Annotated in this window: 39 protein-coding genes and 1 pseudogene; 26 read left to right on the forward strand and 14 right to left on the reverse strand. The window is 70.5% G+C overall.

What is annotated here, in order from left to right:
- The 4 genes and pseudogenes from ACI2LP_RS31880 to ACI2LP_RS31895 all read left to right on the forward strand — a co-directional run.
- Positions 1-188, forward strand: a pseudogene (locus tag ACI2LP_RS31880) (4-hydroxy-3-methylbut-2-en-1-yl diphosphate synthase); the annotation flags it as partial.
- Positions 189-310: 122 nt separating this feature from the next.
- The gene (locus ACI2LP_RS31885; RefSeq protein WP_404728020.1) at positions 311-1,156 is read left to right on the forward strand and encodes a GNAT family N-acetyltransferase; all 846 of its coding nucleotides are present in this window, start codon (positions 311-313) and stop codon (positions 1,154-1,156) included.
- A 29-nt stretch (positions 1,157-1,185) separates the two neighbouring features.
- Positions 1,186-1,752, forward strand: a complete 567-nt coding sequence (locus tag ACI2LP_RS31890) for a GNAT family N-acetyltransferase (protein WP_404728021.1) — start codon at positions 1,186-1,188, stop codon at positions 1,750-1,752.
- Between the two features lie 178 nt (positions 1,753-1,930).
- Positions 1,931-3,628 (forward strand): proline--tRNA ligase, encoded by a 1,698-nt coding sequence (locus ACI2LP_RS31895; protein WP_404728022.1) that lies wholly within the window; start codon positions 1,931-1,933, stop codon positions 3,626-3,628.
- 146 nt (positions 3,629-3,774) lie between these two features.
- On the opposite strand, the gene ACI2LP_RS31900 is transcribed toward ACI2LP_RS31895, so the two are convergent.
- Genes ACI2LP_RS31900 through ACI2LP_RS31910 form a run of 3 tightly spaced genes read right to left on the reverse strand, consistent with a single transcriptional unit; the run spans position 3,775 to position 5,599 of the window.
- On the reverse strand, positions 3,775-4,650 hold the full coding sequence (locus ACI2LP_RS31900; protein WP_404728023.1) for an aminoglycoside phosphotransferase family protein: 876 nt from the start codon (positions 4,648-4,650) through the stop codon (positions 3,775-3,777).
- A gap of 17 nt (positions 4,651-4,667) precedes the next feature.
- Positions 4,668-5,102 (reverse strand): ferritin-like domain-containing protein, encoded by a 435-nt coding sequence (locus tag ACI2LP_RS31905; RefSeq protein ID WP_404728024.1) that lies wholly within the window; start codon positions 5,100-5,102, stop codon positions 4,668-4,670.
- Positions 5,099-5,599 (reverse strand): hypothetical protein, encoded by a 501-nt coding sequence (locus ACI2LP_RS31910; RefSeq protein WP_404728025.1) that lies wholly within the window; start codon positions 5,597-5,599, stop codon positions 5,099-5,101. The genes ACI2LP_RS31905 and ACI2LP_RS31910 overlap by 4 nt, the downstream gene beginning before the upstream one ends.
- Before the next feature lie 155 nt (positions 5,600-5,754).
- Between ACI2LP_RS31910 and rimP the strand changes: the two genes are divergently transcribed.
- From rimP to ACI2LP_RS31955, 9 genes are all read left to right on the forward strand, one after another.
- On the forward strand, positions 5,755-6,252 hold the full coding sequence (rimP, locus tag ACI2LP_RS31915; protein WP_404728026.1) for a ribosome maturation factor RimP: 498 nt from the start codon (positions 5,755-5,757) through the stop codon (positions 6,250-6,252).
- A 2-nt stretch (positions 6,253-6,254) separates the two neighbouring features.
- Entirely contained in the window at positions 6,255-7,274 is a 1,020-nt protein-coding gene (gene nusA, locus ACI2LP_RS31920) for a transcription termination factor NusA (protein WP_404728027.1), read from the forward strand.
- 138 nt (positions 7,275-7,412) lie between these two features.
- Complete coding sequence (locus ACI2LP_RS31925) at positions 7,413-7,691, forward strand: YlxR family protein (RefSeq protein WP_404728028.1); 279 nt, start codon at positions 7,413-7,415, stop codon at positions 7,689-7,691.
- Positions 7,692-7,839: 148 nt separating this feature from the next.
- The gene (gene infB / locus ACI2LP_RS31930; RefSeq protein WP_404728029.1) at positions 7,840-10,941 is read left to right on the forward strand and encodes a translation initiation factor IF-2; all 3,102 of its coding nucleotides are present in this window, start codon (positions 7,840-7,842) and stop codon (positions 10,939-10,941) included.
- A 170-nt stretch (positions 10,942-11,111) separates the two neighbouring features.
- Positions 11,112-11,405 (forward strand): DUF503 domain-containing protein, encoded by a 294-nt coding sequence (locus ACI2LP_RS31935; RefSeq protein WP_360875406.1) that lies wholly within the window; start codon positions 11,112-11,114, stop codon positions 11,403-11,405.
- Positions 11,406-11,437: 32 nt separating this feature from the next.
- Positions 11,438-11,881, forward strand: coding sequence for a 30S ribosome-binding factor RbfA (rbfA, locus tag ACI2LP_RS31940; protein ID WP_360875409.1), 444 nt, complete (start codon positions 11,438-11,440; stop codon positions 11,879-11,881).
- Entirely contained in the window at positions 11,878-12,777 is a 900-nt protein-coding gene (truB, locus tag ACI2LP_RS31945) for a tRNA pseudouridine(55) synthase TruB (protein ID WP_404728030.1), read from the forward strand. The genes rbfA and truB overlap by 4 nt, the downstream gene beginning before the upstream one ends.
- A gap of 204 nt (positions 12,778-12,981) precedes the next feature.
- The gene (locus ACI2LP_RS31950; protein WP_404728031.1) at positions 12,982-16,536 is read left to right on the forward strand and encodes a trypsin-like peptidase domain-containing protein; all 3,555 of its coding nucleotides are present in this window, start codon (positions 12,982-12,984) and stop codon (positions 16,534-16,536) included.
- Positions 16,537-16,577: 41 nt separating this feature from the next.
- A complete protein-coding gene (locus ACI2LP_RS31955; protein WP_404728032.1) occupies positions 16,578-17,522 on the forward strand; it encodes a bifunctional riboflavin kinase/FAD synthetase in 945 nt (314 codons plus the stop codon).
- A 511-nt stretch (positions 17,523-18,033) separates the two neighbouring features.
- Here ACI2LP_RS31955 and ACI2LP_RS31960 read toward each other — a convergent pair.
- From ACI2LP_RS31960 to eccE, 8 genes are all read right to left on the reverse strand, one after another.
- Positions 18,034-18,993 (reverse strand): ABC transporter ATP-binding protein, encoded by a 960-nt coding sequence (locus ACI2LP_RS31960; protein ID WP_404728033.1) that lies wholly within the window; start codon positions 18,991-18,993, stop codon positions 18,034-18,036.
- Positions 18,994-19,093: 100 nt separating this feature from the next.
- Complete coding sequence (locus ACI2LP_RS31965; RefSeq protein ID WP_404728034.1) at positions 19,094-20,074, reverse strand: ABC transporter ATP-binding protein; 981 nt, start codon at positions 20,072-20,074, stop codon at positions 19,094-19,096.
- Positions 20,071-20,958, reverse strand: coding sequence for an ABC transporter permease (locus tag ACI2LP_RS31970; protein WP_404728035.1), 888 nt, complete (start codon positions 20,956-20,958; stop codon positions 20,071-20,073). The genes ACI2LP_RS31965 and ACI2LP_RS31970 overlap by 4 nt, the downstream gene beginning before the upstream one ends.
- The gene (locus ACI2LP_RS31975; RefSeq protein WP_404728036.1) at positions 20,955-22,004 is read right to left on the reverse strand and encodes an ABC transporter permease; all 1,050 of its coding nucleotides are present in this window, start codon (positions 22,002-22,004) and stop codon (positions 20,955-20,957) included. Before ACI2LP_RS31975 ends, ACI2LP_RS31970 begins: the two co-directional genes overlap by 4 nt.
- Positions 22,005-22,007: 3 nt before the next feature.
- On the reverse strand, positions 22,008-23,819 hold the full coding sequence (locus ACI2LP_RS31980) for an ABC transporter substrate-binding protein (protein ID WP_404728037.1): 1,812 nt from the start codon (positions 23,817-23,819) through the stop codon (positions 22,008-22,010).
- Positions 23,820-24,000: 181 nt separating this feature from the next.
- Entirely contained in the window at positions 24,001-27,021 is a 3,021-nt protein-coding gene (locus ACI2LP_RS31985; protein ID WP_404728038.1) for an SCO5717 family growth-regulating ATPase, read from the reverse strand.
- Between the two features lie 290 nt (positions 27,022-27,311).
- Positions 27,312-28,031: a hypothetical protein gene (locus ACI2LP_RS31990; RefSeq protein WP_404728039.1), complete on the reverse strand. Its 720-nt coding sequence runs from the start codon at positions 28,029-28,031 to the stop codon at positions 27,312-27,314.
- Positions 28,031-29,326 carry a type VII secretion protein EccE gene (gene eccE / locus ACI2LP_RS31995; RefSeq protein ID WP_404728040.1) on the reverse strand — a complete coding sequence of 432 codons (1,296 nt, stop codon included), beginning with the start codon at positions 29,324-29,326 and terminating at the stop codon, positions 28,031-28,033. The genes ACI2LP_RS31990 and eccE overlap by 1 nt, the downstream gene beginning before the upstream one ends.
- Positions 29,327-29,547: 221 nt before the next feature.
- Here eccE and eccB point away from each other — a divergent pair, with 221 nt between their 5' ends.
- The 4 genes from eccB to ACI2LP_RS32015 all read left to right on the forward strand — a co-directional run bounded on the left by eccB (position 29,548) and on the right by ACI2LP_RS32015 (position 33,175).
- Positions 29,548-31,089: a type VII secretion protein EccB gene (gene eccB / locus ACI2LP_RS32000; protein ID WP_404728041.1), complete on the forward strand. Its 1,542-nt coding sequence runs from the start codon at positions 29,548-29,550 to the stop codon at positions 31,087-31,089.
- A gap of 15 nt (positions 31,090-31,104) precedes the next feature.
- Entirely contained in the window at positions 31,105-32,352 is a 1,248-nt protein-coding gene (mycP, locus tag ACI2LP_RS32005; RefSeq protein ID WP_404728042.1) for a type VII secretion-associated serine protease mycosin, read from the forward strand.
- 146 nt (positions 32,353-32,498) lie between these two features.
- Positions 32,499-32,840 carry a WXG100 family type VII secretion target gene (locus ACI2LP_RS32010; RefSeq protein ID WP_404728043.1) on the forward strand — a complete coding sequence of 114 codons (342 nt, stop codon included), beginning with the start codon at positions 32,499-32,501 and terminating at the stop codon, positions 32,838-32,840.
- A 41-nt stretch (positions 32,841-32,881) separates the two neighbouring features.
- On the forward strand, positions 32,882-33,175 hold the full coding sequence (locus tag ACI2LP_RS32015) for a WXG100 family type VII secretion target (protein ID WP_404728044.1): 294 nt from the start codon (positions 32,882-32,884) through the stop codon (positions 33,173-33,175).
- Positions 33,176-33,245: 70 nt separating this feature from the next.
- On the opposite strand, the gene ACI2LP_RS32020 is transcribed toward ACI2LP_RS32015, so the two are convergent.
- A complete protein-coding gene (locus ACI2LP_RS32020) occupies positions 33,246-33,491 on the reverse strand; it encodes a DUF397 domain-containing protein (protein ID WP_404728045.1) in 246 nt (81 codons plus the stop codon).
- Between the two features lie 67 nt (positions 33,492-33,558).
- Complete coding sequence (gene eccCa / locus ACI2LP_RS32025; RefSeq protein ID WP_404728046.1) at positions 33,559-37,515, reverse strand: type VII secretion protein EccCa; 3,957 nt, start codon at positions 37,513-37,515, stop codon at positions 33,559-33,561.
- A gap of 185 nt (positions 37,516-37,700) precedes the next feature.
- Here eccCa and eccD point away from each other — a divergent pair, with 185 nt between their 5' ends.
- The 6 genes from eccD (at position 37,701) to ACI2LP_RS32055 (ending at position 44,783) form a co-directional block, all read left to right on the forward strand.
- Positions 37,701-39,170, forward strand: coding sequence for a type VII secretion integral membrane protein EccD (gene eccD / locus ACI2LP_RS32030; protein ID WP_404728047.1), 1,470 nt, complete (start codon positions 37,701-37,703; stop codon positions 39,168-39,170).
- A gap of 192 nt (positions 39,171-39,362) precedes the next feature.
- Positions 39,363-39,653, forward strand: coding sequence for a 30S ribosomal protein S15 (gene rpsO / locus ACI2LP_RS32035; protein WP_215096097.1), 291 nt, complete (start codon positions 39,363-39,365; stop codon positions 39,651-39,653).
- Positions 39,654-39,934: 281 nt separating this feature from the next.
- Positions 39,935-42,151, forward strand: a complete 2,217-nt coding sequence (locus ACI2LP_RS32040; RefSeq protein WP_404728048.1) for a polyribonucleotide nucleotidyltransferase — start codon at positions 39,935-39,937, stop codon at positions 42,149-42,151.
- The gene (locus ACI2LP_RS32045; protein ID WP_404728049.1) at positions 42,148-43,527 is read left to right on the forward strand and encodes a M16 family metallopeptidase; all 1,380 of its coding nucleotides are present in this window, start codon (positions 42,148-42,150) and stop codon (positions 43,525-43,527) included. Before ACI2LP_RS32040 ends, ACI2LP_RS32045 begins: the two co-directional genes overlap by 4 nt.
- A gap of 18 nt (positions 43,528-43,545) precedes the next feature.
- On the forward strand, positions 43,546-44,298 hold the full coding sequence (gene dapB / locus ACI2LP_RS32050; protein ID WP_404728050.1) for a 4-hydroxy-tetrahydrodipicolinate reductase: 753 nt from the start codon (positions 43,546-43,548) through the stop codon (positions 44,296-44,298).
- Between the two features lie 5 nt (positions 44,299-44,303).
- Positions 44,304-44,783, forward strand: a complete 480-nt coding sequence (locus tag ACI2LP_RS32055; RefSeq protein ID WP_404728051.1) for a hypothetical protein — start codon at positions 44,304-44,306, stop codon at positions 44,781-44,783.
- Between the two features lie 138 nt (positions 44,784-44,921).
- Here ACI2LP_RS32055 and ACI2LP_RS32060 read toward each other — a convergent pair whose 3' ends face one another.
- A complete protein-coding gene (locus ACI2LP_RS32060) occupies positions 44,922-45,470 on the reverse strand; it encodes a hypothetical protein (RefSeq protein WP_404728052.1) in 549 nt (182 codons plus the stop codon).
- A gap of 332 nt (positions 45,471-45,802) precedes the next feature.
- On the opposite strand from ACI2LP_RS32060, the gene thyX reads away from it, so the two are divergent.
- From thyX to ACI2LP_RS32075, 3 genes are all read left to right on the forward strand, one after another.
- Positions 45,803-46,543, forward strand: coding sequence for an FAD-dependent thymidylate synthase (thyX, locus tag ACI2LP_RS32065; protein ID WP_404728053.1), 741 nt, complete (start codon positions 45,803-45,805; stop codon positions 46,541-46,543).
- Between the two features lie 228 nt (positions 46,544-46,771).
- Complete coding sequence (gene dapA / locus ACI2LP_RS32070; RefSeq protein ID WP_404728054.1) at positions 46,772-47,671, forward strand: 4-hydroxy-tetrahydrodipicolinate synthase; 900 nt, start codon at positions 46,772-46,774, stop codon at positions 47,669-47,671.
- Between the two features lie 132 nt (positions 47,672-47,803).
- On the forward strand, positions 47,804-49,489 hold the full coding sequence (locus ACI2LP_RS32075; RefSeq protein WP_404728055.1) for a ribonuclease J: 1,686 nt from the start codon (positions 47,804-47,806) through the stop codon (positions 49,487-49,489).
- Positions 49,490-49,795 lie beyond the last annotated feature (306 nt).

Here is a 49,795-nt window from a genome sequence, read left to right on the forward strand (position 1 = left end):
CCTCCGGAAACGGCAAGGGCCAGATCTTCGTCAAGGGCGAGGTCATCAAGACCGTGCCCGAGTCGAAGATCGTCGAGACCCTCATCGAAGAGGCGTTGAAAATCGCCGAGCAGATGGAGAAGGACGGCGTCCCCTCCGGCGTGCCCGTGGTCGACGCGGTGGGCGAGCCCGAGGTCTCCGTCGGCTGACGACTGTTGTACCGGCCCCGCTCGCGCCGCTGCGCGCTGCGGGGCCTTGCGCTGGGCTCGGCAGCGCCCGGACCTGCCAGGTACAGTGCGGAGATCAGCAGACCGTATGGTGAGGCCCCCTCGTGTTGACGCAGACCACCACCCGGGTCCTCGACCCCAGTGACCTCGGCGCAGCGCTCGCCATCCTCGAGAGCGAGCCCGTTGTGAACGCCTTCGTGGCCTCGCGAGTCCAGGTCGCCGGGCTCGACCCGTGGCGCCTCGGCGGTGAGATGTGGGGCTGGTACGCGGACGGGCGGCTCCGTTCGCTCTGCTACTCCGGCGCCAATCTCGTCCCCATCTGCGCCACCCCCGAGGCCGTGCGTGCCTTCGCCGACCGTGCGCGCAGAACCGGCCGCCGCTGCTCCTCCATCGTCGGCCCGGCCGAGCCCACCGCCGAGCTGTGGCGGCTGCTCGAGCCGACCTGGGGCCCGGCCAGGGATGTACGCGCACACCAGCCGCTGATGGTCACCGAGCAGCTTCCCGACGGCATCGAGGCCGATCCGCACGTCCGTCGCATCCGTAAGGAGGAGATGGACGTGATCATGCCGGCCTGCGTGGCGATGTTCACCGAGGAGGTCGGCATCTCGCCGATGTCCGGCGACGGCGGACTGCTCTACCAGGCCAGAGTCGCCGAACTCGTCGGCACCGGACGGTCGTTCGCCCGCATCGACGACGGCCAGGTCGTCTTCAAGGCCGAGATCGGCGCGGCCACCACGCAGGCCTGCCAGATCCAAGGCGTATGGGTGGCACCGGAGTTCCGCGGCCGCGGGCTGTCCGAGACCGGCATGGCCGCCGTGCTGCGCTATGCCCTCGCGGACGTCGCGCCGGTCGCCAGCCTCTACGTCAACGACTACAACACCGCGGCCAGGGCGGCGTACCGGCGGGTGGGCTTCCGCGAGGTCGGTGCCTTCATGAGCGTGCTGTTCTGACTGCGAGTCGCGGGAAGTAGGGTTCGCGCATGGCAGCACTCTCAGGCGGCGGGCCCCGGACTCCCAGCGTTGTGGTCGGACCGATCAATCTCGCCGCACGGATCGACGAAGCCCTGGCGGTGCAGGCGCTCGCCTTCGGGCTCAGCGACGACGAGGTCGAGGTGCGCCGCCATATCGTCTACCGGCATCTGCTCTACCCCGGGGCCTGGGCGCTGGGTGCGCTGACCGAGTCGGGACGCCTCGTCGGATTCGTGTACGGCATGCCGAACGACCGCACGCACTGGTGGTCCACCGTCGTCGAACCGTATCTGCGCCGCACCGGCACCGACGGCTGGCTCGACGACTCCTTCGTCATCACCGAACTCCATGTCCACCCCGGTTTCCAGGGGCAGGGCATCGGCCGCTCGCTGATCACCTCGATCACCGACAGCGCGGAGCAGCCGCGGTCGATCCTCTCGGCGATCGACATCGAGAGCCCGGCGCGCGGCCTGTACCGCGCGCTCGGCTATCAGGACCTCGCGCGACAGGTGATATTCCCCAGCGCGCCGAGTCCGTATGCGGTGATGGGGGCGTCGCTGCCGCTGGTGCGGCGGTGAGTGGGTCCTGCCGGGGGTCCGGGGGTTGTCCCCCGGGGTGTGCAGCCCCAGCGCGCCGAGTCCGTATGCGGTGATGGGGGCGTCGTTGCCGCTGGTGCGCGGGAACTGATTTCCGCCTGCCCCGGCCGCCCGGATAACCTCCTGAGCATCACCCTTTCTTGACGCAGGAGAGTTCCCCATGGCAGCCCAGGTCCAGCGCATGTCCCGTCTGATGGTCAAGACACTGCGCGACGACCCTGCGGACGCCGAGACGCTCAGCCACAAACTGCTCGTCCGCGCCGGCTATGTCCGGCGCAACGCCGCGGGCATCTGGTCCTGGCTGCCGCTCGGCAAGAGGGTCCTGGAGAACGTCACGCGTGTGGTGCGCGAGGAGATGGACGCGATCGGCGCGCAGGAGGTCCTGCTGCCGGCCGTGCTGCCCAAGGAGCCGTACGAGGCGACGGGGCGCTGGGAGGAGTACGGCGCGGAGCTGTTCCGGCTCAAGGACCGCAAGGGCGCCGACTATCTCCTCGGGCCGACGCACGAGGAGATCTTCACCCAGATCGTCAAGGACCAGTGCACGTCCTACAAGGACCTGCCGGTGATCCTCTACCAGATCCAGACGAAGTTCCGCGACGAGGCGCGTCCGCGTTCGGGCATCCTGCGCGGCCGCGAGTTCCAGATGAAGGACTCGTACTCCTTCGACACGAGCGACGAGGGTCTGGCGGAGGCGTACGCGCTGCACCGCGAGGCGTACATCAAGATCTTCGAGCGGCTCGGGCTCGACCACCGCATCGTGTCGGCGGTCTCGGGTGCGATGGGCGGCTCGGCCTCCGAGGAGTTCCTGGCGCCGGCGGCGGCGGGCGAGGACACCTTCGTGTACTGCCCCTCCTGCGACTACGCAGCGAACACGGAGGCCGTGACCTTCGTGGGCGAGCCCGTGGACGGCGCCGCGCACGGCCTTGTCGAGGAGCTGGACACACCCGACACCCCGACGATCGAGGCGCTCGCCCAGCACCTGGGTGTGCCGGCCTCCGCGACCTTGAAGAATCTGCTGGTCAAGGTCGACGGCGAGATTGTCGCGGTCGGCGTGCCGGGCGATCGTGAGGTGGACCTGGGCAAGCTGTCGGACCACCTGGCCCCCGCCGAGGTCGAGCTGGTCACCGCGGAGGACTTCACGGACCGTCCCGATCTCGTACGCGGCTACGTCGGCCCGCAGGGCCTGGAGAAGGTCCGCTACATCGCGGACCCGCGCGTGGCGCCGGGCACGGCATGGATCACCGGCGCGAACAAGCCCGACAAGCATGCGCGCAATGTCGTCGCGGGCCGTGACTTCGAGGTCGACGAGTACCTCGACGTCGTCGTGGTCGAGGACGGCGACCCGTGCCCGAAGTGCGGTACGGGCCTGAAGCTCGACCGCGCGATCGAGATCGGCCACATCTTCCAGCTGGGCCGCAAGTACGCCGACGCCTTCCAGCTCGACGTCCTCGGTCAGAACGGCAAGCCGGTCCGGGTGACGATGGGCTCGTACGGCATCGGCGTCTCCCGCGCGGTGGCGGCGCTGGCCGAACAGACGGCGGACGAGCAGGGCCTGTGCTGGCCGCGGGAGATCGCCCCGGCGGACGTCCATGTGGTCGCGGCGGGCAAGGCGCTCCAGACGGAACTGGCGCTGGACGTCGCGGACCAGCTCTCGGCGGCGGGCCTGCGGGTGCTGGTGGACGAGCGGGCGGGCGTCTCGCCGGGCGTGAAGTTCACGGACGCGGAGCTGATCGGCGTCCCGAAGATCGTGGTGGCGGGCCGCCGGGCGGCGGAGGGCGTGGTGGAACTGAAGGACCGCAGGACGGGGGAGCGGGAGGAGCTCACGGTGGCGGAGGCGGTGTCGCGGCTGCGGGGGTAGCGCCTGCGGCGGGCCTGTTCCGGGGCTCCGCCCCGGACCCCGCGCCACGCCCGAAGGGCGTAAGGGGGCCTGGGGGCCTGCCCCCAGTTCGGGATGGGGGTACCTCCCACGGCCGCCAGGCCGTACGGGGAGGGCGGGGTGGCGAACTACAGCCAGCCCGCGAACTCCAGCGTCAGCTCCGCCTCCCGGCGGCGCCCCGCCGCCATCGCTCGCGTGCCCGACTCCACCGCCCGGAACAGCGTCCACCCCCGCAGCCGCTCCCGGTTCACCTCCAGCGAGTCCGCCAGTCTGTTCACCCGCCGCCGTGCCGCCGCCGCGCCCGCGGAGGTCGCGATCAGGTCCTCGACCCGGTCGCGGACCAGGCGTGCCAGGTCGTAGGCGCGCTCGCCGACCACGGGCTCCGGGCCCACCGCGAGCCATGGGGCGCGGTCGCCCGCGAGAACCTTGCCCTGGCGGAAGTTGCCGTGCAGCAGCAGGAGTTCGGGCGAGAACGACGTGAGCTCGTCGCGCACGTCGAGTGCCGAGGCGACCAGCGCGGCCGTCCCCGGGTCCGCGAACGCACGCATCGCCTCCGCCTGCCGCGCCGTCCGGTCCGCGACCGTCTCGAAGCCGTGGTCCGCCGGCGGTTCGACCCACAGCCGCCGCACCGTTCCCGCCGCCTCCAGGAGCGCCTTCGCCTCCGGCAGCGACCGCAGCGACACCTCCGGGTGCAGCCGCTCAAGGAGCAGCGCGTCCTCCGCGGCTTCGAGCAGCCGCGCCGCGCCGCGGCCGTCCCAGTGCTCCAGTGCCGCACGCTCCGGCGCGGGCGCGGCCGACGGCGGGGCGACCTTCAGCGCCGCCGCCGTGCCGTCCGGCCGCCGTACGAGCAGGACCAGACTGCTCCGCCCGCCCGGCGCCATCACCCGCTCGACATCCAGCTCCCAGCGGTCCGCCGCCTCCTGGACGGTCTTGGACAGCTGCCCGAGCCATTCGTCTCTCTCGCCGAGTGCCTGGACAAGCCGCTGCGGCGGTTCGAAAGCCATGCGTGCGAAGTTCCCTTTCACTTCCCTGTCGCCCGCTCGGCGAGCCCAGGAAAGGCTACGCCGCTGCCACGCCACCGAACCGCGCGGACGGCCGCCTCGCGCAGCGCGACCGCGGCCTCCCTGCGCAGCGGCCCTTCCGCGGCTCGTACGAGGTCGGAGTAGACGCCTGCGACCCGGTCCTCGAGCACCGCGGCCAGCCGCAGGGCGGCCGCCGCGTCCGGCACTGCGAACGGCAGAGCGTACGCCGCGGCCGCAGCAGCCGGCGTACCGCCCAGGTCGCGCGCGGTGCGCTCCAGCGCGTCCCGCCGGGCCCGGTGGGCGGCATACGCGGCCGTGGCCTCGCCCTCGCGGTCGTCGCCGATCCGGCCGCCGACGACCCCGTACCCGTACACCGCCGCGTGCTCCGCGGCCAGCGCGGCCTGTACGGCCTCCAGCGCCTCCGGCGTGCTCATCGCGGGCCCCCCTTCGTCAGCAGGTACGCATGCGCCGCACCGGCCGCCGCGATCGAGGCGAGCAGTCGGGCCAGCTCCGGCCCGGCGTCGACGAGCGCGGCCATGTGCGCGTCGGACGTACGGCGTTCCGCCACGGCCAGTGCCTTGACCGCGGCCGGGGCAGTGGCCGGAACCGTCCCGGGAGCGGCCACCCGCGTCGTTCCACCGAGCGCGGCCACATGCTCGGACACCGCCTCCCGCAGGGCTGCCAACTGCCCGGCCAGCGACGGGTGTTGGGCGATGACGGCGTCGTACTGGTCACGCAGCGAACCGCTCGCCGCGGCGAGCCGCCTGCGCAGCGCCGCCTCCGCACGCGCCGCATTCCGCGCCGTGTCCGGCGCCGAGCCGGGCGTGCGCCGGCGCTCGCGCTCCTCGCCCGAGCAGCCCGTCAGCGCTCCCGCCGCGACCGCGCCCGTCACCATGAGCGCACGCCTGCGTGTCGTTCCCGTGCGCCCCACGACTGTCTCCCTCGGGCCTGCGCTGATCATCGCCGCAGGCGAGCGTACCTGCGGGTCCTGGCCGGGTGGACGGCAACACCCCTCGCGACCGGATACCCTTTGATCTGACACGCGACGATCCCCACAACAGCACACGCGGCCGAGGAGTCACCCGGATGAGCACCACCCAGAGCGAGAGGCTGCGCGGGCTGCTGGAGCCGCTCGTCAGCGCCGCGGACCTGGATCTGGAAGAGATCGAGGTGTCCCGGGCGGGCAGGCGCCGCATGCTGAGGATCACCGTGGACTCCGACCAGGGCGTCGAGCTCGACGCATGTGCCGAGCTCAGCCGCGCCATCTCCGGGAAGCTCGACGAGACGGACGCGATGGGCGAGGGCGAGTACGTCCTCGAAGTCAGCTCGCCCGGCGCCGACCGCCCGCTGACCGAGCACCGCCACTACGTGCGTGCCGTCGGCCGGCTGGTGAAGCTGCAGTTGCACGAGGGCGGCGAGTTGGTGGCCCGCATCCTCACCGTGGACGACGAGGGACTCGACCTCGAGGTGCCCGGCGTCAAGGGACGCAAGCCCACCGCCCGCCGGGTCACCTTCACCGAGATCGCCAAGGCTCGCGTGGAGATCGAGTTCAGCCACAAGGACAAGAAGGAAGAGGAGGCGTAGCCGTGGACATCGACGTAAAGCTCCTGAAGGGCTTGGCACAAGAGAAGGAGATCCCCTTCGACCTGCTGGTCGAGGCGATCGAGTCGGCCCTCCTCATCGCGTACCACCGCACCGAGGGCAGCCGCCGCCACGCCCGTGTCGTGCTCAGCCGGGACACCGGCCATGTGACCGTGTGGGCCAAGGAGGACGCGGCCGACCTCGAGGAGGGGCAGGAGCCGAAGGAGTTCGACGACACCCCTTCCGACTTCGGCCGGATCGCCGCCACCACCGCCCGCCAGGTCATCCAGCAGCGGCTGCGTGACGCCGAGAACGACGTCACCTTCGGCGAGTACGCCCGCCGTGAGGGCGATGTCGTCGCAGGCATGGTCCAGCAGGGCAAGGACCCCAAGAACGTCCTGGTCAAGCTGGACGACAAGCTCGAGGCGATCCTGCCGGTGCAGGAGCAGGTGCCGGGCGAGGAGTACACGCACGGCCAGCGCCTTCGTACGTATGTCGTACGCGTGGCCAAGGGCGTGCGCGGGCCGTCCGTCACGCTGTCCCGCACCCACCCCAATCTGGTGAAAAAACTCTTCGCGCTGGAGGTCCCGGAGATCGCGGACGGCAGCGTCGAGATCGCGGCGATCGCCCGAGAGGCCGGTCATCGCACCAAGATCGCCGTCCGCTCGACCCGCTCGGGCCTCAACGCCAAGGGCGCCTGCATCGGCCCGATGGGCGGCCGTGTGCGCAATGTCATGGCCGAGCTGCACGGCGAGAAGATCGACATCGTGGACTGGTCGGACGACCCGGCCGAGATGGTGGCCAACGCCCTCTCGCCGGCCCGTGTCAGCAAGGTGGAGGTCGTCGACCTCGGCGCCCGCTCCGCCCGCGTGACGGTCCCCGACTACCAGCTGTCGCTGGCGATCGGCAAGGAGGGGCAGAACGCCCGGCTGGCCGCCCGCCTCACCGGCTGGCGCATCGACATCCGCCCGGACACGGAGCAGAGCGCCGAGCAGGGCTCCGAGCAGGAGTCGGACCGGAGCTGAGGAATGGTACGGGACGGGAACCCGTTGTAGTGACGGCGGGCCGGTACCGGGAGCGCGCAGGCCTCACCTGGATCGAGACAACAGCCGTTCGATTTTTGCCCCAAAGGGGTGAGGTCGGTGCGGGGAGGTAGACTGAACGTGTCTGGCCGGACGCAGACCCACGTATGCCCTGAGCGAACCTGTGTGGGATGCCGGGAGCGAGCGGCCAAGAGCGATCTGCTGCGGATCGTGGTGAGCGGGGACATATGCGTCCCCGATGATCGCGGTACGCTGCCCGGCCGGGGTGCGTATGTGCACCCCGCCTTGGTCTGTCTCGACATGGCAGTCCGCCGCCGGGCGTTCCCCAGGGCCTTCAGGGTCAAGGGGCCGCTCGATACCGCGGATGTACGCCGGTACGTCGAACAGGCAGCACTGTAAGAAGAAGTACGGCACGGAACCCCGTGCGATCAGGTACCTCGCGAGTTGGAAGTAGGTCGAGATTGCGATGAGCACTCGATGAGTACGCGATGAGTACGCCCATGAAGTAGCGACGGTCCGGCGGTAACCCGGACCTAAAAGGAGCGAAGTGGCTAAGGTCCGGGTATACGAACTCGCCAAGGAGTTCGGCGTGGAGAGCAAGGTCGTCATGGCCAAGCTCCAAGAACTCGGTGAATTCGTCCGTTCGGCGTCCTCGACGATCGAGGCGCCGGTTGTACGTAAGTTGACTGACGCTTTGCAGGGACCCGGCTCCGCCGGCAAGTCCGCTGCCAAGCCCGGCGCGCCTCGCAAGGCCGCGCCCGCCAAGCCTGCCGCGCCTTCACCGGCGTCGTCGGCCCGTCCCGCTGCCCCCAAGCCCGGCGCCCCGGCCCCCAAGCCGGCCGCAGCCGAGGCTCCGGCGAGCAGCGCCCCCAGCACCCCGTCCGTGGCCCCGGCTTCCGCCGGCCCGCGTCCGGGTCCCAAGCCCGCACCGGCCAAGCCCGCTCCGGCGGCTCCGGTGCCCGCGGCCGAGTTCTCGGCCCCGGCTCCGGCCCAGCCCGCCGCGCCGCAGGCCCCGCGTCCCGCGGGTGCCACTCCCGGGCCTCGTCCTGCCGGTGGCCCTGCCCGTCCGGCTCCGGCCGGCGGTCAGCGTGACGGTGGTCGTGGCGGCGAGCGTCCCGCACGTCCCGCCGGTCAGGGCGCCCCGCGCCCCGGCGGCCGCCCGGCGGGTCCCCGTCCGGGCAACAACCCCTTCACCTCGGGTGGCTCCACCGGTATGGCGCGCCCGCAGGCGCCCCGTCCGGGTGGTGCCCCGCGCCCCGGCGGCGGTCAGGACCGTCCCGGCGCCCCGCGTCCGCAGGGTGGTCCCGGCGGCGCTCCCCGGCCGCAGGGTCAGGGCGGCGCCCGTCCGAGCCCCGGCGGCATGCCGCGTCCGCAGGCTCCCCGTCCCGGCGGTGGCCCCGCAGGTAACCGCCCGAACCCGGGCATGATGCCGCAGCGTCCCGCTGCCAGCCCCCGTCCTGGTGGCGGTCCTGGTGGCGGCGGTGGCCGTGGTCCCGGTGGCGGCGGCGGTCGTCCCGGCGGCGCCGGTGGCGGTCGTCCCGGTGGTGGCGGCGGCGGCTTCGCCGGTCGTCCCGCCGGTCCCGGTGGCGGTCGTCCCGGTGGCGGCGGCGGTTTCGCCGGTCGTCCCGGTGGCGGTGGCCCCGGCGGTGGCGGCGGCTTCGGTGGCGGCGGTGGCCGTCCCGGCTTCGGCGGACGTCCGGGTGGTCCCGGCGGCCGTGGTGGCACGCAGGGCGCCTTCGGCCGTCCCGGCGGCCCGGCGCGTCGTGGCCGTAAGTCGAAGCGGCAGAGGCGCCAGGAGTACGAGGCCATGCAGGCCCCGTCGGTCGGCGGTGTGATGCTGCCTCGCGGCAACGGCGAGACCGTTCGCCTGTCGCGCGGTGCGTCCCTCACCGACTTCGCGGAGAAGATCAACGCCAACCCGGCGTCGCTCGTTGCCGTGATGATGAACCTCGGCGAGATGGTCACGGCCACGCAGTCGGTCTCCGACGAGACGCTGCAGCTGCTGGCCGACGAGATGAACTACACGGTTCAGATCGTGAGCCCGGAGGAGGAGGACCGCGAGCTTCTCGAGTCCTTCGACATCGAGTTCGGCGAGGACGAGGGCGGCGAGGAAATGCTCGTCTCCCGTCCGCCGGTCGTGACCGTCATGGGTCACGTCGACCACGGTAAGACCCGACTGCTGGACGCGATCCGCAAGACGAACGTCGTCGCGGGCGAGGCCGGCGGCATTACGCAGCACATCGGTGCGTACCAGGTCGGCACCGAGGTCAACGGTGAAGACCGCAAGATCACCTTCATCGACACCCCGGGTCACGAGGCGTTCACCGCCATGCGTGCCCGTGGTGCCAAGTCCACCGACATCGCGATCCTCGTGGTGGCGGCGAACGACGGTGTGATGCCCCAGACGATCGAGGCGCTGAACCACGCCAAGGCGGCCAACGTGCCGATCGTGGTCGCGGTCAACAAGATCGACGTCGAGGGCGCGGACCCGACCAAGGTGCGCGGTCAGCTGACCGAGTTCGGTCTGGTGGCCGAGGAGTACGGCGGCGACACCATGTTCGTCGACATCTCCGCCAAGCAGGGTCTGCACATCGACAGCCTGCTGGAGGCCGTGGTCCTGACCGCGGACGCTTCGCTCGACCTCAGGGCGAACGCCGAGATGGACGCACAGGGTATTGCGATCGAGGCCCACCTCGACCGCGGCCGCGGTGCCGTCGCCACCGTGCTCGTCCAGCGCGGAACGCTGCGTGTCGGCGACACGATGGTCGCCGGTGACGCGTACGGCCGTGTCCGGGCGATGCTCGACGACAACGGCAACAACGTCGAGGAAGCGGGTCCGTCGACCCCCGTCCTGGTCCTGGGTCTCACCAACGTCCCCGGCGCCGGCGACAACTTCCTGGTCGTCGACGAGGACCGTACGGCCCGTCAGATCGCCGAGAAGCGCGCCGCGCGTGAGCGCAACGCCGCCTTCGCCAAGCGCACCCGCCGGGTGTCCCTCGAGGACCTCGACAAGGTGCTCAAGGCCGGTCTTGTGCAGGATCTCAACATCATCATCAAGGGCGACGCGTCCGGTTCGGTGGAGGCTCTCGAGTCCTCGCTGCTCCAGCTCGACGTCGGCGAAGAGGTCGAGATCCGCGTTCTGCACCGTGGTGTGGGTGCGGTCACCGAGTCCGACATCGACCTGGCGATGGGCTCCGACGCCATCGTCATCGGCTTCAACGTCCGTGCGGCCGGCCGTGCCGCGCAGATGGCGGAGCGCGAGGGCGTCGACGTCCGGTACTACTCGGTGATCTACCAGGCCATCGAGGAGATCGAGGCGGCCCTCAAGGGCATGCTCAAGCCGGAGTACGAAGAGGTCGAGCTCGGCACGGCGGAGATCCGCGAGGTCTTCCGCTCGTCCAAGCTGGGCAACATCGCGGGTGTTCTCATCCGCTCCGGCGAGGTCAAGCGCAACACCAAGGCCCGGCTCATCCGCGACGGCAAGGTCATCGCGGAGAGCCTCAACATCGAGGGTCTGCGTCGCTTCAAGGACGACGTCACCGAGATCCGCGAAGGCTTCGAGGGCGGTATCAACCTCGGAAACTTCAACGACATCAAGGTCGACGACGTCATTGCGACGTACGAGATGCGCGAGAAGCCGCGCGGCTGATCAGGCCGGGTTTTCCGGGGGGACACCCCCGGAGCCACCTGTCAGGTCGGGGCCGGTCGACGGACATATATCCGTCGATCGGCCCCGGCCGTTGCGTGTACGGTTCTTGTGTCCCTGCCAAGTGGTCGGCGGGGCCACTGACCCCGAACCGGCGGGACATCCGGACATACATGTATGTGGGGACACTGTCCTTCGATCTGCTCCTCGGCGACGTCCGGTCGTTGAAGGAGAAACGCTCCATCGTCCGGCCGATAGTCGCCGAGCTCCAGCGCAAATACGCGGTGAGCGTGGCGGAAGTCGGCGACCAGGACCTCCATCGCAGGGCCGAGATCGGCCTGGCGGTGGTCTCCGGGGACACGGGGCACCTGACAGACGTACTCAACCGGTGCGAGCGCCTGGTCGCCGCCCGGCCCGAAGTGGAACTGCTCTCGGTGAGACGCAGACTCCACAGCGACGAAGACTGAAGCTTGAGCAAGGCAAAGAAGGAGACGGACCAGTGGCCGACAACGCGCGGGCGAAGAAGCTGGCGGACCTCATCCGGGAGGTGGTCGCCGAGAAGCTGCAGCGCGGCATCAAGGACCCGCGCCTGGGCACGCACGTGACCATCACGGACACTCGCGTCACCGGTGACCTGCGGGAGGCCACGGTCTTCTACACGGTCTACGGCGACGACGAGGACCGGGCGAGCGCGGCGGCCGGGCTGCAGAGCGCCAAGGGCGTGCTGCGTTCGGCGGTCGGAGCGGCGGCGGGGACGAAGTTCACGCCGACCCTCACCTTTGTGGCGGACGCGCTCCCGGAGAACGCCAAGACGATCGAGGACCTCCTCGACAAGGCGCGTGCCTCCGACGCCAAGGTGCGCGAGGCGTCCTCGGGCGCCGCGTACGCCGGCGAGGCCGACCCGTACCGCAAGCCCGAGGACGAGGACGAAGCCTCGGAATGAGCAGCACGGCAAAAACGCCGGACGGCCTTGTCATCGTCGACAAGCCGTCCGGCTTCACTTCGCACGACGTCGTCGCCAAGATGCGCGGGATCGCCAGGACCCGCCGCGTCGGGCATGCGGGGACGCTCGACCCCATGGCCACCGGCGTGCTTGTGCTCGGCGTCGAGAAGGCCACCAAGCTTCTCGGGCACCTCGCGCTGACCGAGAAGGAGTACCTCGGCACCATCCGGCTGGGGCAGAACACGGTCACGGACGACGCCGAGGGCGAGATCACCTCGTCGGCGGACGCCTCCGGGATCTCCCGGGACGCGATCGACGCGGGCGTGGCCACGCTGAGCGGCGACATCATGCAGGTGCCGTCCAAGGTCAGCGCCATCAAGATCGACGGCAAGCGGTCCTACGCGCGCGTCCGCGGCGGCGAGGAGTTCGACATCCCGGCCCGCCCGGTCACCGTCTCGCAGTTCACGGTGTACGACGTCCGCGAGGGCGTGGCCGAGGACGGCACGCACGTCGTCGACCTGGTCGTATCGGTCGTCTGCTCCTCCGGTACGTACATCCGCGCCCTGGCCCGTGACCTCGGCGCCCATCTCGGCGTCGGCGGGCATCTCACGGCACTGCGCCGCACCCGCGTCGGTCCTTACGGCCTGGACGCGGCGAAGACGCTGGAGCAGCTCCAGGAGGAGCTCACCGTGATGCCGATCGCGGAGGCGGCCGCCGCCGCATTCCCGCGCTGGGACGTGGACGAGAGGCGCGCCAGGCTGCTCATCAACGGCGTACGGCTGGACATGCCGCCGTACGACACCGCGCCCGTGGCGGTCTTCGGGCCCGAGGGCCGCTTCCTGGCGCTGGTGGAGGAGCACAAGGGCAAGGCAAAGAGCCTCGCCGTCTTCGGCTGAGCGCTCGCCGGGAAATCGATCCCACCGTGGAACGGGCAGGCACGCCTGCCCGTTCCACGATCCCCCTCCCCACAGGGTCTATCCATCGCGGCCCTCATATTCACCCCACCGGGCAGGCGCTCGGAGTGAACCACGGGTGCACTCGGGGGCGCTTTCGCCACACGTTCTTCACCTGGTGATCACCGTCGTCCTACCGTCGAGATCATGGGACGCGGGGACGTGGCAACGCTGGTACGTATCTGCGATCTGGCCGGGCGACCGCGCGGTACCGGGTTCGTCGCCGACGAGCTGGGCACGGTCGTGACCAGTCATGAGGCCGTGGACGGGCTGGTCCGGGTGGTGCTGCACGCCCCCGGCGACCGCACCTGTCTTGCCGAGGCCGATGCCATCACGCCGCTGCCGGAGGCGGGTCTGGCGCTGGTGCGCACCGAAGGGCTCGGGGTGCGTCCGCTGCCGATCAGCACGCGGGAGCGGGTCGAGTCGGGAACGTATGTACGGATCCCCGCACGCGGCTGGCGTGAGGCGCGGGTGCTCGGCACGGCCCAGGTGACCTACACCGCGACCGACCGCTTCCATCTGGTGGGCGACGCCCTGGAGTTGGCGATCGGGACCGACGGGAGCGATGCGCTGCGCCTCGGCGGCGAGGCCGCCGGGGGACCCGTGCTGGACGCCTCGACCGGAGCGGTGCTCGCCGTCCTCGGCACCGCGCTGCTGTCCGGTCACCGGGCGGCCGGCTTCGCGCTGTCGCTGCGGCCCGCGGGAATGCCTGCGGACGGGCCGCTCGCCGAACTGCTGCGGCGCAACGCCGCGACCGTCCCCGGGTGCGGTCACGATCTCAACCTCGCCGCCGTACTGGAGCTCACCGCGACGTCCGTCGGCTCGGCCGGCGGGCCGGGCGTCCGGCCCGAGCCCGTTGAACGTCCGGACACCGTAAGGGAGTTCGAGGCCTTCGGCGCACTGGTGATGGCGCTCGTCGGAGAACCCGGCACGGGGCGTACGACCGAACTCGCCGCGCTCGCCGCGCGCCGCGCCCGCGGCGCGGAGCCCGCCCCCACCGTGTGGCTGCGCGGCGCCGATCTGCACGCCGACGACACCTCGGTCGCCGACGCCGTTGCGCGCGCCCTCGGGCAGGCCGGACGCATCCTGGCCGCCTCGGGTTCCCGTGGCGACATGGAACTCGTCACCCCCGGGCGGGTGGCGCGGCTGGCGCGTGAGGCGGGGCGGCCGCTGCTGGTGCTGCTGGACGGTCCCGAGGAGATGCCGCCCGCGCTGGCCCACCGGCTGGCGGACTGGACCGCGGGGACGGTGAGCTGGCTGAGCTCGTGCGCGGTGCGGATGGTCGTCGGCTGCCGGCCCGAGCACTGGGAGCAGGCCGGGGCCCTGTATCCGCAGGACGTACTGCACCGGCCCGCACAGCCCGCGCACCGGCTGCCGCCCGCGCTCCGGATCGGTGGACTCGGCGCCGGTGAGGCGGAGCGCGCGCGGGAGCGGTACGGGCTCCCGGCCGGGGCGATCGCCGCCGCGGACGAGCGGCATCCGCTTGCGCTGCGGCTGCTCGCGGAGGTGCGGGAGGCGCTGCCCGGCGAGGTGCCGGGGCAGCCCTGTCGCGAGGACGTCTTCACCGCGCATCTGGATCTGCTCTGCCTGCGGATCGCGGTACGCATCGCCGCGGCATCCCGGTCCCACTCGCGCGGGTCCGCCGTGCGCCGACTGGCGGCGAAGGTGGCGGGCCAGGTCCACGAGGCGGCCAGGCGCTGCCTCGGTCCCGGGCAGGGGGAGCTGGACCGCGAGTCCTTCGAAGAGATCTTCCCGTGGCAGCAGGGATGGGCGTCCGCGGTCCTCACCGAGGGCCTGCTGGTCCCGGCGGGGGAGGGCTACCGCTTCGCACATGAGGAGCTCGCGGACTGGGTTCAGGGCGCGCATCTGGACCTCGATGCGGCGCTCCACTCCCTGGTCCACCGTTGGCATGCGCGGGGGCCGGTGGAGTCGGGGGTTCCGGAAGCCGGCCCGCTGCCGGTCCCGCGGCACCGCATCGGTCCTGTGGTCCAGGCGCTGCTGCTGCTGGACCGGGTGCGCGGCCCGGCGGCACTGGGGCCCAGGCTGCAGGAACTGGCGGAGGCGCTCGACGGTCTGGAGGGGGCGCGCGGAGTAAGTGGTCTGGAGGGGGCGCACGGCGAGAGCGATCTGGAGGGGGCGCGCGGCGAGAGCGGCGCCCGGCTCGACGACGCCCGGTGGTGGGGCGCGCAACTGCTGGGGCAGACGCTGCTGCGGGTGCCCGACGCCGGAGCGTATCTGCCGGTGCTGCGGCTCCTCACCGAGCGGATCACCCGGCGTTCCGTACGCTCCGGAGGGCTCCAACACCTCGGCGGGCTCGGTGAGTTCGGGCCCTGGTTCTGGGAGCGGCTGCGGGTGACCGAGGTCCAACGGCTCGATCTGCTGCGACGGCTTGTACCGGCCGACGGCGTGCCCGGGGCCGGGACGCGGCCACGCTATCTGGATGCAGTCGCCGCGCGGCTGGCCGCCCGGCCCGCCGTCGTACAGCCCCTGCTGTGCCGCTGGTTCAACGACGCCACTCCGCTGCCCGCCGACCCCGGTGCCGAGGTGCGGCCCACCGTCGCCGCCGCCGCGCAGGCGCTGCTCTACGCCCGCCGCGACCACGCCATCGACGACCTCACCGAAGCCCTTGTCGCCACCGTCCACCCTCGCGCCGACGAACTGCTCACCGCGCTCGCCGAGGACGAGCCGTCCGCCCTGTGCCGGGCCGTCGACCGCTGGGCCCACGACCCGCGGCCCGAACGAAGGGCTGCCGCTGCCTCGTACGCACTGGCTGCCGTCGGCCGGGTCGACAGCGACGCCGACCGCGAGCTCCTCAGATACGCCGCGCTGGCGTTGCTCACCCGCACCGACGACACGACCCAGCACGGGTCCGCTCTCGCCCTGCTCGTCCACGACCCCCACACGCGCTCCCGCCATCTCGCCCAGGCGCTGACGGCCTTCGCGGCCGGTGATCCACGGCTGCCCCCGAGCGCGCTGACCGCCGCGCTCACCACGCACCCCGAGCCGGTGCTCGCTGCCTTCCGGGCGCGGCTGAATCAGCCGGGCGACGGCGCGGGGGAGGTGCTGAGGGCCCTCGCCGAGGTCTCCACGCCCGCCCTTGCCCGGCGCGTGGCCGCGCTCGTCGCCGAGTACGTCGAGAACCGGCCCGAGGGCGCGGCTCATGCCGCCGCGTACATCGACCGCCGCCTGGAACAGGGCCCCGCTGCGCGAGCCGTCCTGTTCCCGCTGGTCACCGGCTTGCTGCGGGGCCGGCCCGAACATGTGCGTGGCGCTCTTGCGCCCGTCCTCGCGGCGCCGGGGAGCCTTGTCTCGCGGCCGCTGCGGGCCGAGCTCCTCGACGTACTGCTGGAGCAGCACGAGCAGTACGAGACCCGCGACCCGGCCGTCCTGGACGCCCTGCTGCGGGCCGCCGCGCTCGGCTGCGCGACGCGTCCCGAGGCCCGCACACGTGATCTGGTGCACCGCACCGGCCTGCTTCTCGTGCGTACGCCCGAGGGCGCGACCCGCTTCGACCGGCGCCTTGTCGAGCTCGCCCGCGAGGTGCCGGGGTTCGCCCCACTGGTCACCGGGTGGCTGGCCAGGGCGCCCCACGAGTGGGCCGCGGTCGTCGGTCCCAGTGCGCGCCGGATGGTCGAGGCGGTGGGCAGCCCGATGCCGATGCGAACCGACAGCCGCGGGCATGGCAGTCTTAGACCTGCGTAATCGGCAATCACGTACACAGGTTCGGGCGAGGAGCGGTCACAGTGCAGCGCTGGCGTGGCTTGGAGGACATCCCCCAGGACTGGGGGCGCAGCATCGTCACCATCGGCTCCTACGACGGGGTCCACCGTGGTCACCAGCTGATCATCGGCCGTGCGGTGGAGCGGGCCCGTGAGCTCGGAATCCCCTCCGTCGTCGTCACCTTCGACCCGCACCCGAGCGAGGTCGTGCGCCCCGGCAGCCACCCGCCGCTGCTCGCACCGCACCACCGGCGCGCCGAGCTGATGGCGGAGCTGGGCGTGGACGCGGTGCTCATTCTTCCGTTCACGACCGAGTTCTCGAAGCTGTCGCCCGCGGACTTCATCGTGAAGGTCCTCGTCGACAAGCTGCACGCGCGCGCGGTCATCGAGGGCCCGAATTTCCGCTTCGGCCACAAGGCCGCGGGGAATGTCGCGTTCCTCTCCGAGCTGGGCGAGACGTACGACTACGAGGTCGAGGTCGTCGACCTGTACGTGAGCGGCGCGGCGGGGGGCGGCGAACCGTTCTCCTCCACCCTGGCCCGCCGGCTGATCGCCGTCGGCGACGTCGAGGGCGCGAACGAGATCCTGGGCCGCCCGCACCGCGTCGAGGGCGTGGTCGTCCGGGGCGCGCAGCGTGGCCGCGAGCTGGGCTACCCGACGGCGAACGTGGAGACGCTGCCGCACACGGCGATCCCGGCGGACGGGGTGTACGCGGGGTGGCTGACGGCGAACGGGGAGAGGATGCCGGCGGCGATCTCGGTGGGGACGAATCCGCAGTTCGACGGCACGGAGCGGACGGTCGAGGCGTATGCGATCGACCGCGTGGGGCTGGACCTGTACGGCCTGCATGTGGCCGTGGACTTCCTGGCGTATGTGCGGGGGCAGGAGAAGTTCGAGTCGATCGAGGCGCTGCTGGATGCGATTGCGGCGGACGTCAAGAAGTGCCGTGAGCTGACGGGCGCGGCGTAGGTTCCTCTCGGGGCGGGTCCCCTGGCGGGGGTGCGGGTTCCCTGGCGGGGGTGCGGGGTGCGGGTTTCGGGCGCGCCCGGGGCCATGTCGGTTGCCGCCTGGGGCCGCTTCGGGGCTCGTGTCCTGGACTGCTTTCCTCACCGCGCTTCGCGCGAGCTGCGCCGCTTTACGTCCAGAACACGACCCCTGCGCGTCCCCCTGCACCTCAGGCTTTGCGCACCCCGCGCCGTGGAGCTGGGGCATCGCGGGCGTCGGCCCAACACCCCGGCGCGGGCCCCGCACCTGCGGATTGCGGCGCCCCGCCGTGCGCCGCGAAGCTGCCGCGATGACCTTAGTCCCGGGCCGGCGGCCTGCGGCGCGAAGCTGTCGCTAGCGGGGCGCCGGGGCTTCGGTCCCAGCACCCCACCCCGACCCGCCCGCGGCGCGAAGCTGCCGCCCGGGGTGTGGGGGCGTCAGCCCTCACCGGTCCCGTCAGGGTTTCGGGAAGGGGCGGGGTGGGGGATCAACCCCCTCACGCCCAGTGGCACGCCACCCCCGTACCCCCCAGCACCCCCAGCTCCCCCGTCCTGCACCTCTCCGCCACCCCCGCCCTCTCCGCCTCGCCCGACGCCAGCACCTGGCACCGTGCATGGAAGCGGCAGCCGCCGGGGATGCTGGACGGGTCCGGGGGTTCGCCCGTCAGGACCACCGGTGGGATGTCGGATTCCGGGAGCACGGACAACAGCGCCCGGGTGTACGGGTGTCGGGGCGACGTCAAGACCTCCTCAACCGTGCCCGCCTCCACGATCCGGCCCAGGTACATCACCGCCACCCGGTCCGCGATGTTCCACGCGAGCCCCAGGTCGTGGGTCACCACCAGTGCGGACAGGCCCAGTTCGTCCCGCAGCCGGAGCAGCAGCGCGAGGATCTCGCCGCGTACGGACGCGTCCAGTGAGGCCACCGGCTCGTCCGCGACGATCAGTTCGGGCTCCAGGACCAGCGCGCCAGCGATGACGACGCGCTGGCGCTGGCCGCCGGACAGCTCGTGCGGATAGCGCAGGAAGAAGCGGTCGGGCGGCCGCAGCCCGGCACGCGACAACGCCTCGGCGACCGCCTCGCGCTCGTCCCCGGTGTGCCCGTGGATCCGCAGGCCCTCGGCCACCGCGTCGTACACCGTGTGCCTCGGGTTGAGCGAACCGCTCGGATCCTGGAGCACCAGCTGCACCCGCTTGCGGTACGTCTTCAGTGCGCGGGAGGTGTACGAGAGCGGCACGCCGCCGAAGGTGACCCGGCCGGACGTCGGCGCCACCAGACCGAGCAACGAGCGAGCCAGCGTCGTCTTGCCGCAGCCGGACTCGCCGACCAGGGCGACGATCTCGCCCGCGCCGATGTCGAGATCGACCCCGTCGACGGCCCGGGCGACCGGGGCCCCGCGCCGCCCGGGAAAGGTGACGTGCAGACCGGTGGCGGAGAGCAGGGGAGTGGTGGTCATGGGCGGCTCCTGAACCGGGCTGTGGGACACGGGAGTTCCGGGAAGGCCTCGGGCAGGGCGCACGTCACGACCGCATCCGCGCCGCGGCGCAGGGCGCACGTCACGGCCGTGGCCCCTCCGTCGCCGCACCCACCCGCACGCACGCCGCCAGGTGCCCCTCACCCGCCGTCACCAGCGCCTGGTCCTTCTCCGCGCACGCGGCCAGCGCAACCGGGCAGCGCGGGTGGAACGTACAGCCGCTCGGCAGCGCCGACGGGTCGGGCGGGTCGCCCGGCAGGCCGCGGGGGGCGCGGCGTGACGCGGTGTCGCCGATGCGCGGGAAGGCCGCGGACAGGGCGCGCCCGTACGGATGCTCCGCCGCCCCGTACACCGTCTGCGCCGGGCCCTCCTCGACGATCCGGCCCGCGTACATCACCGCGAGACGGTCACAGGTCTCGGCGAGCACCGCCAGATCGTGGCTGATCATCAGCAGGCTGATGTCCTGCACGGCGACCAGCTGTTCGATCAGCCGCAGGATCTGCGCCTGGATCATCACATCCAGCGCGGTCGTCGGCTCGTCGGCGACGATCAGCCGCGGATCGCACGCCAGCGCCATCGCGATCATCACGCGCTGCCGCTGCCCGCCGGACAGCTCGTGCGGATAGGCGTCCGCGCGGGCGACCGGCAGCCCCACCTGTTCCAGCAGCTCGCGGGCGCGTTGCCGGGCGGCCGACGGGGTGGTCTTCTGGTGCAGCAGGATCGGCTCGGCGATCTGGTCGCCGATCCGGTGCACCGCGTTGAGCGAGTGCATCGCGCCCTGGAAGACGATCGACGCCCCCGCCCACCGCACGGCCCGCAGCCGCCCCCACTTCATGGTGAGGACGTCCTCCCCGTCGATGAGGATCTCGCCGCTGAGGCGCGCCGTGGCGGGCAGCAGCCGGAGCAGCGCCAGGGCCAGCGTCGACTTGCCGCAGCCCGACTCGCCCGCGATGCCCAGCTTCTGCCCGGCGGCCACCTTCAGGTCGACGCCGCGTACGGCCGGTACCGCACGCGCCCCACAACCGTAGGTGACCCGCAGGTTCTTGATTTGGAGCAAGCTCAACGCGCCACCCCCAGCTTCGGGTTGAGCACAGCCTCGATCGCCCGCCCGCACAGCGTGAACGCGAGCGCCACCACCGCGATGGCGATGCCGGGCGGCGCCAGATACCACCAGTGGCCGGACGACACCGCGCCCGCCTCCCGCGCGTCCTGGAGCATGCCGCCCCACGAGACGACCGTCGGATCGCCGAGGCCGAGGAACGCGAGTGTCGCCTCCGTCAGGATCGCCGTGGAGATGCCGAGCGTGGTCTGCGCGAGGACCAGCGGCATCACATTGGGCAGCACATGGCGGGCCATGATGTGGCGGTGTCCGCCGCCGAGTGCCCTGGCGCGCTCGATGTACGGTCGTGACTCGACCGCGATCGTCTGCGCCCGCACCAGTCGCGCGGTGGTCGGCCAGCTGGTGACGCCGATCGCCAGGATCACCGTCCAGACGCTCCGGGACATCACGGTCGCCAGGACGATCGCCAGCACCAGTGTCGGCATCACCAGGAACCAGTCCGTGATCCGCATGAGAACGGTCGAGAACCAGCCGCCGTAGTGCCCGGCGACGATGCCGACCAGGGTGCCGATGGCCACCGACAGGGCGGCCGCGAGCAGCCCGACGGTGAGCGAGATCCGCGCGCCCCACACCAGCAGTCCGAGCAGCGAGCGCCCGAACTGGTCGGTGCCGAGCGGGAATTCATCGCTCGGCGCCTCGAGCGCGGTACCCGGCGCGTTCGTCACGCTCTGCACGTCGCTGCCGACGAGCAGCGGCGCGGCCAGCGCGATCAGGGCGATGAGCGCGAGCGCGCCCAGACCGAGGAAACCGGCGCGGTGCGTGCGGTACGAGCGCCAGAAGCGGGCCACGGAGTCGCGCCGACGGGTCCACAGGAGTGCGCTTGTCATCGGCCCACCCGGGGATCGAGCAGCGGATAGAGCAGGTCGGCGAGGAGGTTCATCACGATCATCGCCCCGGCGAAGACCACGAAAAGGCCCTGCACGAGCGGCAGATCGGGCACGCTCAGGGCCTGGTAGAACAGCCCGCCGAGGCCTGGCCAGGAGAACACCGTCTCGACCAGGATCGAACCGGCCGCCACATGGCCGAGGTTGATGAAGACCATGGTGACGGTGGGCAGCAGCGCATTGGGCACGGCATGCCGGCGGCGTACGGCGTCGTCCCGCAGCCCCTTGGCCCGTGCCGTCGTCAGATAGTCGCTGCCCATCTCGTCGAGCAGCGAGGAGCGCATCACCAGCAGGGTCTGCGCGTATCCGACGGCGACCAGGGTGAGGACCGGCAGCACCAGGTGATGGGCGACATCGACGACATACGCGAAACCGGTCTCGTCACCCGACTCCATGCCGCCGGTGGGGAAGAGACCGGGGATCGGGCCGATGCCCACCGAGAAGGTGATGATCAGCAGCAGACCGAGCCAGAAGGACGGCACCGACCAGAGGGTCAGCGCCACACCCGTGCTGAGCTTGTCGCCGAGGCTGCCGTGCCGCCACGCCGAGCGGGTGCCGAGCCAGAGCCCGATCGCCGAGTAGATCACCACGGCGACGCCGGTCAGCAGCAGCGTCGCGGGCAGTTTCTCGGCGATCAGCTCCCCGACGGGTGCGTGGAACTGGTACGACGTACCGAGATCGCCGGTCAGCGCCTTGCCGCAGTAGTCCGTGAACTGCTGCCACAGGGGCAGATCGAGGCCGAACTGACGGCGCAGCGCGGCGAGTTGGTCGGCGGACACCTGGCGGCCGTGTGTCATCGTGCGCACCGGATCGCCGGGGATGATGCGGAACAGGAAGAAGCTGGTGACGAGCACGGCGAGCAGCGAGACCGATGCCCCGCCCAGCCTGCCCGCCACATGGCGGAGATAGGCGCGTGCAGTGCCGCTCGTGGCGCGGGCCTCGGGGGCCCGCGCCACAGTGGTGGTGCTCGCCGTGCTGGTGGCGGTCATCGACTACTCACGGTCTTCCGCGGTGGAACGGCGGCGCAGCGCGAAGATGCCCGCGAGCCCGGCGGCGACCACGACGGCCGCTCCGACACCGATGATGACGCCCGTGGACGAGCCGCTGCCGGAGCCGCCCCCGTCGGCGGGTTCCGCGGACCACCAGCTCCAGTAGCCGTCCTGGCCGTAGATGTTCCCCGCGGCCTCCGGCATCGTCTTGATGGCCTTGATCTGGTCGGTGCGGTACGCCTCGACCGCGTTCGGATACGCCATGACATTCATGTACCCGGTGTCGTACAGCCGCGACTCCATCTGCTTGACGAGGTCCACCCGCTTGGCCGCGTCGTATTCGACGATCTGCTGCGCGTACAGCGCGTCGAACTGTTTGTCGCAGATGAAGTTGTCCGTCTGACCGGTGTCCTTCGGGGTGGCAGGCAGCGCCGGGCAGGTGTGGATGGACAGGACGTAGTCCGGGTCCGGGTTGACGGAGTAGCCGTCGAACGCGAGGTCGTACTCGCCCGCTGCCCACGGGTCGGAGACGTTGTCCAGACAGTCGACCTTGAGCCCGATGCCGAGCGCGCCCCACCACTCCTGCAGATACTTGCCGATCGCCTTGTCGTTCGGCTCGGTGGCATGGCAGAGGATACGGAAGCTGAGCGGCTTGCCGTCCTTGCCGAGGCGCTTGCCGGCGCCGCTCTTGCGGTAGCCGGCGCCGTCGAGGAGTGCGGCCGCCCTGGCAGGGTCGTAGGCGATCCGCTGGCCGTCGGACGGCTTCCAGAAGTAGTCCTCGAAGCGCGGCGGGATATAGCCCTCACCCGCCACGGCATGGCCCTGGTAGACCTTGTCGACGATCGCCTTCCGGTCGACGGAGTGGAAGAGCGCCTTGCGTACGGCGGGATCGAGCAGCGCGGGATTGCCGTTGCCGAACGTCTTGCCGTCCCTCGACCGGGCGCCGGGGTTGGCGGCCAGCGCCAGGAAGCGCCGGCCCGGAGCGTCATTGACCTTGATGTCCGGGGCGGACCTGAGCGAGGCGGCCTGGGCCGGGGTGAGGCCCTGGACGAAGGAGACCTCGCCCTTCTGCAGTGCCGCGACGGCCGCGTCGCCGTCCTTGTAGTACTTGAACACCAGCTCGTCGAACTTCGGCGCGCCGCGCCAGAAGTCCTTGTTCGGCTTGAGCCTGACGTACTGGTCGACCTTGAAGCCGGTGATGACGAAGGGGCCGTTGCCGACGATGGGGAACTTCTTGTCGTTGTTGAACTTCGAGAAGTCGCCGACCTCCTCCCAGATGTGTTTGGGCACGATCGGCACGTCGAGCGCCGTCATGGTGGCCTGAGGCTTCTTCAGCTCGATGACCAGGGTCCCCGGGTCGGTGGCCGAGACCTTCTTGAAGTTGGAGGTGAAGCTGCCGTTGGCAGTCGCGGCGTTCTCGTCCGTCATCATCTTGTTGAAGGTCCAGGCGGCGTCCTCTGCCGTGGCCTGCCGGCCGTCGGACCACTTGGAGTTCTTCCGGATGGTGTACGTCCAGGTCAGCTTGTCCGGCGACGACTTCCACTCGGTGGCAAGGCCCGGGACGGTGTGGGCGTCCTTGACGTCGTAGTTCGTCAGGTACTCGTAGGCCAGCCGGTGGATGCTGGTGGAGACCAGCTTCGAGGCCAGGAACGGGCTGAGGGAGTCCACGCTCTGTGAGACGGCGACGGTGAGGACCTTCTTGCCGCCGTCGTCGGCGGCCTGAGCCGAGGGGGCTGCCGTACCGGCCACGACTAATGCGCCCGTGGCGCCGGTGGCCAGAAGACGTCGGATGCGTGATGGAACCTTTGTGACCATGGGACGACCTCGCGTCATCACTCGCTCGGGGACTGGTTCGCCGACTGGTGAGGCGAAGGTCTATCAGCGGTGGCCGAGGTCCGTCAACGGGCCGTCAAACCCCTTCTGGGCTGCGGGAATGCGATGAGGGCCCGCACCCTGGAGACGGTGCGGGCCCTCATTGGTTCAGTCCTGTGCCGCCCTACTGCTGAGGGGCTGGCGGCGCCTGCGGAGGCTGCTGCTGGGGCCATCCGGCAGGCGGTACGGGCCCCTGCAGATCGGGCTGTCCCGGACCACCCGGCTGGCCCTGCTGACCGGGGAGCGCGGGGGGAGCGGGTTGACCCGATTGGCCGTACTGTCCGGGCGGCGGTCCGGCCGGAGTCGCCGGGGGCTGGGCCTGGGAGGGCAGCGACTGCTGCCAGCCCTGCGGCGGGTAGGGCTGCTGGGGTGGCTGCTGGCCACCGTACGGCGGCTGCGGCTGACCCTGCGGCTGTTGGCCGGGGTAGGGCTGCTGCGGGTGCTGGGGTGCGTACGGCTGACCGGGCATCGGCTGACCGGGCATGGGCTGTCCCGGTACCTGCGGCTGTCCCGGTACCTGCGGCTGTCCCGGTACCTGCTGCTGACCCGGCATCGGCGGGGCCAGGTGCGGCGGCGGGTTGCCGTCCGCGGTCCACAGCCCCTGCTGCTGCTGGGCACGTACGAAGTCCTCGGCGATCAGCGCGGAGAGGTTGAAGTACGCCTCACGGGTCTTCGGGCGCATCATGTCGAGGTCCACCTCGGCGCCGGCCGCCAGGTGCTCGTCGAACGGCACCACGATCACACCGCGGCAGCGCGTCTGGAAGTGCTGCACGATGTCGTCGACCTTGATCATCTTGCCGGTCTCGCGGACTCCGGAGATGACCGTGATGGAGCGCTGCACCAGCTCCGCGTACCCGTGCGCGGACAGCCAGTCGAGCGTCGTCGACGCGCTGGACGCGCCGTCCACGGACGGGGTCGAGATGATGATCAACTGGTCGGCCAGGTCGAGCACTCCGCGCATCGCGCTGTAGAGCAGACCGGTGCCGGAGTCGGTGAGGATGATCGGGTACTGCTTGCCCAGTACGTCGATCGCGCGCCGGTAGTCCTCGTCGTTGAACGTCGTGGAGACGGCCGGGTCCACGTCGTTGGCGATGATCTCCAGACCGGAGGGCGCCTGCGAGGTGAACCGTCGGATGTCCATGTACGAGTTGAGGTACGGGATCGCCTGGACGAGGTCGCGGATGGTGGCCCCGGTCTCGCGGCGCACCCGGCGGCCGAGCGTGCCGGCGTCCGGGTTGGCGTCGATCGCCAGGATCTTGTCCTGCCGCTCGGTGGCCAGGGTCGAGCCGAGCGCGGTGGTCGTCGTGGTCTTGCCGACGCCGCCCTTGAGGCTGATGACCGCGATCCGGTAGCAGGACAGGACCGGCGTACGGATGAGGTCGAGCTTGCGCTGCCGCTCGGCCTCCTCCTTCTTGCCGCCGAGCTTGAAGCGGGCCGCGGAGGAGGGGTTGCGGCTGCTCTTGGCCTTCTGCTTGTTGTTGCGCAGGAGGCGGTCCGAGGAGAGCTCGACGGCCGCGGTGTACCCGAGCGGGGCGCCCGGCACGGAACGCTCGCGCTGGTCGTGCGTGACCGGCGTGGGCCAGGCGGAACCGGCCCGCGGGTCGGCGGGGCCGGCCGGGAGCTGGGGCTGGCCCTGCGGGTGAGCATGCGGCTGGGCCTGGGGGTGTGCCTGCTGGGCGGGCAGTTGAGGAGTGGCGGGCGCGGGCAGATTGGGCGTCTGCGGCGCGGGGGGCTGCTGTACCGGCTGTCCCGGTTGCGGGAATCCGTAGCCGCCTTGTACGGGCTGCTGGGGCTGGGGCGCGGGGGGCTGCTGTACCGGCTGCCCGGGCTGCGGGAACCCGTAGCCGCCCTGTACGGGCAGATTGGGCGTCTGCGGCGCAGGGGGTTGCTGTACGGGCTGTCCGGGCTGCGGGAAGCCGTAACCGCCCTGGGGAGCCTGGGCGTTGGGACCGGGTGCCGCGGGCGGCAGCGGCGCGGCGGGTGTCGGCTGTCCCGGCTGCGGGAACCCGTATCCCCCCTGCACCGGCTGCTGAGGCTGCGGCGGGGCGGACTGTTCCGCCGTCTGCGGGGACACGGGCCACTGCGGCGCGGACGCCGGGGCGGCCGGCTGGAAGGCCGGCGGCAGCGGCGGCAGCCCGGCACCCTGCGCGGCAGGCGCGGGAGACCAGGGCTGAGCCGACACGGGCGCGGGCGCGGCGTCCTGGGGCGCCTCGGCCACGGCCGGAACGGCGTCCTGCGGGGCAGCGTCCTGGAGCGGAGCGCCCTGGGGCACGGAGTCGGCCGGCTCCTCGGACGTTGCCTGTGCCGGGCCCTGCGGGGCGTCCTCCGTACGGGCTTCGGCGTCGTCTCCCTCGTCGCGGACCTCGGAGTCCTGCGCCTCGGGGGCGTCCTGCGCCGCGGAGTCGTGGACCTCGATGTCCCCGGAACCATCCGCGTCGGTCGACTCCTCGGCGGCGCCATTGGCCTCTGCGGGGCCCTCGGCCGTGGCCTCGGGCGCATCGTCCGCCCCGGCCTCGGCAGTGTCGTCCGCGGCGCTCTGCGGGGCGGTCTCCGACGGGTTGTCGGGGGCCGAACCGGCAGCGGACTCCTCGGTCTCCTTCGCCGCGGCGCGCTCCTCCATCTCGCGCTTCAGCGCGGCCGGGGAGAACCGCATGGTCGCGCCGCTCTCCACATCGCCACCCCCGAAGGGCTGCGAAGCGGCCTCGGCAACGGGGGCCGGAGCGGGCGCAGGTGCCGCAACGGGCGCTGCCGGAGGCGTCTGAACCGGAGCGGGCGCCGGAGCCGGGGGAGCGGGTGCAGGCGCCGGACCCGGAGCGGGTGCAGGCGCAGGAGCAGGCGCCTGAACCGGACCCGGAGCAGGCGCGGGTGCCGGAACCTGCGCGGGAGGCGGCGTCGGCGCCCAGTTCGGCTCGAACCCGCTCCCCGCAGGCAGCCCGGGCACAGCCACCGGCGCCCCGTTCGGCGGCGGCGGAGGAGGCGTCTGACCCGCGCCCCCACCCGAGGTGTCGCCCGACGCGTTCTGCGTGTACCAGGCCGGCGGTGTGTAGTCGATGGTGAACTCACCCGTCAGCTCGGCGGGATCCGCGTCGGACTCGTCGGCGGGAATGTTCCATCCCCCGCGGATCTCGTTCCGATCGCCGTTCACTTTGCCTCCTGGTGTGGTCGAGCACCCTTGTGCCGTTGTGGGTGTGGGGGGCGACCTCAGTCGTCCGATCGGCCCGGCTCTCCCCCTGGGGACGCGGCCGACATGCCCGCAGGTTTCCGCTGCCGCGCCCTGTACCACCCTAATCGCCAACAACGCCCGTCCGGCAGGGCGGACCGCCCCTCGACCGCTGTCCTGTGCGTCACGCCCTGCCCCCAAGTGACCTGAGTGCGGCGCAGTGTAAGGGAGCCGGTGGGTCAAAACGGTACAACTACGTACGGACTTACGGCCGGTCAGTCCATCCGGCGGGCGCTGCCCAACAATCCGGTCTCGGCGTCCGTGGCCTGCGTCATGACGAACTGCCGGTCCCGCGCCGTACACCAGAGTGTGACGCCGTCCGCGAGCGTGGACAGTGCCTCCGTCTCGGGCCGCGGGAGATGCATGATGCGCCCGATCTGCGCGGCCTCGTCGGGCGAGACGCGCTGAACGCCGACCAGGCCCGACTTCTCCATCAGCCGTGGCGCCACCGGGCTCAGATACGGCAGCAGCGTCACCACCGACTGCCAGGGACCCGAGACCACCCGGCCGCGCGGCGGCCGCATTCCGCAGTCACGGATGACGACCACCGGGCTGCCGGCCGACGCACCCTGCGGCGGCACCCGGCCCACATCGTGCAGCGAGATGACCTGCGTTCCGCCGCCCGCCGCCTGCGCGAGCGTCGTCCAGGCGGGCGCCCGGCCCGTCTCCACGGTGACCCGGGCCCCGGTCGCGGCCGCGCGCAGCGCGAGCACCTGCGCCGTCCACAGACCGCCGATGAGCGTCACGTCGTACGGAGTGGGGCGGTTGATGCCGAGCACGGCGGACTTGCCCTCCGCGTCGACCCCGATCACCACGCCGTCGTCGCCGACCGGCAGCGCGAGCGCGGCCAGTTGGTCCAGCGACAGCGCGTGCCGGTCGCGGCGCGGTCCGATCAGTCCGAAGCCGAGACGCGGCTTGGCGGCAGACGAAGGCATCAGCGGGCTCCCCCGAGCGGCAGTGTGGCGAGCATCCCGGGCAGCTGCTCGCGGTCGAGCCGTACCAGACCGGTCTTGACCCCGCGGGCGGCGCGCTCCAGTTCATGACGGGCCGCGACCAGTTCCTCGTCGCTGCGCCCGGTGATGCGGACATGGCCGGTCACCGACACGCCCTGCCGGTCGCCGTGGCCCAGCGTGAGACTGAAGGTGGTGGCCAGCGCGGGAATCGAGGTGAGCAGCGCGACGAGCTGCGGCATCGGGGCCCCGCCGCCGCCGAGTTGGGGCCAGCGGCCCACCCAGTACGTGGTGTGGCGGCGGTCGTCGACGCGCCAGGTGCGTGAGGTCTCCTGAGTGCGCCGGGCAGGTGCCTCGGCCCGGCCGGCCTGGGCGATGGCCATGGGGCTGGCGCAGGAGGAGGTGGCGATGGCAGCCGTCAGCTCCTGCTCGGTCAGCACGGTCGCCCGGAACCCGGCGCCGGTGAGCCGGCTCGCCAACTGGTCGGCCGTGCGCACCAGACACTTCTGCGCACCTTCGAGACCGCTTCCGCGCGCCGCCACCGCCTCGGGGCAGAGCTCGGGGTCGAGCTTGAGCGCGATCCAGGTGATCCGTATCGCGGGCGAGCCGGTCTGGGCCTGCAGCGGCGCGTAGTTGCGCGCGGCCACCGACTGCTGGGGCAGATGCGGGGCGGGAGCGGGCTGGGTGTGCTGGACGATCTGCGCCGACTCCAGTCGGATGCCGTCGACATCGAGCACGTCCCGTACGAGAGCCATCGGCAGCGGCCTCGCCGTGCGCTCCGGGCGCAGGGCCGTCGCGTCCGACTCGACCTGCAGCAGCGCCGTGAGGAAGGTCCCGTCGCCGATCATGCCGACCGGGCGGCGGTCGCGGTCGCTGTAGGTGTACGTCCGCAGGGCGGGGTCGCACTCGACGGCGGGCGCAAGGCCCGGTTCCGTGTCGCGCGGCAGGACCAGGGACGCGGCCCGGCGCCGGCGCGCGCGCAGCGCGAAGACCGTGGCGAGCCACTCGGGCAGGGAACGCCGGTGCCGGCGCAGCAGCGCGAGCAGTACCAGCACGGCGGCCACCACAACTGCCGGGACCAGCAACAGGGGATCGATCACCCAGGCGACAAGGAGCAGCGCGGCGGCGATCTCGATCAGTACGAACTGTTGCAGTCGGAACGCACCGAAGTGCCCGGGTCGTGCTGTGAGCCGGGGTGCGGCCGGTCCCTGGGACGGCGCTGCGGGCCGCGCGGAGGCCTGCCCGTGGGCGGCCGGCCGTACCCGCGTCGCGGAAGCCATTATTCCGACACCCCCCGGTTCATTAGGCCCCAATTCATCCCGATCACCCCTGTCCGGCCCTGCGTAGCAAGGCCTTTGGCGGCTGGATCACCCTACCCGCCCCACGAGCACCATCGATCAACAGGCATAGTAGGGGGCCGGTCCGGCAAGCAGGGCCCGGGGACCGTGCTCACCACAAGGCCCCCGCGGGGAGACAGTGCCTTCTTTATCAATGGGGACTCATGGCATCACGGCGGGATGAGCTCAACGCATACACCTTTGCGAAGAAGCGCACGGTGGCGGCATTCCTGCAACCCTCGTCGACCGGTACGGAGGAGGGGGCGCCGCGTCCGATGCGCGCCGTCATCCCCGGCCTGATCGTCGGGGCGCTGATCCTGGCGGGCTTCGGCGCCTTCGGCATGTTCAAGCCCAAGGCCCCCAAGGACTGGGCGGCGCCCGGCACCAAGGTGATCATCGGCAAGGACTCCACCACCCGCTATGTGGTGCTGTCCACCGGCAAGGGCAAGAACAAGAAGATCCTGCTGCACCCCGTGCTGAACCTCGCCTCCGCCCGACTGCTGCTCGATCCCCAGCAGTTCAAGGTGATTCAGGTCAGCGACGACATCCTGGACGCGGGCAAGCCCCCACGCGGGCCGATCCTCGGTATCCCGTACGCACCCGACCGGCTGCCCAGCGACAAGGAGGCCGGCAAGTCCAAGCGCTGGGCGGTCTGTGAGCAGCCCGGCGGCGGCAAGGGCAGCACCGTGCAGAAGGCGACCTTCGTCCTCGGCGAGCGCGATCTGAGCCGCACCGAGGGCAAGAAGCGCCTCAGCGGCGGCCAGGTGCTGTACGTGAAGGGCCAGGACGGGCTGCGCTACCTGGTCGACGCGGGCGGCACCAAGTACCTGGTGCGCGGCACCCAGACCGACGCCGCGTTCCTCACCCGCGCGCTCGTCGGCAGCAAGGAGCCGCAGTCGGTCACCGACGACTGGCTGGCGACTTTGCACACCGGCAGCCCGGTCGACTTCCCCGTCATCCCCGGCGTGGTGGGCGCGACTGCCGGAATCGGCGGCGGGCTGACGCCGGAGCAGGACAAGGTCGGCATGGTCCTGCAGGCCCAGACCGGTTCCGGGCCGCAGCACTACGTCGTCCTGCAGGGCAAGGTCCAGCCGGTCTCCGAATTCACCGCCTGGCTGCTCATCAACTCCCCGCAGACCGACCGGCTCAACATGCGCGGCGAGGCGGTCAGCGTCGACGCGGCCTCCTTCGCCCCCGAGAACACCTTCTTCGGCGCCGAGTACCGCTGGCCCGCGCAGCAGGCCGACCAGGTCAACGATGCGAGCGGCGACCGCGACACCGTATGCAGCGTGCTGCGCAAGGTCGACGACAAGGGCCGTACGACGCTGTCGACCTGGGCGGGATCGGAGTACCCCGCGGAGATCACCGCGGGCGGTACCAGCACCTATGTCACCCCCGGCACCGGCCTGTTGTTCACCCAGGTCCAGGGCAAGCAGAGCAAGCCCGACGGGTCGCTCTTCCTGGTGACCGACACCGGACTGCGGTATGCGGTGCAGGCAAACGGCGACAGTGACAAGGGCCGCTCCGACATCGGCACGGGCGATCAGGAGAAGCAGCAGGACGGCCGCCCCGAGCCCAGCCAGGCGCAGATCCGGCTCGGCTACGGGAAGGTCACTCCCACCCTCGTCCCGATCACCTGGTCGGAGTTCCTGTCCAAGGGCCCGCGTCTGGACACCAACAGCGCGCGCCAGCCGCAGGGTTCGTAAAGGGGAGTGCGACCGATGCCGCAACTGCGCAGGAAGGCCGCCCTGCTGACCGCCGCCACGGCGTTGACGGGCCTGGCCGCCGCACCCCCGGCCGCATACGCCGACGAGGTGCCGAACGAACTCGGCATCAACGGCAGCGGCGAGTGCACCTTCCCGATGAAGCAGCAGATCGAGGGGATCCCCTGGCCGCTCCAGCGGGTCCTGCTGGACGAGCTCTGGCAGGACACCAAGGGCAAGGGCGTCCGGGTCGCTGTCATCGACACCGGCGTGGACAACGACAACGTCCAGCTCAAGTCGGCCGTCGACGCCTCCGCGGGCCGGGACCTCCTCAAGCCCGACAAGGAGAGTTCGAGCGACGACAAGCGCGGCAAGACCGACGGTACGGTCGACGAGGTCGGCCATGGCACCAAGGTCGCGGGCATCATCGCCGCGCGTCCCCGCAAGGGCACCGGCTTCGTCGGCCTGGCGCCCGAGGCCACGATCATCCCGATCCGCCAGAACGACGAGAAGAACAGCGGCAACGACAAGACGATGGCCACGGCGATCGACCACGCCATCGCCAAGGGCGCCGATGTCATCAACATCTCCCAGGACACGACGAAGCCGCTCTCGCTCGGCTCGGAGCTCAACAAGGCGGTGCAGCGGGCCGTCAACGCGAAGATCGTCGTGGTCGCGTCGGCCGGCAACGACGGCATGGACGGCAAGCTGAAGAACACCTATCCCGCGGCCTTCCCGGGTGTTCTCGCCGTCGCCTCCTCCGACCGCAACAACGAGCGGGCGGTCTTCTCCCAGGCGGGCACCTTCGTAGGAGTCGCGGCCCCGGGCGTGGACGTCGTGTCCACCGTTCCCGGAAACGGCCAGTGCGTCGACAACGGCACCAGCTTCTCGGCCCCGTACGTCGCCGGTGTCGCGGCTCTGCTGAAGGCCAAGTACCCCAAGTGGAGCGTGCCGCAGATCATCGCGCAGATCGAGCAGACCGCCGAGCGCAGCATCAACGGCCATGACAACTTCGTCGGCTGGGGCGTGGTCGACCCGGTGCGCGCGCTAAGCGGCGACGGCCGTCCGATCGACGCACCGCGTGCGGACCCGGGCCCGCCGAAAGCACCCGCGCCGGAGCCCGCTCATCTTGCGATGACGGAGACCGTCCAAGAGCGCAACGAGCGTTATGCAACCTACGCGTTGGGCATCGGCGTCGTACTGGTGGCTGTGGTTGCCGGCGCGGCAACGGTCATCAGGGACACCCGGCGCAAAAGGGCCCAGTGAGCCAAGTCTCCATAGGAGACTTTGCAGTTGGAACTGTCGTACCAAGTGGATAGAGTGACAGTCGGACTCGGTGAGGACTGGTCCGGCACGGGGGCGGCATCCACATGGCTTCCGTCTACGTCACCGTCGAAGGAAGAAGGGGCACGATGTCGGGTAGCGGCAAAGACCTGAATGTAACTAGTGGCGAAATCACTGGTCTGTCCAAGCAGATCGACAAGTTCCAGAACGAGCTGAACAGCCGGATCACGTCGCTCAACAGCGTGGTGGACCAGATCCAGGCCGGCTGGAAGGGTGCGGCGAGCCAGGAGTACGACCGGGTTCAGAAGGATCTGAACCTGCGTCTGCGGAACGTGCAGCGCGACCTGGAGAACCTCCAGAACCTCGTGAAGATGAGCGCCGACGGCTTCGATGCGCAGGAGACCGAGCGCATCCAGACCTTCCGCAAGGCGGAAGCCTCGCAGGGCAGCAGCGCCATCCTCAGCATCTGACCCGTCCGGATCATTCGCAGAACCGCCACTAGGAGTAAAGCATGACGACTGCTGTCAATTACGACACGGTGACCACCGCGGCCGGTGACGTCCGCGGCACCTCGACGTACCTGAACGAGCAGCTCCGGGACCTGCTGTCGCACGTCAAGAGCGTCGCAGGCAACTGGGACGGTGAAGCCAAGACGGCCTACATCGAGATCCAGAGCAACCTGGCCCAGGACATGGACGGCCTGAACGCAGACCTGGCGCACATCGCGCGTCTGCTCGACGAGTCGGTCATCGGCTACCAGGACACGGACAAGGGCAATGCCGCCCGTTTCCGCATGATGCACTGACCAGCGTCCCGCACCGCGCAAAGGGGGGTTGCCCGCACCAGCGGGCAACCCCCCTTTGCGTGGGCGGCAGTTACTTGAGGTCGAATTCGCCGTCGCGCGCGCCGAGGACGAACGCACGCCACTCGGCCTCCGTGTACCGCAGCACCGTCTCCGGCTCCAGCGACGAGCGCATCGCCACCGCGCCGCCCGGCAGATGCGCGATCTCGACCCGCTCCTCGTCCTCGCTCGTGCCTGGCGCGCCGAGCCACTCCACACCGGAGATGTCGAGGGCGTACAGCTCTTCCTTCTGGCGTTCCTTCTCGCTTGCGTCAGCCATCGGCGCGGTTCCTCCCACAGGTGTGCCGAACGAAGTGCTCAACCACCCTACTGGGCGGCTGATGCGCCTACTGGTGATCCGGCATCCAGCCCAACTGGATCAGCGGCGCGCCCCGCTTGCGCGAGACGAACGTGCCACGCCCCGGAGGCATCGGACGCGCCCGGACGTTGCCGAGGATGTCGCCCTCGCCAGGGTCGCCCGAGAGGATGACGCCCTGGGCTCCCAGTTCCTTGATGCGCTGCATGAAGGATTCGTACATGGCACGTGAAGCGCCGGCCTGGCTGCGCGCGATGATGAAGCGGATGCCGACATCGCGGGCGAACGGCAGATTCTCCACCAGCACCGAGAGCGGATTGCCGGAGTTGGTGGCGACCAGCTCGTAGTCGTCGATGAGGACGAAGAGCTGCGGCCCCGTCCACCAACTGCGGTCACGCAGCTGCTGCGGAGTGATGTCCGGCTTCGGCGCCCGCTTGCCCATGACCGTGGCGATCGCGTCCATGTGCATTTCCATCGCGGACGTCATCGGTGCGTACTCCAGCAGATGCGAGGAGGGCACGGCCTCCAGCATCGTGCGCCGGTAGTCGCCGACCACGATCCGCGCCTGCTCCGGGGTGTAGCGCTCGGAGATCTGCTTGGCGATCAGCCGCAGCAGCGCCGTCTTGCCGGACTCGCTCTCGCCGAAGACCAGGAGGAACGGGTCCGTCTCGAAGTCGACGAACACCGGCTCCAGGTTCGTCTCGTCGATGCCGATCGCAATGCCGTGCTGCGGGAACTCGAAGCCCTTCGGCAGCTGCTCGGCCGGCAGCCGGCGCGGCAGCAGCCGGACGGCCGGCGCGGGCGCGCCCGCCCAGTTGCTCTTGACCGACTGCACGAAGGCGGCCGTGCCGTCCGACAGATCGCCGGAGCTGCTGATCGAGTCGATACGCGGCAGAGCCGTCATGAAGTGCAGCTTCTCCGGGACCTGGCCACGGCCCGGCACACCGGGCGGGACGTTCGCCGCGACCTTGCGGTCGAACTCGGAGTCCATGACGTCACCGAGCCGCAGCTCCAGCCGCCCCAGCATCTGGTCCTTGAGCGCCGCACGCACCTCCATGTAGCGGGCGGCGGTGATGACCACATGGATGCCGTAGCCCAGACCGCGCGCCGTGAGATCGGCGACGATCGGCTCCATCATCTCGTAGTCGTTCTTGAAGCCGCCCCAGCCGTCGATGACCAGGAAGACGTCTCCCCAGGCCTCGCCCGGCAGTTCGCCCGCGGCGCGCTTGCGCCGGTAGGTGGCGATGGAGTCGATGTTGTTGGCCCGGAAGAACTCCTCGCGCCGGTTGAGTACGCCCAGCACCTCGGCGACCGTACGGCGCACCCGCTCCGGGTCGAGGCGCGAGGCGACACCGCCCACATGCGGCAGCTCGGACAGCGACGACAGACCCCCACCGCCGAAGTCGAGCGCGTAGAACTGCACTTCGCTCGGGGTGTGGGTGAGCGCGAACGACGAGATCAGCGTCCGCATCATCGTCGACTTGCCGGACTGCGGACCGCCGACGATCATCATGTGGCCCGCGGCGCCGGAGAAGTCCCGGTACAGCACCTCGCGGCGCTGTTCGAAGGGCTTGTCGATCAGGCCGAGCGGGACGGTGAGACCGCCCGGGCGCGTGTACTCGGTCGCGGTCAGACCGCGCTCCGCCGTCGGCGCGATGCCCGGCAGTAGCTGGTCGAGCGTGGGCGCCTGGTCCAGCGGCGGCAGCCACACCTGGTGCGCGGGCACGCCCTGACCCTCCAGACGGCGCACGATCACATCGAGCACCGTGTCCGCGAGCGCCTCGTCCTCGGAGGAGCCCGAGGCCGCCATCGCGGCCGGGTCCGGCGCCGCGTAGACCACCGGCACGGGAGCCGCGGTGAAGACGGCGGGCCGCCGCTCGATGGGCAGCTGGCCCACCGACAGATCCGGGCCGCCCGTGCGATAGGTGCCGGAGACGTACGCCGCCTTGAAGCGGGTCATCTCTTCCGTGCCGAACTTCAGATAGCCGGAGCCGGGCACCGACGGCAGGTGGTACGCGTCGGGCACACCGATCGCCGTACGCGACTCGGCCGCCGAGAAGGTCCGCAGACCGATCCGGTACGAGAGATAGGTGTCCAGACCGCGCAGCTTGCCCTCCTCCAGCCGCTGCGAGGCCAGCAGCAGATGCACTCCCAGCGAACGGCCGATGCGGCCGATCTGGATGAACATGTCGATGAAGTCCGGCTTGGCGGTGAGGAGTTCGGAGAACTCGTCGAGTACGAGGACCAGCGAGGCCAGCGGCTCCAGCGGAGCACCGGCCGCACGGGCCTTCTCGTAGTCGTGGATGTTCGCGTAGTTGCCCGACTTGTGCAGCAGCTCCTGCCGCCGCTGCAGTTCACCGCGGATCGCGTCTCCCATGCGGTCGACCAGCGTGAGGTCGTCCGAGAGGTTGGTGATCACGGCGGCGACATGCGGCATCTGCGACATTCCGGCGAACGTCGCACCACCCTTGAAGTCCGCGAGTACGAAGTTGAGGGTCTCCGAGGAGTGCGTGACCGCGAGGCCGAGCACCAGCGTGCGCAGCAGTTCCGACTTTCCGGAACCGGTCGCGCCGACGCACAGACCGTGCGGGCCCATGCCCTCCTGCGCGGCCTCCTTGAGGTCGAGCATGACCGGCTGGCCGTCCTCGCCGACGCCGATCGGCACCCGCAGCCGCTCGGCCACCGAACGCGGCCGCCAGGTGCGTGCCACATCGACCCCGGCCGCGTCGCCGAGGTTCAGCAGATCGGTGAAGTCCAGGTTGGCGAGCAGCGGTTCGTCGTCGTCACCACCGCCCATCCGCAGCGGCGCCAGCTGACGCGCCAGCGCCTCGGCGGCCGGCAGCGAGATCCCGTCGGGCACCCCCTCGTACGCCACCCGGTGTCCGGACTCCAGACGCAGCCGCCCGGGACGCACCACTATGGACAGACCGCCGCGCGGCTCGTCGAGTTCGCCCGAGACGACCTCCACGATGGTGACGCCCTGCAGGCCCTCGGCCGCCGCGAACAGCGAGTCCGGCGGCACCATCCCGCCGTCCAGTACGACGACGATGTGCGGCTGGTCCATCACCGGCTGGTTCTCCCGGCTGAACCGGGGCCGCCCGTCGAGACGGCTGATCAGCAACTGCTCCAGCTCGCCGAGGTCGTCGCCGAACAGCCTCTTCGTACCTGCCCCGTCCACCTGCCCGGGCACCTGCGTGTGCGGCATCCACTTCGTCCAGTCCCAGCGCGCGACCGCGCCCGGCGCCGCGACCACCGCGACCATCAGGTCCTCGGGGGAGTGCAGCGTCACCAGCTGGGAGACCAGAGCGCGCGCCGCGGACTGCGCCGACTCCGGCTCGCCGGAGACCGTCACGTGGTAGAAGGCGCGCATCGAGACCGCCATCGGCAGCCCGTCCAACGAGCCGTGCACCGCGAGGAATTGCTGCATCGCACCGGCCGCCAGCGGCTCCAGCTCGTCCACCGGTGCGGTGTCCGGCGCTATCAGCGGCGTGGCCAGCTGCTGCGCGCCGAGTCCGACGCGCACCTGCGCGAAGTCGTTGTCGCCCACGCGCCGTTCCCACACCCGCGAGCCCTCGGCCACCACCGACCAGAGCTGCTCGGGAGAGGGGTGCAGATACAGCTGCGCGTCACGCTGCTTGCGCGCCGTCTTGCGCACCGTACGCCGCGTCTGGGCAAGGTATTTGAGGTAGTCGCGGCGCACATCTGCCATTTGCCCCTGCGTACCCTTGCGGTATCTCGCGACCTGGGCGACGACCATCGCGCCCGTCGACACCAGCATCAGAACACCCATGATGCGCATGAACGGCGGTGCCTGGGGCGAGAAGAAGAAGACCACCGAAGAGCCCATGCCGAGGACCGGCAGGACCTGCATCAGCATGCCCTCCTGCTGACCCCGCGGCAGCTCCGGAGGAGCCTCCAGAGTCAGTTCCTCCGTGGGTACTTCAGGCGGCAGCGACCTCGGCGGGCGTTTCACGACGATCTGGCTCACCGGAGCATCAATCCCTCGATACGTACGGAAGACGGACGGCAGATTCCGCAACCGACGCCCCCGTGACTGCCTTTGCTGCGGAACTCCCTCCGCGCGACGGTGATCCTACTTGCAGACCCATCCCGTGTGTCCCGGTAGGGTGGCGCGCGCACCGTGCGCAACCGCGAATCAGGGGGTCCAGAAACGTGAGTACGACCGCAGCGACCGGCTTCTGCCGCGTCACCGTCGTGGCGCCGGACAGCCGTATCGATGTCGCTCTCCCCGAGGACATCGCCGTCGCCGACGTCTACCCGGAAATTCTGCGCCTCACCGGCCAGACCCAGGCTCCGGGATCTCCGACCGGCTACCACCTGGTGCGCCGCGACGGCACCGTACTCGACGGCGCCCGCTCGCTCGCCGCGCAGCAGGTGCTCGACGGCGAGGTGCTCAGCCTGCGCCCGTTCGCGGAGTCGCTGCCGCCCGCCGTCTTCGACGACGTCTCCGACGCCGTCGCCTCCGCCGTCACCCGCGACCGGCATCTGTGGAGCGACGACCTGCTGCGCGGCGCCGGCCTGGTCGGCGGAGTCCTGCTGCTGGTCCTGATGGGCTTCGTGCTCTGGTTCGCCGACCCGCTCCAGCACGACATGCACAGCCTGCCCGGCATCATCGCGGGCGCGGCCGGACTGCTGCTCACCGCCTTCGCGGGCGTCCGGGCCCGGGTGTACTCGGACCGGGCCACCGCCGTCGCCCTCGGGCTCGGCGCCCTGCCGCTGCTGATGATCGCGGGCTCCGGGATCGTCGGGCCCGACGCCGGCCACGGTCCCGGCAAGCTGCAGTTCCTGCTCGGCTGCGTGACCGTCCTGGTCGCCTCGGTCGCCCTGGTCGCGCTCACCCCGAGCGGCGACGCACCCTTCGTGGCGGCCACCTTCCTGGGCGCCACCGGCACCCTCGCCACCTTCGTGGCCATCACCACCGAGGCCACGGCCACCGAGACCGCCTCCGTCGTGGCCCCGGTCGCCATCGGTCTGGTCGCCTTCCTGCCCGGCCTCTCGGCCCGCTTCGCCCGGCTGCCCATCGGCTACGCGTCGCCGCGCAGCGCCGCCGACGAGTTCGAGGCGGCCGACGCGAACGAGACCGTGGACGCCCAGCCCGTCGACGGCGAGCGGATCGCCGCCCAGGCCCGCCGCGGCCACGAGATGCTGCTCGGCCTGGTCGGCGGCTGCGCCGCGGTCGTTGTCGCGTGCGCTGCCGTACTCGGCTTCTCCAGCAGCATCTGGGGCCAGTTCCTCGCCCTGGCCGCCGGCCTCGCGATGCTGCTGCGCGCCCGCCTCTTCCGCTACACCTCGCAGGTCGCCTGCACCCTGGTCGCCGGCCTCGCCGCGATCGCGCTGCTGGTCCTCGGCCTCTCCCTGAACCCGCCCGTCGACCTGGTCAAGGATCTGCTGATGTACGGGGACCGGGGCGGCCTGGACATCCGTACAATCTGGCTCACCGCGGCCGTCGCCGCCGGTGCCGCCCTGATCACCGCGATCGGCCTGGTCATCCCGAAGAAGGGCCTCTCGCCCTTCTGGGGCCGCCTGCTCGACCTCACCGAGGGCGCGGTACTGCTCTCGCTGGTCCCGCTCTGCCTGGCCGTGCTCGACGTTTTCAACGCGGCCCGCTCCCTGACCAGCTAGAGCGCCCGTCAAGAGCGCCTGTCAAGAGCGGCGCCGGGGGCTGGTACGCTGTGTGACGGCCGTTTGTATACGCGTTCCCGGATCATCTGGGATCCGCGCTCATCGGACCTTCGCCTCCGAGTCACGGAAGCTCCCCTGAGATCAAGACCAGGGGCACTCGTGGGCGCATCGAACATCAAAGAGGAGTACCGAGTGTCTCTCGACGCCGCTACGAAGAAGCAGATCATGTCCGAGTTCGGCACCAAGGAGGGCGACACCGGCTCCCCCGAGGTCCAGGTCGCGATGCTCTCCCGCCGCATCTCGGACCTGACCGAGCACCTCAAGACGCACAAGCACGACCACCACTCCCGCCGTGGTCTGCTGATCCTGGTGGGCCAGCGCCGCCGTCTGCTGCAGTACCTGGCCAAGAAGGACATCCAGCGCTTCCGTGCCCTGGTCGACCGCCTCGGCATCCGCCGTGGTGCGGCCGGCGGTGCCAAGTAAGACGCCGTGAAGGGAGCGGTTCCCACTCTTAGGGGGCCGCTCCCTTTGCTGTACGTGCGCGACGTGCCGGACGGCAATTAGTCTGGACACACAACGCAATACCGCAACAACGCAATACCGAACGAGCGAGAAGCCGCCTCCCCGCCGCCGGTCCTCGGTAGTGGCCCCCGGAGAACCACACCCCGGGTGCTTCGATCGAAGACCGGCCCGCAGAACGAGAGCTTCTCGGCCACCGTCCCCCGCCACACGGGCGAGGGGACGAAGACGAGGAGAAAACGCTAGTGGAGAACGAGACCCACTACGCCGAGGCCGTTATTGACAACGGTTCCTTCGGCACCCGCACCATCCGCTTCGAGACGGGCCGCCTGGCCCGTCAGGCCGCCGGTTCCGCCGTGGCCTACCTGGACGACGACACCATGGTGCTGTCGGCCACCACCGCTTCCAAGAAGCCCAAGGACCAGCTCGACTTCTTCCCCCTGACGGTGGACGTCGAAGAGCGGATGTACGCAGCCGGCAAGATTCCCGGCTCCTTCTTCCGCCGTGAGGGCCGCCCCTCCGAGGACGCGATCCTCACGTGTCGCCTGATCGACCGCCCGCTGCGCCCGTCCTTCAAGAAGGGCCTGCGCAACGAGATCCAGGTCGTCGAAACGATCATGGCGCTCAACCCCGACCACCTGTACGACGTGGTCGCGATCAACGCCGCCTCCTGCTCCACGCAGCTGGCCGGCCTGCCCTTCTCCGGCCCGATCGGCGGCACCCGTGTCGCCCTGATCAAGGGCCAGTGGGTCGCCTTCCCGACGCACACCGAGCTCGAGGACGCGGTCTTCGACATGGTGGTCGCCGGTCGCGTCCTGGAGGACGGCGACGTCGCGATCATGATGGTCGAGGCCGAGGCCACCGAGAAGACCATCGAGCTCGTCAAGGGCGGCGCCGAGGCGCCGACCGAGGAGGTCGTGGCCGCCGGTCTCGAGGCCGCCAAGCCGTTCATCAAGGTCCTGTGCAAGGCGCAGTCGGACCTCGCCGCCAAGGCCGCCAAGCCGACCGGCGAGTTCCCGATCTTCCTGGACTACGAGGACGACGTCCTCGAGGCACTGACCGCCGCGGTCAAGAGCGAGCTCGCCCAGGCGCTCACCATCGCCGGCAAGCAGGAGCGCGAGACCGAGCTGGACCGCGTCAAGGCGCTGGCCGGCGAGAAGCTGCTCCCGCAGTTCGAGGGCCGCGAGAAGGAGATCTCCGCCGCCTACCGCTCGCTGACCAAGACCCTGGTGCGCGAGCGCGTCATCAAGGAGAAGGTCCGCATCGACGGCCGTGGCGTCACGGACATCCGTACGCTCGCCGCCGAGGTCGAGGCCATCCCGCGCGTGCACGGCTCGGCGCTGTTCGAGCGTGGCGAGACCCAGATCCTGGGCGTCACCACCCTCAACATGCTCCGGATGGAGCAGCAGCTGGACACCCTTTCCCCGGTGACCCGCAAGCGCTACATGCACAACTACAACTTCCCGCCGTACTCCACCGGTGAGACCGGCCGCGTCGGTTCGCCGAAGCGCCGCGAGATCGGCCACGGCGCCCTGGCCGAGCGCGCGCTCGTGCCGGTGCTGCCGACGCGCGAGGAGTTCCCGTACGCCATCCGCCAGGTCTCCGAGGCGCTGAGCTCCAACGGCTCCACGTCGATGGGCTCGGTCTGCGCCTCCACCATGTCGCTGCTGAACGCCGGTGTGCCGCTCAAGGCCCCCGTCGCCGGTATCGCCATGGGCCTGATCTCCCAGGAGATCGAGGGCGAGACCCACTACGTCACCCTCACCGACATCCTCGGTGCGGAGGACGCCTTCGGTGACATGGACTTCAAGGTCGCCGGTACGAAGACCTTCGTCACCGCGCTCCAGCTCGACACCAAGCTCGACGGCATCCCCGCCTCGGTCCTGGCCGCCGCGCTGAAGCAGGCCCGCGACGCCCGCCTCCACATCCTCGATGTGATGAACGAGGCCATCGACGTCCCGGACGAGATGTCCCCGAACGCCCCGCGGATCATCACCGTCAAGATCCCGGTGGACAAGATCGGTGAGGTCATCGGCCCCAAGGGCAAGATGATCAACCAGATCCAGGAGGACACCGGCGCCGACATCACGATCGAGGACGACGGCACCATCTACATCGGTGCCGCCGACGGACCGGCCGCCGAGGCCGCCCGTGCCACGATCAACGGCATCGCCAACCCGACCATGCCGGAGGTCGGCGAGCGCTACCTGGGCACGGTCGTCAAGACGACCACCTTCGGTGCCTTCGTGTCCCTGCTCCCGGGCAAGGACGGCCTGCTCCACATCTCGCAGATCCGCAAGCTCGCCGGTGGCAAGCGCGTGGAGAACGTCGAGGACGTGGTCGCGGTCGGCGCCAAGGTCCAGGTCGAGATCGCCGAGATCGACTCCCGCGGCAAGCTCTCCCTGATCCCCGTGATCGAGGGCGAAGAGGCCGACGACAAGAAGGACGACACCGACAAGTGACGTCGCGTAGTTCCAGGACGACGGCCCGCACCTCTTCGGAGGCGCGGGCCGTCGCCCGTACCCAAACGCTTCTCAAGGGCGAGCACGGCATCGGCACGGTCCGGCGGACCGTCCTCCCCGGCGGCCTGCGCGTCGTCACCGAGACCCTGCCCTCCGTACGCTCGGCCACCTTCGGGATCTGGGCGAATGTCGGCTCCCGCGACGAGACGCCGTCCCTCGGCGGCGCCACGCACTATCTCGAGCATCTCCTGTTCAAGGGCACGCACAAGCGCTCCGCCCTCGACATCTCCTCGGCGATCGACGCGGTCGGCGGCGAGATGAACGCCTTCACGGCGAAGGAGTACACCTGCTACTACGCGCGGGTGCTCGACACCGACCTGCCGCTCGCCATCGACGTGGTCTGCGACATGCTCACCGGCTCGCTGATCCTCCAGGAGGACGTCGACGCCGAGCGCGGCGTCATCCTCGAAGAGATCGCGATGACCGAGGACGACCCTGGCGACTGTGTGCACGACCTGTTCGCGCACACCATGTTCGGCGACACCCCCCTCGGCCGCCCGGTCCTCGGCACCGTCGACACCGTCAACGCGCTCACCGCAGACCGGGTCCGCCGCTTCTACAAGAAGCACTACGACCCGACCCATCTGGTCGTGGCCGCCGCGGGCAACATCGACCACGCCACGGTGGTACGCCAGGTCCGCAAGGCCTTCGAGAAGGCCGGCGCGCTCTCGCGTACGGACGCGGCCCCGACCCCGCCCCGCGACGGACACCGCTCTCTGCGCACCGCGGGCCGTGTCGAGCTGCTGAACCGCAAGACCGAGCAGGCCCATGTGGTCCTCGGCATGCCGGGTCTCGCCCGCACGGACGACCGCCGCTGGGCCCTGGGCGTACTCAACACCGCACTCGGCGGTGGCATGAGCTCCCGGCTCTTCCAGGAGGTCCGGGAGAAGCGCGGCCTGGCCTACAGCGTGTACTCGTACACCTCGGGCTTCGCCGACACCGGCCTCTTCGGCGTCTACGCGGGCTGCCGCCCCAGCCAGGTCCACGACGTACTGAAGATCTGCCGCGACGAGCTCGACCGCGTCGCAACCGACGGCCTCTCCGACGAGGAGATCGGCCGCGCGGTCGGCCAGCTCTCCGGCTCCACCGTGCTGGGTCTCGAGGACACGGGCGCGCTGATGAACCGCATCGGCAAGAGTGAACTGTGCTGGGGAGCGCAGATGTCGGTCGACGACATGCTCGCGCAGATCGCGGCCGTCACCCCCGACGAGGTACGCGCGGTGGCGGGCGAGGTGCTGGGGCAGCGGCCCTCGCTGTCGGTGATCGGCCCGCTCAAGGACAAGCAGGCGGACCGCCTCCACGAAGCGGTCTCCTAAAGGTGAGGAAGTAAGGCAATGAGCAAGCTGCGCGTGGCCGTTCTCGGTGCCAAGGGCCGGATCGGCTCGGAAGCGGTACGAGCCGTCGAGGCCGCCGACGACATGGAACTGGTCGCGGCGCTCGGCCGGGACGACAAGCTGGAAGCCCTGGTGGAGAACGGCGCCCAGGCCGTGGTCGAACTGACCACCCCGGCCTCGGTGATGGGCAATCTCGACTTCTGTGTACGCCACGGCATTCACGCGGTCGTCGGCACCACCGGCTGGACCGACGACCGCCTTGCGCAGCTGAACACCCTGCTCGCCGCATCGCCGGAGACCGGTGTGCTCATCGCGCCGAACTTCTCCATCGGCGCGGTCCTCACCATGAAGTTCGCGCAGCAGGCGGCGCGTTACTTCGAGTCCGTCGAGGTGGTGGAGCTGCACCACCCGAACAAGGTCGACGCGCCCTCCGGCACCGCCACCCGCACCGCCCAACTGATCGCGGCGGCCCGCGCGGAGGCGGGCAGCGCCCCGCAGCCCGATGCCACGGTCACCGAGCTGGCGGGCGCCCGCGGGGCGAACGTCGACGGCGTCCCGGTCCACGCGGTCCGACTGCGCGGCCTCCTCGCCCACCAGGAGGTCCTGCTCGGCGGTGAGGGCGAGACGCTCACCATCCGGCACGACTCCCTGCACCACAGCAGCTTCATGCCGGGCATCCTGCTCGGCGTGCGTCGTGTGGTGTCCACCCCAGGCCTCACCTTCGGCCTGGAACACTTCCTCGACCTGGGCTGACGGCCATGGGTGGAAAGATCACGTACTTCTTCCTCGCCACCGTGCTGGTCGTCGTCTTCGTCGTGGTGGCGCTGGAAGGCGTACTGCTCCTGCTGACCGGTGAGCCGGCCGCCATGGGGATGGGCGCGGTGGCCTTCCTGCTGCCGTGCGTCGGCGCCTGGTTCCTCCGGCACAACACGCGCTTCGCCCGCAATGCCCACCGGCTGGCCCGCGAGCTGGAGGCCGAAGGCGGCCTGCCGGCCGACGAGTCGACGCGTACGCCCGGCGGGCGCGTCGACCGCGACGCGGCCGACGAGATCTTCGCCAGGCGCCGCGCCGAAACGGAGGACTCACCGGACGACTGGCGCTGCTGGTTCCGACTGGCGGTCGCCTACCACGACGCGCGAGACACCCCGCGCGCCCGCAAGGCGATGCAAAAGGCGATCGCACTCCACGACCGCCCGGCTACGGCGAGCCCGTCCACATCAAGCCCTTCTGGCGCCTGAGGAGCAGTTCAAGCTCCTCCGACGCTGGAGGAGCACATCAAGCCCCGCCGGCGATTGAGGAGCGAGGGCTCGGGGGCGGCGGAGCCTCCGAAACGGGGCACGGGCGGAGCCCCGAAAGAGCCGCAGGCACGGCCACCGTCAGGCGCCCCGGTACTCCGACCCCCACGCCTCCACCGTGTCCGCCGCCCGATCAAACGCCTCGACCCGCGACAGAAAGTCCGCGTTGTGGTCGGTCAACAGGTGCAGCGTCTCCCCGCCCTGTCGTACGAGCACGAGCGCCTGCCCCTGAACCGTGCGCGGCAGCCCCAGCCAGCGCACCGGTTGCTGCACGGTCCGTACCGCTGAAGCACGGTTCCACCTCACCGTGGTGGTCGAGAAGAAGGCCACCCGGCGCAGCCCGTGCCTGCTGACCCAGACGCCCACCCGCAGCAGCCGCAGTGCGGCGACGATCACCACAAGCCCCAGTCCCACGCAGGCGCCCGCGCCCGGCAGCGCACCGGCGAAGGCGATGATCATCGCCGCGATGAGCACGAATGACGCGAGCAGCAGCAAAACCGCCGCCGCGCCGACCCGCCAGGGGCCCGGACGGTACGGACGCCGCCACTGGTCGTGATCGTCGAAGGGAAGCGCGACATCATCAGCGCTCGTGTCAAACGCACGCTCGGCCGTCAGAAAGGGCAGGGGCACGACTGATCCTCACTCACCAGCACACTCGGTTGGGCTGTGCCCGGTGAGGCTACCGAGGGGGCCACTGCCCGACCACCCCAGGGGGCCGTAAGAGTCACCGGCCGTCGGACGCCTGCGACTGCTGCGAATGTCCCGGGGACTGGCTCGGTTCCGGGGCGGGAGGCCGAAGAGCAGGGCTTGGAATCGCGTGGCCGGGCGCTGTCTACTGGTAGAGACGCAGAAAGCAGTGGTGCCTGTGGTCCCAGAAATGCCCAAAGGGGCCGGAGGCACCGCGAAGGCGTTCCGTCGTTAAAGTGGGCGCCGCCTCTGTGTTCAACCGGAAGGACCCCCTGGTGCCCGACACCCCCGCCGAGACCGGCACGCCGAGTTACCGCAGTGACGTCACCGTCGAACTGGTGAAGCACACCGCCGGCGACTCGGACGTGCTGTGGGCCGCCCGCGTCTCCACGGCGGGCGAGCAGTCTCTGGAGGAGCTCCAGAAGGACCCGGAGCGCTCCAAGGGACTGATCAACTACCTGATGCGGGACCGCCACGGCAGCCCCTTCGAGCACAACTCGATGACCTTCTTCATCAGCGCCCCGATCTTCGTCTTCCGCGAGTTCATGCGGCACCGGGTCGGCTGGTCGTACAACGAGGAGTCCGGCCGTTACCGGGAGCTGCAGCCGGTCTTCTACGTCCCGGGCCAGAACCGCAAGCTCGTGCAGGAGGGCCGCCCCGGCAAGTACGTCTTCATCGACGGCTCCCCGGAGCAGCACAAGGTCGTCTCCGACGCCATGATCGACTCGTACCGCCGCTCGTACGAGACGTACCAGGAGATGCTGGCCGAGGGCATCGCCCGCGAGGTCGCCCGCGCCGTCCTCCCCGTCGGCCTGTTCTCCTCCATGTACGCGACGTGCAACGCCCGCTCGCTCATGCACTTCCTCGGCCTGCGCACCCAGCACGAGCTGGCGAAGGTTCCGTCCTTCCCGCAGCGGGAGATCGAGATGGTCGGCGAGAAGATGGAGCAGCAGTGGGCGAAGCTCATGCCGCTCACCTACGCCGCCTTCAACGCGAACGGCCGAATCGCCCCGTAGCGCGCTTCCCCGGGGAACGTCCCGGGGAAGCCCCGCAGGGCACTGATGTACGGGTCGGCCCGGGGAAGTGTCCGCATTGCGGTGTTTCATGAAGTTCATCTAGGCTGATCAAACGGACCCGGCACTGCTTGAACCCCCGAGCAGGCAGTGCCGGGCTCCGCATGCAACGTCGTACGTCACGTCCCCCGAGGGGACACTGCGTGCTGAGCAGCGAGTAGCGTGTTACCCATGGCTCCGATCTCCACTCCGCAGACCCCCTTCGGGCGGGTCCTCACCGCCATGGTCACGCCCTTCACGGCGGACGGCGCACTCGACCTCGCCGGCGCCCAGCGACTGGCGGCCCATCTGGTGGACGCAGGCAACGACGGCCTGATCATCAATGGCACCACCGGTGAGTCGCCGACCACCAGCGACGCGGAGAAAGACCAGCTCGTACGGGCCGTACTGGAAGCGGTCGGAGACCGGGCCCATGTCGTCGCCGGCATCGGCACCAACGACACCCGCCACAGCATCGAGCTCGCCCGCACGGCGGAACGCGCCGGCGCGCACGGCTTGCTCGCCGTCACCCCGTACTACAACAAGCCCCCGCAGGAGGGCTTGTTCCGTCACTTCTCGGCCATCGCCGACGCGACGGAACTGCCCGTCATGCTCTACGACATCCCCGGCCGCAGCGGCGTCCCGATCGACACCGAAACGCTCGTGCGCCTCGCCGACCATCCGCGTATCGTCGCCAACAAGGACGCCAAGGGCGACCTCGGCCGCGCCAGCTGGGCCATCGCCCGCAGCGGTCTCGCCTGGTACTCCGGCGACGACATGCTCAACCTCCCGCTGCTCTCGGTCGGCGCCGTCGGCTTCGTGTCCGTCGTCGGACACGTCGTCACCCCCGAGCTCCGCGCCCTCCTCGACGCCCACCTCACCGGAGACGTCCAGAAGGCCGTCGAGATCCACCAGCAGCTGCTTCCGGTCTTCACGGGCATGTTCCGCACCCAGGGCGTCATCACCACCAAGGCGGCACTGGCCCTCCAGGGCCTCCCGGCCGGCCCGCTCCGGCTCCCCCTGGTCGAGCTCTCCCCGGAGCAGACCGCGCAGCTCAAGATCGACCTCGCGGCCGGTGGGGTACAGCTCTAAACACGGACTTCACAACTGAATACGAGAAGAAAACCGGCTCACGCAGCCGGTCAACAGACAACAGCAAGTGCACGAATGTCATGTACGCCACGTGCCTCAGCGGTTCGTGGCGTACATGGTGAGGAGAGTCTTTTGAGTCATCCGCATCCTGAACTCGGCGCCCCGCCGAAGCTTTCCAAGGGCGGCCTGCGCGTCACACCTCTCGGCGGTCTCGGTGAGATCGGCCGGAACATGACGGTCTTCGAGCACGACGGCCGGCTGCTGATCGTCGACTGCGGCGTCCTCTTCCCCGAGGAGGAGCAGCCCGGCATCGACCTGATCCTGCCGGACTTCAGCACCATCCGGGACCGCCTCGACGACGTCGACGGCATCGTGCTCACGCACGGCCACGAGGACCACATCGGCGGCGTCCCGTATCTGCTCCGACTGAAGCCCGACATCCCGCTGATCGGCTCCAAGTTGACCCTCGCCCTGATCGAGGCAAAGCTCCAGGAGCACCGCATCCGGCCGTACACCCTCGAAGTCACCGAGGGTCACCGGGAGCGGATCGGCCCCTTCGACTGCGAATTCGTCGCGGTCAACCACTCCATCCCCGACGCGCTGGCTGTCGCCATCCGCACCCCCGCGGGCATGGTGGTCCACACCGGCGACTTCAAGATGGACCAGCTCCCGCTGGACGGCCGCCTCACGGACCTGCACGCCTTCGCGCGGCTGAGCGAGGAGGGCATCGACCTCCTCCTCTCGGACTCGACGAACGCCGAGGTCCCGGGCTTCGTCCCGCCCGAGCGCGACATCTCGAACGTCCTGCGCACGGTCTTCGCGAACGCCCAGAAGCGCATCATCGTGGCCAGCTTCGCGAGCCACGTCCACCGCATCCAGCAGATCCTCGACGCGGCCCACGAGTACGGCCGCCGCGTGGCCTTCGTCGGCCGCTCGATGGTCCGCAACATGGGCATCGCCCGCGACCTCGGCTATCTGCGGGTCCCGGCGGGTCTGGTCGTCGACGTGAAGACGCTCGACGACTTCCCGGACCACGAGGTTGTGCTGGTCTGCACGGGCTCCCAGGGCGAGCCGATGGCCGCTCTCTCCCGCATGGCCAACCGCGACCACCAGATCCGGATCGTCCAGGGCGACACGGTGATCCTGGCGTCGTCCCTGATCCCGGGCAACGAGAACGCGGTCTACCGCGTGATCAATGGCCTCACCCGCTGGGGCGCGAACGTCGTCCACAAGGGCAACGCCAAGGTCCATGTCTCGGGCCACGCCTCGGCCGGCGAGCTGTTGTACTTCTACAACATCTGCAAGCCGAAGAACCTGATGCCGGTCCACGGCGAATGGCGCCACCTGCGCGCCAACGCCGAACTCGGCGCGCTGACGGGCGTCCCGAAGGACCACATCGTCATCGCCGAGGACGGAGTCGTCGTCGACCTCGTCGACGGCAAGGCCAAGATCGTCGGCAAGGTCCAGGCGGGCTATGTGTACGTGGACGGGCTCTCCGTCGGCGATGTCACCGAGTCCTCCCTCAAGGATCGCCGCATCCTGGGCGACGAGGGCATCATCTCGGTCTTCGTGGTGGTGGACTCCACGACAGGCAAGATCGTCGGCGGTCCGAACATCCACGCCCGCGGCTCCGGCATCGAGGACGCCGCATTCGACGCGGTGATGCCGAAGATCGGCGAAGTCATCCACAAGTGCGCTGCCGATGGTGTGTCCGAGCCCCATCAGCTGCAGCAACTCATCCGCCGCACGGTGGGCAAGTGGGTCTCCGACACCTACCGCCGGCGTCCGATGATCCTTCCGGTCGTCGTCGAGGTCTGACGCGGCCAACCCCTGGGCGGAGCCCCCGATTTGCATCGGGGCGCTCCGCTCCAGTACGTTTACGTCTCCGCCTGAACGGGAACCCGCCGCACTTGTGCGCGCGGAAGCCAGTCCCCGAACGGAGCGGGAATTCCGACTCAGAATCTCTGATAAAGTCGGGTCCGCCGAAAGGCGAAAGGCCACTCCAGCGGCCACTGGATTCGAATTCCTTACCGGAAACGGAACGGAAATAGAGTCTGGTAGGGTTGGAAACGCAAGACCGAAGGGAAGCGCCCGGAGGAAAGCCCCGGAAAGTGTTCTGTGGGT

It is taken from the genome of Streptomyces sp. NPDC019890 (assembly GCF_044903445.1).
GTDB lineage: Bacteria > Actinomycetota > Actinomycetes > Streptomycetales > Streptomycetaceae > Streptomyces.

What these genes read in the sequence shown, in the direction of transcription:
- ACI2LP_RS31990 (WP_404728039.1), bottom strand. Translation starts at nt 28,031, where the DNA reads ATGCCTTCGTCTGCCGCCAAGCCGCGTCTCGGCTTCGGACTGATCGGA.
- dapA (WP_404728054.1), top strand. Translation starts at nt 46,772, where the DNA reads ATGGCTCCGATCTCCACTCCGCAGACCCCCTTCGGGCGGGTCCTCACC.
- ACI2LP_RS31960 (WP_404728033.1), bottom strand. Translation starts at nt 18,993, where the DNA reads ATGACCACCACTCCCCTGCTCTCCGCCACCGGTCTGCACGTCACCTTT.
- rimP (WP_404728026.1), top strand. Translation starts at nt 5,755, where the DNA reads ATGAGCACCACCCAGAGCGAGAGGCTGCGCGGGCTGCTGGAGCCGCTC.
- ACI2LP_RS31890 (WP_404728021.1), top strand. Translation starts at nt 1,186, where the DNA reads ATGGCAGCACTCTCAGGCGGCGGGCCCCGGACTCCCAGCGTTGTGGTC.
- ACI2LP_RS32010 (WP_404728043.1), top strand. Translation starts at nt 32,499, where the DNA reads ATGTCGGGTAGCGGCAAAGACCTGAATGTAACTAGTGGCGAAATCACT.
- ACI2LP_RS31980 (WP_404728037.1), bottom strand. Translation starts at nt 23,819, where the DNA reads ATGGTCACAAAGGTTCCATCACGCATCCGACGTCTTCTGGCCACCGGC.
- ACI2LP_RS31975 (WP_404728036.1), bottom strand. Translation starts at nt 22,004, where the DNA reads ATGACCGCCACCAGCACGGCGAGCACCACCACTGTGGCGCGGGCCCCC.
- eccE (WP_404728040.1), bottom strand. Translation starts at nt 29,326, where the DNA reads ATGGCTTCCGCGACGCGGGTACGGCCGGCCGCCCACGGGCAGGCCTCC.
- ACI2LP_RS32015 (WP_404728044.1), top strand. Translation starts at nt 32,882, where the DNA reads ATGACGACTGCTGTCAATTACGACACGGTGACCACCGCGGCCGGTGAC.
- ACI2LP_RS31950 (WP_404728031.1), top strand. Translation starts at nt 12,982, where the DNA reads ATGGGACGCGGGGACGTGGCAACGCTGGTACGTATCTGCGATCTGGCC.
- ACI2LP_RS32020 (WP_404728045.1), bottom strand. Translation starts at nt 33,491, where the DNA reads ATGGCTGACGCAAGCGAGAAGGAACGCCAGAAGGAAGAGCTGTACGCC.
- dapB (WP_404728050.1), top strand. Translation starts at nt 43,546, where the DNA reads ATGAGCAAGCTGCGCGTGGCCGTTCTCGGTGCCAAGGGCCGGATCGGC.
- ACI2LP_RS31935 (WP_360875406.1), top strand. Translation starts at nt 11,112, where the DNA reads ATGTATGTGGGGACACTGTCCTTCGATCTGCTCCTCGGCGACGTCCGG.
- ACI2LP_RS32055 (WP_404728051.1), top strand. Translation starts at nt 44,304, where the DNA reads ATGGGTGGAAAGATCACGTACTTCTTCCTCGCCACCGTGCTGGTCGTC.
- eccB (WP_404728041.1), top strand. Translation starts at nt 29,548, where the DNA reads ATGGCATCACGGCGGGATGAGCTCAACGCATACACCTTTGCGAAGAAG.
- mycP (WP_404728042.1), top strand. Translation starts at nt 31,105, where the DNA reads ATGCCGCAACTGCGCAGGAAGGCCGCCCTGCTGACCGCCGCCACGGCG.
- ACI2LP_RS31900 (WP_404728023.1), bottom strand. Translation starts at nt 4,650, where the DNA reads ATGGCTTTCGAACCGCCGCAGCGGCTTGTCCAGGCACTCGGCGAGAGA.
- ACI2LP_RS31905 (WP_404728024.1), bottom strand. Translation starts at nt 5,102, where the DNA reads ATGAGCACGCCGGAGGCGCTGGAGGCCGTACAGGCCGCGCTGGCCGCG.
- truB (WP_404728030.1), top strand. Translation starts at nt 11,878, where the DNA reads ATGAGCAGCACGGCAAAAACGCCGGACGGCCTTGTCATCGTCGACAAG.
- ACI2LP_RS31970 (WP_404728035.1), bottom strand. Translation starts at nt 20,958, where the DNA reads ATGACAAGCGCACTCCTGTGGACCCGTCGGCGCGACTCCGTGGCCCGC.
- ACI2LP_RS31895 (WP_404728022.1), top strand. Translation starts at nt 1,931, where the DNA reads ATGGCAGCCCAGGTCCAGCGCATGTCCCGTCTGATGGTCAAGACACTG.